Below are 55,343 nucleotides of genomic sequence, written 5' to 3' on the forward strand. Positions count from 1 at the left end.
CTGCCGCAGGCTGCGATCTTTTGACTTTGCGTTTAAAACAAGATCAAAAGATCGCAGCCTGCGGCAGCTCCTACAGGGATCGGGTTTACAGGCTCAAATTTCGATTCGAAGCCTTGATGAACTCCTGCTTCAACTCGGCAAAGCTGTGCACCGCCGGGAATTGCGGAAACTCACGAATCACATTGTCCGGCGCATGGAACAGAATGCCTGCATCGGCCTCGCCCAGCATGGTCGTATCGTTGTAGGAATCCCCCGCCGCGATCACCCGGTAGTAGAGGCTCTTGAACGCCAATACCGACTGACGCTTGGGATCTTTCTGACGCAACTGATAGCCCGTGACCCGCCCGGAATCGTCGGTAATCAGACGATGGCAGAGCAAGGTCGGGAAGCCCAACTGGCACATCAGCGGCTGGGAGAATTCGTAAAAGGTGTCCGACAGAATCACCACCTGAAAGCGCTCACGCAGCCAGTCGACGAATTCGCCGGCGCCTTCCAGGGGCTTGAGCGTGGCGATCACTTCCTGGATATCGGAAAGCTTCAGGCCGTGCTCATCGAGAATCCGCAGGCGCTGCTTCATCAACACGTCGTAGTCGGGAATATCCCGAGTGGTGGCCCTTAGGGAGTCGATCCCGGTTTTTTCGGCAAAGGCGATCCAGATTTCCGGGACCAGCACACCTTCAAGATCCAGACAGGCAATTTCCACAAGACACTCCCATTTTGTACTGTTTATTGAGTCGAGCGAGCAAAAGGACTGCCGAACTCTAGCGACTGCCCTCCCTCTGTGCAACGCAGAGGGCACACCAGCCACCGCAGGATTTTGTTACCATCAGGCACATATAGAGCGCCCAGCGCCACCGACCTGTAGGAAGCCGCCCTGATGAGCCCATCGTTCGATGTTGTGGAACTCGCCACGACCTATGCCAACAAATCCGCCCAGGACATCCTGAAACTCGCGTTCGCCGAGTTCGGCGATGACCTGTGGATATCTTTCAGCGGCGCCGAGGATGTGGTGCTGGTGGACATGGCCTGGAAGCTGAACAAGAACGTCAAAGTGTTCAGCCTCGACACCGGCCGCTTGCACCCCGAGACCTATCGCTTCATTGATCAGGTACGCGAGCACTACAAGATCGACATCGAATTGGTGTCGCCGGACCACACCAAGCTCGAACCTTTCGTGAAGGAAAAGGGCTTGTTCAGCTTCTACAAGGACGGTCATGGCGAGTGCTGCGGCATCCGCAAGATCGAGCCGCTGCGTCGCAAGCTGTCCGGCGTGACCGCCTGGGCCACCGGCCAGCGTCGGGACCAGAGCCCGGGTACCCGCAGCGCCGTCGCGGTGCTGGAAATCGACACTGCGTTTTCCACCCCGGAACGCACCCTGTACAAATTCAACCCGCTGGCACAAATGACCAGCGAAGAGATCTGGGGTTACATCCGCATGCTGGAATTGCCGTACAACAGCCTGCATGAGCGCGGGTTCATCAGCATCGGCTGTGAGCCTTGCACCCGTCCGGTGTTGCCGAACCAGCACGAGCGCGAAGGTCGTTGGTGGTGGGAAGAAGCCACGCAGAAAGAATGCGGCCTGCATGCGGGCAATATCATCAGCAAATCCAAAGCCTGATAGAGCAACTGACGCCGAAAATCAAAAGATCGCAGGCTTCGCCAGCGCCTACGCCAACCGTGTACACCCGTGATGCTGCGGCGTACGCAACTTCCGTAGGAGCTGCCGAAGGCTGCGATCTTTTGATCTGAAAAATCTGCACACAGAAATGTCATCATGGGTGCCATATCTGTGTGCACTTTTCATTTCAGCGCCCCGAAAAATCGCCTCCTGCCCTGACTTCCCCAGTCGCAACGAAGACCCAATGGCGATGATGACTACAACCTTTGCGTCAATTTACGTGTCGTGGTGGCGTTCATTCCGGCAGCCTTTATCGCCATTGCCTTGGCCCTGGCGCCAGGTTTCGACAGTGTTTCGCCGTTCTCCTGGCTGATTGGCGCCGCGATTGCAGGGATGCTCGGCCCGGCAACGTCGGGCTGCAGAACCACCTCGCTATAAAAGGACCTCCCATGCGAATTCTCGTGGTCAACGTCAACACCACCGAATCCATTACCCAGGCCATCGCCCGTCAGGCTCGATCCGTGGCCTCACCCGGCACGGAAATCATCGGCCTGACACCGCATTTTGGTGCCGACTCCATCGAAGGCAATTTCGAAAGTTATCTGGCTGCTATTGCGGTGATGGATCGGGTCATGTCCTATGACCAGCCCTTTGATGCGGTGATTCAGGCCGGTTATGGCGAGCACGGCCGCGAAGGTTTGCAGGAGCTGCTCAACGTGCCGGTGGTGGACATCACCGATGCCGGCGCCAGCACCGCGATGTTCCTCGGCCATGCGTACTCGGTGGTTACCACCCTGGACCGCACCGTGCCACTGATCGAGGATCGCCTCAAACTGTCCGGCCTCTGGGACCGTTGTGCGTCGGTGCGGGCCAGCGGGCTGGCGGTGCTGGAGCTGGAATCCGATCCAGAGCGTGCGCTGGAGGCGATTGTCCGGCAGGCGGAACTGGCGGTGAGTGAAGACAAGGCCGAGGTGATCTGCCTGGGCTGCGGCGGCATGGCCGGGCTGGATGAGCAGATCCGTCAGCGCACCGGCGTGCCGGTGGTGGATGGCGTGACGGCGGCGGTGACCATTGCCGAATCGCTGGTACGGTTGGGGTTGTCGACGTCGAAAGTGCGGACGTATGCGACGCCTCGGCCGAAGACCATTATTGGTTGGCCGGGGCGGTTTGGCAGATAAACCGCGTTATCGTTCATCGCGGGCAAGCCACGCTCCCACAGGGTTTTGCACAACACCCTGTGGGAGCGCAGCTTGCCCGCGATGGCCATACCTCGGTCTTATGCCAGGCTCAAAGCGCACTAAACCTCTGCCCCAACCCCTGCTCCGCAAACTGCTCAATGATGAAATCGACAAACGCCCGGGTCTTGCCCGGCAGCAGTTTGTGCTCGGCGTAATAGATAGAGATGTTGCCGTCGTCGACATACCAGTCGGGCAACACCCGCTGCAACGTTTCGGCATCCAGATAGCCCACGGCGAACGGCATGCCGACCAACGCGATGCCCAGCCCCTGGGCCGCCGCGGCACAAGCGGCTTCCGAGTCGCTCATGGTCATCCGCGCCTTGAGCGTCAGCGGGCTGTGTTGCCGGGTGCGACTGGTCAACTGCCAGGAACGCACGCGCCCCGTCTGCGGCGAGCGTATCAAGATGCCATCGTGTTTTTTGAGGTCGTCGGGTTCGATGATCGTCTCGTGCCCTGCCAAGTACTCGGCTGAGGCCACCAACACCCGATGAGCGGACGTCAGCTTGCGCGCCACCACGCCTTGGGGCAGCTCGAATCCGCCACCAATCGCCGCATCGAAACCCTGGCCGATCAGGTCAACCTGGCGGTTGTCGAAATGCCAGTCCGGGTTGATCGCCGGAAAGCGCCGCAGGAACTCGCCCAGCAACGGCACGATGTACAAACGTCCGAACACCGTCCCCATACTGACCTTGAGCGTGCCTGCCGGACGTCCTTCGGCACTGGCCAGGTTGGCCACGGCATTCTGGATCGTGTGCAGGCTGGCGCTGACTTCGCCGAGAAACAACTGGCCGGCCTCAGTCAGCGTCAGGCTGCGCGTACTACGCTGGAACAACCGCACACCCAGTCGTGCCTCCAGCTTGGCGACGCTCTTGCCCACCGCCGCCGGCGTCAGGCTCAAGCGCCGCGCAGCTTCGGCGAAGCTGCCAACTTCGGCGCTGCGCACGAAGCATTCGATACTGCTGAAGGTTTCCATAGGCACCACTATAAACTTTTGGTTTACACAGACTATAGCAATGACGGTCTACCCTCAGGGTAATGCGAGGCCGATACTCGACTCCGACAACAAGGCAGCCCGCCTTGAATTTCTGGAGATCGACATGACCACTCAACACCTCAGCGGTAAAGTAGCTCTGATTCAAGGCGGTTCACGCGGCATCGGTGCTGCCATCGTCAAACGCCTGGCCGCAGAAGGCGCTACCGTCGCCTTCACTTACGTCAGCTCCACCGCCAAAGCCGAAGAGCTGCAAAACAGCATCATCACCGCCGGCGGCAAAGCCCTGGCCATCAAGGCCGACAGCGCCGATGCCGTCGCCATTCGCAATGCCGTGAACGCCACCGTCGAAGCCTTCGGTCGCCTGGACATCCTGGTCAACAACGCAGGCGTTCTGGCTGTCGCACCGCTGGAAGACTTCAAACTCGAAGATTTCGACCAGACCCTGGCCATCAACGTACGTAGCGTGTTCATCGCCACCCAGGAAGCAGCCAAACACATGACCGAAGGCGGTCGTATCATCAACATCGGCAGCACCAACGCCGAGCGCATGCCCTTTGCCGGTGGCGGCCCGTACGCCATGAGCAAATCGGCGCTGGTCGGCCTGACCAAAGGCCTGGCTCGCGATCTCGGCCCACGGGGTATCACCATCAATAACGTGCAACCCGGCCCGGTCGACACCGACATGAACCCCGCCAGCGGTGACTTCGCCGAAAGCCTGATCCCGCTGATGGCTGTGGGCCGTTACGGCAAAGTGGAAGAAATCGCCAGCTTCGTCGCCTACCTTGTCGGTCCCGAAGCCGGCTACATCACCGGTGCCAGCCTGACCATCGACGGTGGTTTCGGCGCCTGATACGCAGTTGATTGAAACAAAAACGCCGGCAACAGGTTGCCGGCGTTTTTTTGTGCCCGGAATTATCGAGAGGTCAGGCCCACTCGAGTGCCGGCAGACCACATGCACCGGGCTTGAACGCCTTCAGCGTACGAAGAATGCCATCGGCATGTGCGTATTTTTCGTCGGCCATCGCCGCATCCGGGATCGCAATCGCCGTCATCCCCGCCGCTTTCGCTGCAGTGACGCCGAACGGTGAGTCTTCGAACACCAGACAATCCCCGGGCGCGACACCCAGACGCCGCGCCGCCGTCAGGAAGATATCCGGCGCCGGTTTGGCCGCGCCCACTTCCGGGTCGTCAGCGGTAACAATGAAGTCGAACAGCGCGAACCAGTCACGGTGCAAGGTGGTTTTCTGGCCGAACGACTGACGCGAAGAACTGGTGCCCACCGCGATAGGAATGTTGTTGGCCTTCAAGTGCCGAACCAGCTCTTCTGCACCTGGCATCGCCAACGCTGTCGGAAAACGTTCGCGCATCAAGGGCTCACGGATCACCAGAAACTCTTCGGCGGTGATCGGCAGATCCAGTGCCTCGACCACATAGCGCGCCAAATCACCCGCGCCACGACCGATGATGTTCTGTTTGACGCTCCAGTCGAAGGTCCGGCCATAACGCTCGGCAATGATGGACGTGACCTCGGTGTAGATGCCCTCGGTGTCCAGCAACAAGCCGTCCATATCGAAAATCACGGCCTTGATCGGGCCAAACTCATCCAAGGGTGCATTCATCGCATCTGATCCGTTTTCTCATAACATCCCAGGAGCGGCTCAGGCACGACCGGGTCTGTGATGGATTAAAGGGTTCAGCAGCATAGCGAGCACGGTTGGCAGAGAGCAACGGGCAATGCCTGAGGGATACAAAAAACCTTCGCCACGGTGTGCTCCCTGATTTAGCGATTTTCCCTACACCAAACACCTCCTTTCCCGACTTCTTTCCTTGCTGATCCCCCGCAAAGTCTCGCGTTCCAAATTGATCAGCGCGAGGGAGTGCGAATGTTCGAACCTGACAAGGTCCTGGCCTTGAACAATGCCATCGGCCTGTTGGTGGTCGCTGCCATGAACCCCGAGCAGCCGGACCTCGAAGCGCTGCTCGGTGATTTCCGACTCTGCCTCAACGACTACGAGGCCTGGGCGGAAAAGTTCTGGACCGGTGGGGCACTGAATGTCGAGCAAGTGTTCAAGGTCGGCAACGACGTCCGGCTCAGCGCGCCAAAGGATTCCACCGCCCCTGTCAGTTCGACGCTCGCCATGTGCCCCGCCAGCGGTCCGTTGACCCTGGTGCACCTGTTTGAGGCCGCGCGCTTCGTGCCGATCGGCGATACGCCAGTGATGCTCGAACCGGTTATCTCGCAGCGTAATGGTGAACTGGTGTTCGGTGAGCCCGTCCACGAAACCATCGGCCCCAGCGGCATCCTCGAAATCCCTGAATGCTGGCGCGGCCAGCGTTATCGCATCACCTTCTTTCCCAATGTTTCCGCCGGGCACGTCAAAGCGCTCTATGCCTCCTATCAAAGCGTGATCGGCGAGCTGGAAGGCTGGTTGCGCAATGAATGGGCGAGCGAATTCCAGCCCTTGTGGGCAGGGTTTTCCGAGGCAGGGTTCACCCAGCGCTACGGCATGCTGCAACAGGCTGACTGGCGCGGCTTCGAGCATTCGCTGCAAGGTTTGTGGGACAACGTGAAGCAGGTCTACGCACTGGTGGCAGACCTTCAAGCCAACAGCGAAAAACTCCTTGAATACCTGACCCAAGGCGAGCTTGAAACACTGCTGAACGCTTCGGCTGAAGCCATCGCCAATGTACTGCTGATGCTGAGCGATGAGCCGTTGATGTTCATCCATCTCGCGGCCTTCACCAGTTGGTTGAGGATGTTGCCGCCGCAGTACATCGCCGAAGTCGTGGCGCAAATTCGTACAGAACTGTTGATCAGTTTCCTGCTGGTACGCCTCACCGGCCCTACGGGCCTGAAGCTCGGCATGAGCGCCAAAGTACTGAGCAAGATCAAGTCCCAACGGGCTCGACAGTGGTTGGCGGCGGCCAGTTTGCGGCTGGCCGAACTGACGGCCAGATCCGACCTGACAGCCCACGCTGGCGCGCTCAAACCGCTCGTGGTCAGCGCGCGCAATGCTCCGCTGAAACCGGCACCGACGGTTCCGTTACAGATCAGTGCCGGCGACTCACCAGTCGTACGGGTGAACAATCCCGTCACGATCGCTCGTGACAAGTCAGAAGCCATGACCCGGCTGGGCCGTCACGAACCTCACGACGACGCACCGAATCAGGCGAAAAACCCCAACGGCGACAGCGCCACTTGCGTGCCGTCCACCTGCAAGAACGGTTGCCCGGTGTCGATGGTCACCGGCGAAGAACTGCTGACCCTGACCGACGGTTCGCTGGACGGGATTCTGCCGTTCGACTTTACCCGGCTCTACCGCACCAGCGCGGTAGAGATCGATTGCGGGCTGGGCTGGGGCTGGAGCCATTCGCTGGCGCAGCGGTTGGAGCTGGACGATAAACAGGTCGTCTGGATCGACCATGAAAACCGTCGTACGACGTTTCCGCTGCCAAGCGTCGAGCGCCCGGTGATCCACAACAGCCTTTCGCGGGCGGCGATTTACCTTGGGGACGAGCCGGAAGAGTTGATTCTGGCGTTGGCCGGCGCGACGAGCCGGTTCTACCACTTTCATAACGGTCGGCTGACGGCGATCAGTGATGCCTACGGCAACCGTCTCCACATTACTCGTGACCGTCAGGATCGTATTCAACGCCTCGATAACGGCGCGGGTCGCTCGCTGCTGTTGCGCTATGAACGCAGGCATCTCGTCGCCGTCGAATACCAGTCGTTTCACCCCGGCAATGCCACAGGTGAAACCTGGCGTACCGAGCAGACACTGGTTTTCTATCGCTACGACGCCCGTCAACGCTTGATCGAAGCGAGCAATGCCGCCGGGGAAAGCGAGCGTTACGACTACGACGACCGGCATGTGATCCTGCAGCGGCAACTGGCCGGTGGGGCGAGTTTCTTCTGGGAGTGGGAAAGGTCGGGCAAGGCGGCGCGCTGCGTCCGGCACTGGGCGTCGTTTTCGCAGATGGACACGCGGTACGTCTGGGATGACCGAGGCGGCGTCACCGTCCAGAACGTTGATGGCAGCGAAGAGGTTTACGTCCACGATGACCGGGCGCGGTTGGTGCGCAAGGTCGAGCTGGATGGTGGCGAACACCTCAAGGCCTATGACGATCAGGGTCGGCTGATTGCCGAGCAGGATCCGCTGGGGGCCGTCACCGAATACCGCTATGACGAAGTCGGACGGTTGGTGGCGCTGATTCCGCCGGAAGACGAGCCAACGGCCTACGAGTACCGCAATGGTTTCCTGCATGCGCGCTATCGCGGTAAAGCGGAGTGGAAATATCAGCGCAATGCGCAGGGGGATGTCACCGAAGCGACCGATCCCGATGGTCAGGTCACCCATTATCACTACGACCCTCAGGGGCGCTTACTGTCGATCCGCTACCCGGACACCAGCCGGCATGTGTTCGTCTGGAATGCCTTGGGCCAGTTGCTCGAGGAAACGCTGCCGGACGGCGGGCAGCGCAAGTTTTCCTACGATGCGCTGGGGCGGCAGACGACCCGTCAGGACGAACACGGTGCGCTCACCCAGTACCAATGGGATGCCGTCGGCCGACTGATCCAGACGACTTTGCCTACCGGTGCCACTCGCGCTTTCAGCTACAACGCTTACGGCAAGATCACCGCCGAACGCGATGAGCTCGGCCGCATCACCCGCTACGAATACGTCGACGACCTGCATCTGGTCAGCCGCCGGATCAACCCCGACGGCACGCAGCTCAAATACCGCTACGACAACGCGCAGCTGTTGCTCACGGAAATCGAAAACGAATCCGGCGAAAAATATCGCCTGGACTACACACCCAACGGATTGATCCGACAGGAAACTGGCTTCGACGGCCGCCGCACCGCGTACGCCTACGACCTCAACGGTCATTTGCGGGAGAAAACCGAGTTCGGCGATGACGGCTCGCAGCGGGTTACCGGGTATCAACGGGATTCGGCCGGACGGTTGCTAACCAAAACCCTGCCCGACGGCATCCAGGTCGACTATCGCTACGACTCGCTGGGCCGACTGATCAGTGTCAACGACGGCCATGACCATCCGCTGGAATTCGAGTACGACCAGCAGGACCGGCTGATTACCGAACACCAGGGCTGGGGCACCTTGCGTTATGGCTACGACGCCTGCGGCCAGCTCAACCGCCTGCGCCTGCCGGACGGCAGCAAACTCGACTATCACCACGCCAAGGGTGGCGCGCTGACGGCCATCGACCTCAATGGCGCGCGGCTCACCACCCACCAGTTCGCGTTCGGTCGCGAACAGCAGCGCCAGCAAGGCCTGTTGCTCAGCGAATACGCCTACGACGACCAGGGCCGTCTGAAGGCCCATGCCGTCAGCCAACACCGGGTTGCGCTGTACCGTCGTGACTATGCCTACAGCCTCAACGGCAATCTCGACCATATTACCGACACCCGCCACGGCCAGCGCAGCCACCAGTACGACCCGCTGAATCGCCTGATTCGCATCCGCCATTCCCGCGACCAACCTCCGGAAATCTTCGCCCACGACCCGGCCGGCAATCTGCTGATGCAGGACCGTCCGGGCCCGGCCACCGTCAAAGGCAATCGCCTGCTGATGCACGGCGACTGCCACTTCGACTACGACGCCTTCGGCAACCTGATCCGTGAACGCCGTGGCACCGGGCAGAAACTGGTCACCGAATACCGCTACGACTGCCAGCACCGGCTGATCGGCGTCACCACCCCGGACGGCCGTTGCTCAAGCTACCGCTACGACGCCTTCGGCCGTCGTATCGCCAAAACCGTTGACGACTACACCACCGAGTTCTTCTGGCAAGGCGACAACCTCGTCGCCGAAAGCGGCCGCGAGCATTACCGCAGCTACGTCTATGAACCGGGCAGCTTCCGCCCGCTGGCCATGCTCGACGGCAAAGGCCCGAAAAAGGCCTGCCCGTTCTACTACCAACTCGACCATCTCGGTACACCACAAGAACTCACCGACTACAGCGGCGACATCATCTGGGCCGCCCGATACACCGCGTATGGCCGCCTCACCCGCCTCAACCGCGACACTCATCAGGTCCTCGACCAGCCGTTGCGCTTTCAAGGGCAGTATTTCGACGCGGAAACCGGCCTGCACTACAACCGGCATCGCTACTACAATCCGGATGTCGGGCGATACCTGACGCCGGACCCGAGCAAATTGGCAGGCGGGTTAAACGGCTATCAGTACACGCGCAATCCGACGGGTTGGGTTGATCCGCTGGGGTTGAATGATTGTCCCGGGGCGGATGGGTGTAAGAAGCCGTCGTTTGGGGATGAGGATCCGGCGGGTAAGGTTGGGGTTGATGAGGGGGAGCCTCAACTTCCTTCATACGAGGAGGAAAAGTATTTATATCGTGGAGATGGTCGCCATCCAGATGAAATTTTTGACCAGGGCTTTAAAACCAAGGGCGACAGCAATGATTTGCTGCTTCACTCACTTGACAGCAACAAGCCACCGAGCAATTTTGTTAGTACTTCTCCGGATAGAGAAGTTGGAATCGACTTCGCGACGAAATTCAATATGAAAAGTGGTTTTTTGTACACCATGCGAATGATTCCAGGTAGAGATCTAATAAAGGAGCTGGGAAAAAAATACAAATTTAGCAATGAAAGAGAGATAGCAATTCAAGGTGGAATAAAAAGGGAGGACATTCTCGGTGTTACGCCTATTGGTGCTAATGGTCGCCCCGCTAGTTACACCACCTTAAATCCGAACAGGAAATAGAAAGTGGACAGCGTAGAGATTGTGATAATCAAAAACGGCAGACGCCAGACCGCGAAACTTCTCTGCGACTCGGAAATGCTGACTATTAATTTTGTTATGGAGGATGGATATAGCAAGACTTATGCAGGAGCGGATTTTTACGACTGCCTTGGCAACATCAGAAAAGAGCACAACGATATAGCTTTTTTGTGCAAGGGAGCAAAAATAAACGTACATCCTTCCAGCATGTCCTCCCAGATGTCGCTCGGAGTAAAAGCATATGAACTTACGCTAGGTAAATATGCATCAAGGCGTGATCTGATAAATATTTTTGACTATGAAGAAAACAATCTCACGAGCGATCCGGAGGTTCAGCGAGACTTCTTTATGCGCTGGGTTGAGTCAGACATTTCAGACGAGTAGAAAGTCGAGAAAACGTTCATGAAGCCTTCGATTGCCTATGAAAAACTCAACAAGCCCAGCTCTACGCTGGGCTCAGTTCTACAGTAACAACTCTTACTTAGCCGCCGAACCAGCAGTTTTACCTGCACTTTGCGCCCCATTACCACTCCCCCCAGCACTACCTGATTCTCCAGACCCACTTCCAGAACCACTCCCCATCGAATTTCCACCGCTCATCGAACCACTTCCCTCCCCCGGGCTGGTGCTACTCCCGTTGGCATCACCGCCACTCCCACCACCAATGGTGTCCGGTGGCGGCGCCTTCCCGTCCGAGGTACCCGCATTCATTTCCGAGTAAGGTGGCATCCCGCCCTTGTCCACTGGCGCATCGCGGCCAGAAGATTGAGCAAGCGCCGCCAATGAGCTGATCGACAATAAGCCGGCCACCGTCAAGGTCGTCAGTTTTGACCTGATCATGGCGCACCTCCTTTAAAGAGTGCTTTACCTGATCTCTGGCAGCGGTCGCTTTTTAAAGGTGCCGCACAACCGACGAGCGGCGATGGATCGCTGCGCAGGCTTCAGCTCGGTTCTCCCGATAGATCATCACCGGCAATGTCCGGGTCTTCGGGGTCGGCTTCCACATCACCGCGCTTCACATCATCGGAGGGCACCTGTTCAACACCCGTATCGTCGTCATCATCGGGCGGGCGTTGGTCGCGACTCAGGGAGTTAGTGGGAGAAGGCAGCGGATATTCGGGGGTATCGTCGATATCGGCGTCTTTCGGATCAGCGTTCATAACGCACCTCTCAATGGACCTGAAAAGCAGTTCCTGACATTTCGAAGACAACTCGACAGACGCGGTTCGATCAGAGGGACGATTGGTCAGCCCGACCGCAAGGCCCGGTCATTCGTCGTCTTCCTCGTCATACTCATCGTTCTCGTAATTGCCCACATCACCTGCGTCATCGGCATCGTTGAGTGGCACCGTGGCGTCGTCCATCAGAGACCCCGGGTCTTCGTTGCCAGGATCATTGATCGGGCCTTCTTCTTCCATGCCTTCGGTTTGCGCAGTCATGACATTCCTCACAACGTTCAGGGGTGTATGAAGTTCGAAACGTCCCACGTCCAAACGTTCCAGACGCCTACTGAAAGAAACGAAAAACCCGGCACTGGGCCGGGTCTCTCTACTGCCACTCGCTAGTGACTCAGTGATGCTTGTTCTTGTGTTTATGTTTGTATTTCCCGCCACCGGAATGCGAGCCGCCGCTGTCATCACCCAGATTGCTGCCCACCGCGCCACCGGCTGCACCGCCCAGGCCGGCGCCAATGGTTGAACCGGTGGAGCCACCCAGGCTGTTGCCGATGACCGAGCCGCCCGCCGCGCCGACACCGCCGCCAATGGCCGCTTCTGTGCGGCTGCCCTTGCGCGCACCGACCGCGCTGCCTGCCGCACCACCGACGCCAGCGCCCACCGCTGCCCCGGTGCTGCCACCCAGTTGCCCGCCGACCACGTTACCCAACGCGCCGCCAAGACCACCGCCCACTGCAGCGGTGCCGTCTCCGGCCGCCATTGCACCCTGAGCGATCAAAAGTCCTAAAACCACCGTGGACAAAGTCAAACGCATGATGTGAACCTCCAATTTCCGCTTTGGGGGAAGAACGTGCCGCGGATAGGCCTCAGCCTGGCATCAGCGTCTATCGAACCTGGCCACTCGCGACCGTGGAACAACAAACCCAACACCGACTGTAAGATTTGAGCAACACGCGAGAGAAACGTTCCAAAATGAAAAAGCCCGGCATCAAGCCGGGCCTTTTCAGCGGATCATTCAGGATCAGTGACCCTTTTTGGACAGATTGCTACCCACTCCGCCGCCCAATGCACCACCCAGGCCGGCGCCGATGGTGGAACCTGTCTTGCCACCCAGGCTGTTGCCGATCACCGAACCACCCGCCGCGCCGACACCGCCGCCGATGGCCGCTTTGGTGCGGCTGCCTTTGCGTGCTGCAACAGCACTGCCGGCTGCGCCTGCTACGCCAGCGCCGATCGCGGCACCGGTGCTGCCGCCCATTTTCTGGCCGACCACATTACCCAGCGCGCCACCCAGACCACCACCGAGCGCGGCCGTGCCGTCACCGGCAGCCATCGCACCTTGAGCAACCAAAAGGCCCAGAACCAGAGCAGGCAGTGTTAAACGCATAACGAGAACCTCAAAAAAGGGGGGAAACCGAAAGGCCGGAGATTGAATGCTGTAGAGGAGGTAAAGTCCAGACGCAAAACACGGAACAGCCTCGTCATTGGCGACGATTGGACAGCATTTGTGGAAAAGGTTTTATGACAGGCAAAAAAAAGCCCGCTGGGGAGACGGGCCAGGGTACTGCTTTCTAACGGATGAGCTGAGACTACGTAGGGCGGTGTGAAAAGTTTGTGAAAACATTTCCAAACTGTAGGACATTTCTCTGCGCTGCCTTCGAGCCACGTTTTCTACCCTTCAGAAACAAGAAACCCCGCTCGCTGGCGGGGCTCGTACGGGTAACTGTTTACTTCCTGGAAGGCGCACCCAGCTTGGGCATAAATTTCGATTTCGGCCCTCGGGTTCGAGGCACTGCAGATTTGATTTTGTTGATTTTGATACGGTCTTCACCGAAGCTCGGCACATAGTCCGTCTGACCACATTGCACGCAATTATTGATCGGAAACTCTGCCCCGTCGTCTTCGATATACGGCTCAGTCATATCTTCGCTCCTCCCAAACGGGTCGATACCGGCAAGCCCTTTTTGCCTGAAAAATATCGACCACCCAGGATTTTGAGACTAGTCGGTCATTCCCAGACTTGTGATTCAGATTGTTAGTGCCCGACGAATGGCTAGTGCCTGCTTCCTACAAAACCGAATGGCGAATAAAGAAAGTGCTCGCCCTTGGCATGGCGGCACCCTCAATATTTTTCATGCCCATTTACCTCAGTTTGACCGCCGTCCCCGTCACAAACACCACTACCATCCCACCCTTGCCGGACGGCATGCTGATCTCAAAATCGAGCCCCACCACCGCATCTGCCTGTAGCGCCAGCGCCCGCTCCTTGATCTCGTCAGTGGCCTGAATTCGCGCCTCCATCAACGCCCGCTCCAACGTCTGAGAGCGCCCACCGAAAAAATCCCGCATCCCGGCGAACACATCGCGGATCACGTTAACGCCCTGCACCGACTCGGCACTTACGATATCCAGGTAAGCGGTGATTTGCCGACCTTCGATGGTGTGGGTTGTGGTGGCGATCATGAGATTTCCTTGTTCAGAGCTGTCGTCGACTGGGTGACATTACGGGAAACGACGCGAGGATTGAGCATAGAGGTCGATTCCGCGGTTTGAAAAGGTCGTACCCGAAAAGGAACCAAGTCCTGCATATCGTTCGGAGACTGTGCACCGTTCATGCATTCGACTTCGCAGCGCTTTGCGCTAATCCGCTGCGGGATGGGTGTGATGTGCTGGATGTGATTGGGCAGAAGCTGGATAAGATGCCGGATTGACTGGATTGCCGAACAGATGGGGCATACCAACGGGAATATGATCCGTCAGCATTATGGGACTTGGATCAACGAGGATGGTCCGGATGTCATCGGAATGTTGCAATTAGCACTGAAGCGATAGAGGTTCAGCTACTACTTTCTGATTGGTGCAATAAGGCCCCCGCACCTGGCTTGGGTGTGGGGCCCTATTGAACATAGGTCCCGTTATTCGCAGTGCAGCCTCGGGATAAACTAAAAATGAGGAGGATTCAGAACAACCATGACAGAATCCGCGATGTCACTTTGTAATCATGGAGTTTATGGATGAACCGTTTTGCGCATTTTTTCGGAATTCTGGCCGCAGTCGTAAGCTTTGCTACCTCCGCCGCCTCTTCCCTCCAGGATATTAACTATTCGGTAGTCAGTGATAACTCTAAGCGCGATATCAAGCGAGCGGTCGAGGTTGTTCTAGACGAACGTGTGGATCAACCCACACTTGAAGCATTGGCGAATCAAATCAAAAATTCGAACCCAATGAGTTTTCAACGAACCTTCATCAGCTGGCGGATCAAAGGTGAGGATGGTGGTGGGTACTGGGCCAAGACAGATTTTGACCCGACATTAAACGTTCGGTTTTTGGGAACCACAGTCGCTGAGTACAATAAACTTAAGACCAGCAGCACAGCAGCCGAAGGAGAGGTGTTTGGTAGCTGGCTGAGTAACTGGGGAACCGATTACAAAATGGTGGGTTACCGAAAAGACGGGAAAATATTTATCCGCTCCACGTTTAAAGATGGCTCGTCGGGAACCAAGGAATTTGTTTCGAAGAAGATTTCCGGCCGATCTGTTCTAGTCGATGCTGAAGGAAGCGATTTCGGTGAATATTACCTCGTTAACGCAAAGGGCGATCTGGAGTTCTGGGGCGAAAACGGCAGTTTCTATACGGCTAAGAAAACTGACTGAGGCTCTGACGCGTTCGGGCCCGAGCTTGCGCAAAATTGCGTCGAACCACGCCATCTATAAACGCTTGGTCTAACGCCAAACGACAAAAGCCTGCCAATAGGCGGGTTTTTTGTGTCGGTGATTTAACAAAACGTCGTTACTCGCAGCACATCAGGCCTGCTTCGATTCGATCCAGTCCCCATCGAAGAAATCCGCACCGGCTGGCTTTGGCTTGCCCAGGACGTAATGTACATATAGGTTTTTGTTTTCGTCATTTCCCGTGGCGGTGGTTACCGCCAGCAGTTTCCAGCCTGTGGCTAATAGTGCGTTCGCCTTGGTCTGACCTAATACTTCGATTATTTCAGCCGCTTCATGGAGCTGCATGCGTCCTTTCCTCTGCGAATGCCCACGCGGGGCGACCGCTTCAGTTTAGTCCACCCGTCAGCGGCGGGGGTTCCTTTCCGGGGAAAGTTTGTCCGGTTGGAGATAGAGTTTTCCCGCTCCGATCAATGGGCGTTATGCATCACGCGCCCTGGCCTTGCGCCGGGCTTCCAGAACTTCAAGTAGCAGGTATGCCACAAACATGGCGAGCGTGGCGGCATAACAGAGCCAGATGATGAGCGACCAGCGCTGCACGTTAAATTCGCCATAGGAGCCAAACGCTACGTACTCAATAAGCGCGACGGCGAGCAAATTGCCGACGAAGCCGAACCAAGTCATGGGTTATTCCTTACAGCTGGCCGGCGGCAGTCGTCGGTTCCGTGGATTGAGTGTATTAAACGCTGATTTTATGCACAGCGATCAACGAGATGCGGCTCGCATCTTTAAGCCAGAAAAAGACGCCCCAGTCCCATATCAGTCCCATATGAGCATTTTTCAGACGCCAAAAACCACAAACCCCCGACTTTCGCTAGGAAAATCAGGGGTTTGTGTTTGCAGAATGTGGCGGTGAAGGAGAGATTCGAACTCTCGATACAGTTTCCTGTATACACACTTTCCAGGCGTGCTCCTTAAGCCACTCGGACACTTCACCGTATCTCTTCAAACATATTCAGTCTGTCGAGGCGCGCTAATGTAGTCGAAAGCTTTTCTGATGGCAAACTTTTTTTTCAGAATTTTCATGCGGTTAACTCCGTTAACCCTTTCGTGCCGCTCACGGGCATGGCAAACCTGCCAATCTCTGGCTTCGCGTCTCCTTCTATATAGAGGGCAATGCGCGGCGGGCGTGGCGGGTTGCGCCCGGCGGCTGGGAAAAGGGTGACTGACGGGTCAGTCACAGCGCTTTACCTGGCCTACGGCGGTGGGTAACGTCTGCCCTACTTTATTAGAAGGATTGGCGTCATGAGTGAGTTGATTTCCTACCATCTCGAAGACGGTATCGCGACCCTGACCTTGAGCAATGGCAAGGTCAATGCCATCTCGCCAGACGTGATCGTTGCGTTTAACGCTGCGCTGGATCGGGCGGTGGAAGATCGGGCGGTGGTGATCATTACCAGTCAGCCGGGTATTTTTTCGGGTGGTTATGACCTGAAGGTGATGACGGCCGGTCCTAAAGAGGCCATTGCATTGGTAGCCGCCGGTTCGACGCTGGCTCGTCGCCTGCTGTCGCACCCGTTCCCGGTGGTCGTGGCGTGTCCTGGACATGCGGTGGCCAAGGGTGCGTTTATTCTGTTGTCGGCTGACTATCGCATTGGTGTCGACGGCCCGTTCAGCATTGGGCTGAACGAAGTGCAGATCGGCATGACCATGCACCACGCCGGTATCGAGCTGGCGCGTGATCGTCTGCGCAAGTCGGCATTTCATCGCGCGGTGATCAATGCCGAGATGTTCAATCCGCAGAGTGCTGTGGATGCCGGTTTCCTTGATGTGGTGGTGTCGGCCGAAGAGCTGCAAGGCGCGGCGCTGGCGGCGGCTCGTCAGTTGAAGAAGCTCAATATGATCGCCCACAAGAACACCAAGCTGAAAGTGCGCAAGGCGCTGCTGGAGACGCTGGACAACGCGATCATCCTGGATCAGGAGCATATGGGTTAAGCCTGAACGCACTGCACCGAAAAGCCCGACCGTCGTGTCGGGCTTTTTCTTGTGTGTTGGGTTTAAAAACTTACAACCGCTCTAATCCGCGTCTGACCTACAAGTCGGAAACATGCGCTCAAACATCGGCTATCTCCCCCTTCCATAGCGGCAATTGCCGAAAACAGTGCACATCCGTACACTGCGCCACCTTTTGTCCCGGTGGGCCCTTTAAATGCTGTTTGTGTTTCGTATGTTATTGATGGGCTTGCATTTTATTCTGGCCGGCGTGCTTGGGGTGGTCCTCGGTCTATGCCGGCCGTTCAATCCGGACAACAGCCGTTTATGCGCGCGGCTGTATGCGTGGCCGGCGATGTGCATTTTGCGTTTGCGGGTGAAGGCCGACGTCGGGCCGTTGATGGATAAGCCTGACAGCTGCGTGATCATTGCCAATCACCAATCCAACTACGACCTGTTTGTGTTCGGCAACGTGGTGCCCCGCCGCACTGTTTGCATTGGCAAGAAGAGCCTGAAATGGGTGCCGCTGTTCGGGCAGTTGTTCTGGCTGGCCGGCAATGTGTTGATTGACCGCGGCAATGCGCACAAGGCACGCCAGTCGATGCTGACCACCACTCACACCTTGCAGCATCAAGACACTTCGATCTGGGTCTTCCCGGAAGGCACGCGCAACCTCGGCGAAGAGCTGCTGCCATTCAAGAAAGGCGCGTTCCAGATGGCGATAGCCGCGGGCGTGCCGATTGTTCCGGTGTGTGTCAGCAGTTACGTCAAACACATGCGATTGAACCATTGGCGCAGTGGGAAGATTCTGATCCGCTCGCTACCGGCGATTCCTACGGCTGGATTGAATCTGGATGACATGCCCATGCTGATCGCCCAGTGCCGCGAGCAGATGCGCGAGTGCATCGACTCAATGGATCGGCAACTGCATGCCGCCTGAAACAAACCCGCCCTGTGCGGGTTTTCTTTTGCCTGCGAACTCTGCAGATTTTGCTGACTCTGAAGCAGTAGAGAAGGTTAAGCTGAATCCTGCGTGCCACTGCATTCTTGCAAATAAAAAGCGCTAATAAAAAGTGAATCAAAATCATGGGTAGAGTCGTTGCTGCTGCGGTTTACAGCGCCGGTAAGAAAGTCACCAATATCACCCTCGATGAAGGTGCTGCCTGGGCGGCCAAACCCGGCCACTTTGTCTGGATTGGCCTCGAAGAACCAAACGCCCAGGAGCTGTTCAACCTGCAACGCCAGTTCAACCTGCACGAACTGGCCATCGAAGACGCCCTGGAAAAACACAGCCGACCGAAGCTGGAAACCTTCGGCGATGCGCTGTTTATCGTCACGTATTCGCCGATCCGCAATGAAGGCAAACTGGAGTTCATCGAGACTCATATCTTCGCCGGCAAGGGCTACATCATTACCGCCCGTAACGGTCATTCGGCGTCCTACGCCTATGTCCGACAGCGTTGTGAGGCGCGGCCGCTGTTGCTGGAGCATGGGGAAGATTTCGTGCTCTATGCCATCCTCGACTTCGTGATTGAAAACTACCAGCCGATGGGCGAAGCGATCCATGCCGAGATCGATGAGTTGGAGAGCAATGTCATCTGCGGCTCCCTGAACGAGCGCGACATTCAGAAACTCCACGGCCTGCGCCGCGATGTATTGCGCTTGCGCCGGTATGCGGCGCCGATGGTGGAGATCGGTGAAGAATTGCAAAAGCTGAGCTTTCCATTCATCGACAAGAACATGCGCCCGTATTTCCGCGATGTGCAGATTCATGTCACGCGGCAGATGGAAGACCTGACAACCCTGGCGGACATTGCCAGCCAGACCATCGAGGTCGGGGTGTTGCTGGAGGCGTCACGGCAGAGCGTGGTGCAGCGCAAGTTTGCGGCATGGGCGGCGATTCTGGCGTTCCCGACGGCGGTGGCCGGGATTTACGGGATGAACTTCCAGAACATGCCGGAGTTGAGTTGGCATTACGGGTATTTCGCGGTGTTGGGGTTTATTACTGTTGGGTGCGTCGGTTTGTGGGCGAGCTTCAAGCGGTCGGGGTGGTTGTAGTCAAGACCGAGGCGTCTGCAAGATTCGCGGGCAAGCCTCGCTCCTACAGGTACGTCGAAACCTTGTAGGAGCGAGGCTTGCCCGCGAAGCTTTTAAGGCTTGACCGACTCCCCCTCAGGCTTATGCGCCACAAACCGCATCATCCACTCTGCGACGGTAGTGCCGTGATGCTCGTGCTCAAGACTCGCCATACCTTTCGAATAAATCTGCTCGCCCAGCGCTTCCTGACGAATATCCAACAATGCCCGTGAGTAATCGTGAATGAACTCCGGATGCCCCTGGAAGCACAGCACTTGATCGTTGATGTGGTACGCGGCGAACGGGCAGAAATCACTCGAGGCGATGACCGTAGCGTTTTCCGGTAGCGCGGTGACCTGATCCTGGTGGCTGATCAGCAGCGTCAGCTCCTCCCTTACCGGGCTCATCCATGGCGCCTTGGCCGCGAGTTTGTAGTTGTGGGTGCCGACGCCCCAGCCTTGGGTCGCCCGCTCGCTCTTGCCGCCTAACAGCAGCGCCAGCAGTTGATGGCCGAAGCACACGCCCAGCAATTTGTCGCCACGCTCGTAGCGGCTCAGCAGGTACGTCTTGAGGGTTTGAATCCATGGGTCGGTGCCGAAGGAGTCGGCCTTGCTGCCGGTGACCAGATAAGCATCAAAGGTCAGGTCATCGCTGGGATAATCGCCCTGCATCACGTTGTACACGGTGAACTCGGCAGCGATGGGTTGCTGCGAAAACAGACGCTGGAACATCTGCCCGTAACCCTGATATTGATCGACCAGTTCCGGACGCAGGATGTCGGTTTCCAGAATGCAGATGCGTAACGACATAAAAAATACCTGACACGTGATGGGAATAACGCACACCCCAGAGCCTGCCTTGAAACACGGTGGCAAGGCAAGCCCCGGAATGCGTCATTGGTCCCTTAGAACGCCCCCTTAGAACAACGTGTCTTTGGCGGCTTTCTCCAGCAGCAATGCAGGCGGCGTGAAGCGCTCACCGTACTGTTCGGCCAGGTATTGGGCGCGGGCGACGAAGTCTTTCACGCCATACTGATTGATGAATTGCAGCGCACCGCCGGTCCAGGCCGCGAAACCGATACCGAAGATCGAGCCGACGTTGGCATCCGCCGTCGAGGTCAGCACGCCCTCTTCCATACAGCGCACGGTTTCGATGGCTTGGACGAACAGCAGTCGATCACGTATGTCCTGCGGTGAAATCTGACCATCGGCTTTCTCGAATCGGGCTTTCAACTCTGGCCACAAATGCTTCTGCCCTGCGGCCGGGTAATCGTAGAAACCACCTCCAGCGGCCTTGCCCGGACGCTTGTATTCCTTGAGCAGCAAGTCAATCACGGCGAACGCCGGGTGCTCAATCAGGGTTTTCCCTTCCGCTCGCAGGTCTTTGCCGGTTTGCTCGCGGATATGGCTCATGAGGCTGAGGGAAACTTCGTCGGAGATCGCCAGAGGCCCGACGGGCATGCCAGCCTTGCGCGCTTCGGTCTCGATCATCGGTGCGCTCACACCTTCACCCAGCATGGCGATGCCTTCGTTGGTGAAGGTGCCGAACACCCGCGAGGTAAAGAAGCCACGACTGTCGTTGACCACAATCGGGGTTTTCTTGATTTGCAGGACGAAATCGAACCCGCGAGCCAGGGTTTCGTCGCTGGTATGGGCGCCTTTGATGATTTCCACCAGCGGCATTTTCTCCACGGGACTGAAGAAATGCAGGCCGATGAATTTCGTCTGGTCCGGCACGGCGGTGGCCAGGCCACTGATCGGCAAGGTCGAGGTATTGGAGGCGATGACCGCGTCCGGGCCGACGACAGTTTGCGCGGCTGATGAGACCTTGGCCTTCAGTTCACGATCTTCAAACACCGCTTCAATGATCAAATCGCAACCGGCCAGGTCCGCATCGTTCTCGGTGCCATGGATTCGCGCCAAAACCTCCTCGCGCTGCTCCCGAGTTAACTGACCACGCGCAACCTTCTTGTCCAGCAACGCCGCCGAGTGGGCCTTGCCCTTCTCTGCCGCGGCGAGGTTGATGTCTTTGAGCACCACGTCGATGCCGGCCAAGGCGCTGACAAACGCGATGCCCGCGCCCATCATCCCGGCGCCGAGCACGCCGACTTTTTTTGTCACGCAAGGCGCGATGCCTTGGGGCCGCGAGCCGCCGGCATTGATCTCATTGAGCTGGAACCAGAACGTGCCGATGAGGTTTTTCGCCACCTGGCCGGTGGTCAACTCGGTGAAGTAGCGGGTTTCGATCAGCTGCGCTGTATCAAAATCCACTTGAGCGCCCTCCACGGCGGCGCAGAGGATTTTCTCCGGCGCCGGCAGGCAGCCCTGGGTTTTGCTGCGCAGGATCGACGGTGTGATGGCCAGCATCGGCGTGACTTTCGGATCCGACGGCGTGCCGCCAGGGATCTGATAACCCTTCACATCCCAGCGCTGCACAGCGACCGGGTGAGCGACAATCCACGCCCGCGCCTTGGCCATCAGCTCGTCGCGATCGGCTGCCAACTCGTCGATCAACCGCGCCTGCAACGCCTGTTGCGGACGGATTTTCTTGCCTTCAAGCAGATACGGCAGGGCTTTTTCAATGCCCAGCATGCGGACCATGCGCACCACCCCGCCGCCGCCCGGCAACAGGCCGAGGGTGACTTCCGGCAGGCCAAGCAGCACCGACGGATTGTCCAGCGCCACGCGATGATGACAGGCCAGGCATATTTCCCAACCGCCACCGAGCGCCGCACCATTGATGGCGGCGACCACCGGTTTGCCAAGGGTTTCCAGGGTGCGCAGTTGGCCCTTGAGGGTCAGCACCATGTCGTAAAAGATTTTGGCTTCGGGTTTGCCGACCTTGATCAGTTCGTTGAGGTCGCCGCCAGCGAAGAAGGTTTTCTTGGCCGAGGTGATGATGATGCCGGCAATGGCCTCCTTGTCGGCGACCAGTCGCTCGACACAGGTGGCCATCGCTTCGCGGTAGTCCGAGTTCATGGTGTTGGCGCTCTGGCCCGGCATGTCGATGGTCAGGACAACGATCTGGTCCTGACCTGTTTCGTAACGGATGGCTTGTGTCATGGCAATTTTCCTTGAGTCGGATTTTCTTAAAGTCAGGCTCAGAGGCGTTCGATGATGGTGGCAATGCCCATGCCGCCGCCGACACACAATGTCGCCAGGCCATAGCGCAGGCGCCGGGTTTCCAGTTCATCGAGCAGCGTGCCGAGAATCGCGCAGCCAGTGGCGCCGAGCGGGTGGCCCATGGCGATGGAGCCGCCGTTGACGTTGACCTTGTCGGGGTCGATGGCCATGTCCTTGATGAACTTGAGCACGACCGAGGCGAACGCTTCGTTGACTTCGAACAGGTCGATGTCTTCGACCCGCAGCCCGGCCTTGGCCAGTGCCTTGCGGGTGGCCGGCGCGGGGCCGGTGAGCATGATGGTCGGGTCGGTGCTGGTGACCGCCGTGGCGACGATTCGCGCCCGTGGCAGCAGGCCCAGCGCCCGGCCCTTCGCTTCGGAGCCGATCAACATCAGCGCCGCGCCATCGACGATCCCGGAACTGTTGCCCGGCGTGTGAACGTGGTTGATCCGCTCCACCTGGCTGTAAACCCGCAATGCCGTGGCGTCGAAGCCCATTTGCCCGATTATTTCGAAGCTCGGCTTGAGCTTGGCCAAACCTTCCATCGTCGATTCGGCGCGAATGAATTCATCGTGGTCGAGCAGAATGATGCCGTTCTGGTCTTGCACCGGCACCAACGACTTGTTGAACGAACCGTCCGCCCGTGCCCGCGCCGCCTTCTGTTGGGAGCACAACGCGAAGGCATCGACGTCCTGACGGCTGAAACCTTCAATCGTGGCGATCAGGTCGGCACCCACGCCCTGGGGCGTGAAATGGCTGTGCAAGTTGGTTTCCGGGTCCAGCGCCCAGGCGCCGCCGTCGCTGCCCATGGCCACGCGGGACATCGACTCGACGCCACCGACCACCACCAGGTCTTCGAAGCCGGAACGCACTTTCATCGCACCGAGGTTCACCGCCTCCAGCCCTGATGCGCAGAAGCGATTGAGCTGCATGCCGGCCACGCTGACGTCCCAATCGGCCACCTGCGTGGCAGTCTTGGCGATGTCGGAGCCCTGATCGCCGATGGGCGTCACGCAGCCGAGCACCACGTCATCGACCTGACTGGTGTCGAGGGATGTACGCCGCTGCAACGCCGTCAGCAGCCCGGCCACCAGGGTCACTGGCTTGACACTGTGCAAGGCGCCATTGGCTTTGCCTTTGCCGCGGGGCGTGCGCAACGCGTCGAATATCAAAGCTTGGGTCATGACGTCCTCGAAACCTGATGGTGAATGAAGATCAAAAGATCGCAGCCTTCGGCAGCTCCAACGGAGAGCCCGTGAGCCTGATCTTTATGCACTCACCTTATGCCGGGCAGCCGTGGATTCAATGACCGCAGTGCTCATTGGCGTTGACGGTCACGCTCAGACGAACGGTAGTCTGCTACCGGATTAACCGATTCAGGTCACCGAGCTGTCTAGCCAACGGGCGCCCAAGAAGCTGGCCATAGGCCTCATGTCTTTTTAAAAGCGATGGTCGCTAAATACATACGAAAGGGATCTAAGCCAAGCGTGACGCGGGCCCTAAGGTAAACCTGTACGAAGTTGTCGTCGGGTTTTGCCGAGGCACTCGTCCTACAGGGAAGTACAGCGCTCTGCCGTCATGGAGATATGCAGGCAGGCATCAGGAAATAACAAAAAAGGCGGTCAGCCATGTTCAAGCATTCGAAAATTCGTCAAGCCGGGCTCATTCTATTCGCCACTACACTGCTGCTGATTTTGCCGAACCTGACCAAGGTGATTGGCTGATCGAGCATCAGGGGGTTTATTTCGCCTGATTAAAAAGTGTGACTGGCTCGCTATCCGGGCCAGCGTGACTGTGCCAACCTTTGCGGCACTTCCACGACATGGACGGCAATCACTTGAAAGCGCTCATTCTATTGGGGGCCTTGCTGCTCAGCACGCCTCTGTCTGCCGCACAGCTCAATCTTGCGCTGGGCGCGAGCTCCCGCACCTGGCAAACCGAGGAATTGCTCAAGCATCCTCAGGTTCAGACCATCACGATCACTAACGACGTTTCCTACAAACGGGACATGAGCTATCGCGCTGTGCCGTTGGCGGCGTTGTTGACGGGCGTCAAGCCTGACGATCATCTGCAAGCTGTTGCCCTGGACGGTTTTGCCGCCGAGCTGGCTGCCGCGCCGCTGCTCAACACCCAAGGGGCGCGGGCCTGGCTGGCGATTGAAGACCCGGCCCAGCCGTGGCCGCCGTTGTCAGAGGGCAAGCACAGTGCGGGGCCGTTTTATCTGGTCTGGACCGATCCGCAGGCAGGCAATATCAGCCCCGAGCAATGGCCCTTCGAAGTCGCCAGCATCAAGCGCATGGCCCCGGTGGCCGAGCGCTTCCCTGCCCTGTTGCCCGATCCTGCGCTGAAGGCGGACGATCCGGTGAACAAGGGTTTTGCGCTGTTTCAGAAAAACTGCCTGGCCTGTCATCGATTGAATGGCGCGGGGGATGCGCAGTTCGGGCCAGACCTGAATATTCCGTTCAACCCGACCGAGTATTTCGGCGCGGACTTCCTCAAGCGCTACATTCGTGATCCGCAGAGCCTGCGTCAGTGGCCGCAGGCGAAGATGCCGGCGTTCGCGACGACGGTGTTGCCGGAGGGGGATCTGGAGTTGTTGGTGGGGTATTTGAAACATATGGCGGGACGGAAGGTGCAACCCTGACACCAATCCCCTTGTGGGAGCGAGCCTGCTCGCGATAGCGGATGTTCAGTCAGTAAATCTGTAGCTGACACACCGCTATCGCGAGCAGGCTCGCTCCCACAGGGGATTTGTGAAATCCCGGATTACTGCTGTTGCACTGAGATCACCGGCGCTGGCGTCGGCGAAACAAACACCTTCGCATGCATCTGCTCGCACCCACCGCCACGGCGCATGCCGCGCACCGGGCAGGCGTCGAGGTAGTCCAGGCCCACGGCCAGTTTCAAGTGACGTTCAGGGCGGGCCAGTTCGTTGGTCACGTCGAAGCTGTACCAGGCGTCATCCAGCCAGGCTTCAGCCCAGGCGTGACTGGCCAGGTGTTCGCTGTTTTCGCTGTACAGATACCCCGACACATACCGTGATGGAATGCCCAGGCTGCGGGCGCAGGCGAGAAACGCATGGGTGTGGTCCTGGCAGACCCCGGAACGCCCGGCGAAAGCTTGCGCGGCGCTGGTCTCCACTTCGGTGGAGCCCGGCGTGTAGGTCATGTGCTGGTTCAGGCCATGCATCAAATCAATCAGCGCCGTGCGATCCCGGCGTTGTTTACAGGCCTTTTCGGCAAACGCACGCAGGGCTTCGTCGGCTTCGGTCAGGCGCGTGAAGCGCAGGAACGGCAGCGCCGACTGGCTTTCATGCTCGGCTTCGCGCAGCTCATCGATGTCCACCTGCCCTCGGGCGCCGATGATGATTGCTTCGTGAGGTTCATCCAGGGTCAGCACATGCAGAATGTTGCCGAACGGATCGAGTTGCGCGCGCACCGGGCGTGGCAAATCGAGCTGCCAGCTGAGCACGTGCTGGCGTTCGCTGTCGTGGGGGGTCAGTCGCAGGTACTGGATGCTCGCCCGCACCTGATCTTCGTAGTGATAGGTGGTCTCGTGGCTAATGGAAAGTCTCATGCAGCCTCCAGGTAGGAACTGTGTATGGCGTTGCCCAACTGGCGCACCAGCGGGATGAACTCGGTCAGCCAGGCGTGCAGGCCTTCGTCGAGGATTTCGTTGATGCCGGTGTAGCGCAGGCGCGCGTCCATTTCTGCCGCCAAACGCTGGGCAGGACGACCGTTGGCCCCCGGTAACTGGGCGAGGATCTGGTCGATTTCTTCGGTGCAGGCCCGCAGGGAGCGCGGCACGTCGGCGCGTAGCAGCAACAGCTCGGCCACATGCCGGGCACCTGGCGCGTCGCGGTAGATCTCGGTGTAAGCCTCGAACGACGACAAAGCCCGCAGCAACGCGCTCCACTGGTAGTAGGCGTGAGCCGTGCCGTCGCTGACCGCTTCGGCCTGATCGCCGGCCATTTCGTAACGGGCGTCGAGCAGGCGCAACGTGTTGTCAGCCCTTTCGATAAAGGTGCCCAGACGAATGAACCGGAACGCGTCGTTACGCATGATCGTGCCGTAGGACGCTCCGCGAAACAGGTGGGAACGTTCCTTGATCCACTCACAGAAACGGCTCATGCCATAACGACTCAAGCCCTGTTCGGCGATCCCGCGAATTTCCAGCCAGGTGGAGTTGATGTTTTCCCACATGTCGGCGGTGATTCGCCCACGCACCGCGTGGGCGCTGGCTCGCGCGGCACCCAGGCAGCTGTAGATGCTCGCCGGGTTGGCCGCATCCAAAGCGAAGAAATGCAGCAGCCGTTCGGCATGCAGATCGCCGTGACGCTCCAGGTAATCGTCCAGGGTGCCGGTAATCAGCAATGGCATGGCGAGTTCGTGCAAGCCATCGCCACGACCGTCCTGAGGCATCAGTGAAAGCGAATAACTGATGTCGAGCATCCGTGCGAGGTTTTCCGCCCGCTCCAGGTAACGCGACATCCAATACAAATCCGAGGCAGTTCTACTTAACATGGCAGGCTTCCTTCAATCCTCTACCACCCAGGTGTCCTTGGTTCCGCCGCCCTGGGAGGAATTCACCACCAGGGAGCCTTCGCGCAAGGCGACACGGGTCAAACCGCCGGGCACAACCCGGGTTTCGCGGCCAGACAATACAAACGGACGCAGGTCGATGTGGCGTGGAGCGATGCCGTTTTCGACAAAGGTCGGACAGGTCGACAGGGACAACGTCGGCTGGGCGATGTACGCGTGGGGCTTGGCTTTGATCCGCTCGCGGAAAGACTCGATTTCCGCCGCCGTCGCCGCTGGCCCCACCAGCATTCCGTAACCGCCGGAGCCCTGGGTTTCCTTGACCACCAGCTCTGGAAGATTGGCCAGCACGTGGGACAGTTCAGAGGGATTTCGACACTGCCACGTCGGCACGTTCTTCAGAATCGGCTCTTCATCCAGATAGAAACGAATCATGTCCGTGACGAAGGGATATACCGACTTATCGTCCGCGACCCCGGTACCGATGGCATTCGCCAGCACCACGTTGCCGGAACGGTAGGACGACAACAGCCCTGGAACGCCGAGCATCGAGTCCGGGTTGAACGCCAGCGGATCGAGGAAGGCATCGTCGAGGCGACGGTAGATCACATCGACCGCTTTCGGCCCGTCGGTGGTGCGCATGAACACCTTGTCGTCACGCACGAACAGGTCCGCGCCTTCCACCAGTTCAACGCCCATTTCCCGGGCCAGAAACGCATGCTCGAAAAACGCGCTGTTGAAGCGCCCCGGCGTCAGCACTACCACGCTCGGGTTATCGATCGGGCTGGAGCTTTTCAGGGTGTCGAGCAACAGGTTCGGATAGTGGTCGATCGGTGCGATGCGTTGGGCCGAGAACAACTCGGGGAACAGACGCATCATCATCTTGCGGTCTTCGAGCATGTAGCTCACACCGCTGGGGGTACGAAGATTGTCTTCGAGCACGTAGTACGTGCCGTCGCCATCGCGCACCAGGTCGACACCGGAAATGTGCGAATAGATATCGCGGTGCAGATCCAGCCCTTGCATCGCCAACTGATATTGCTCGTTGGCCAGCACTTGCTCGGCCGGGATGATGCCGGCCTTGATGATGCGCTGCTCGTGATAGAGGTCGGCAAGGAACATGTTCAATGCCTTGACCCGCTGAATGCAGCCGCGCTCGACCACCCGCCATTCACTGGCGGGGATACTGCGGGGAATGGTATCGAAGGGAATCAGGCGCTCTGTCCCTTGCTCATCACCATAGAGCGTGAATGTAATCCCGGCACGATGAAATAACAGATCGGCCTCGCGTCGCCGTTGTGCCAAAAGCTCGTCAGGCGTTTCGGCCAGCCAACGGGCAAACTCCCGATAATGCGGGCGGACCTGGCCGCCGGCATCGTACATCTCATCAAAATAGGTGCGGATCATGCCGTACTCCTTGTCACCCGGACTTCCAAGCCTTCGCAAGGCCCGTGCCATCGGCATAAACGCTTTGATATCAATCAGTTGGATAATGGCGCTGCACACACCGCACCAATCCTGTGCGGTAAATGCCCCAACCTGATCGCCCCCGCTTCATGGCGAAGCAATGCTGTCGCCTATCTGCAGCATAGTCAGAGTTGATTTCACTGCTCGGGGAGCGATGCGGATAATTCGCTCATTCGCTGAAAAACTTATTGTTCTTCCCTCTTAGCCGCCTGTTCAGGCGGCTTTTTTTGCGTTTTTGAAACGTTATGAATCAAAAACACGATCAAGAGATCGCAGCCTCGTTTCACTCGACAGCTCCTACAGAGAACGCATTCCAATGTAGGAGCTGTCGAGTGAAACGAGGCTGCGATCTTTTGGCTTTTTCAAACCGCGAAAACGAAAACGGCCGACCCAAAGGTCAGCCGTTGCTGAGTGTTGTCACTGTTCATAAGGTTATGCGAGTAGCCCTCGTATCTCCTGCTTGACGCCCCATCCTTCGATGATGCCGCCCAGAGGCTCGACCACCGCCTCGAAATCCTGCTCAAAGTCACCGATGCCGTCGTAGGTGGCGTACATCACTTTGCTCAGTTCCAGATGCCACGCGCCGTCGTCGCGCACGCTGATCTGGGCATTCAAGGATTCACCACTGAAATGACCTGCCGCCCTGCGTGCCCGCTCCTCGTCCGGGAAAATGGCGTAGAACTCGATGGGATGGAATCGTGAAAAGTCAAAACCGCCTTCTTTCATGCGGCGCAGCACACTGCTGCTGATGTCTTCTTGATAGGCTGTGCTCATGAAACGTCCCCCTCAGACTGATGGATAGACTTTCCGTATTCCCTGCACTTTCAACCGATTGGTGAAAGCGATACGGCAACAGAGGTTGCCGACGGGAAACAAGCATGTAGCTGACAAGACCAGACCTTAGCGAGTCATTCGCTGATCTCGCTTGCAGAGTAGCCGCAAGATAGAGCTGCTGCCAAGGCCTGGGTGTGAATGTGACAAGAGGTGTATCAGATCGGGGTAATACTGATGATTTCAATGCTGTTCTGGGATTTCAGACTTTTGACGGTCGGATCATCGGTACGCCCCTCCAGATCATTGAGATCCAGTTCGGCAGCGACCGGCAGGCACCGGGCGCGAATGAGTTTGGCGGCTTGCTCGCTGTTCGGGCATTCCTCGCACTCGAAGAGTTCGTCCACTGTTTCACCATGATCATCCACGAAAGTGATTTTCCACTTTTGCATCGGTGCCTCCTCGAACAAACCCATGGATGGGCTTACTTCTATCTGGACTTTTGACCGGAGCGATCGTTCAAACGGATTACCGCGTGGTGGCATGAAAAAAACACGGAAACCTGTGTAGGAGCGAAGCTTGCTCACGAACGCGGTGTATCAGTTGACATGTGTATTGACTGATACACCGCGTTCGCGAGCAAGCTTCGCTCCTACAGGGGTTATACGTAAATTTTAGTCGTTGCTTGGCTTGTTGACTGCTTGCAGCACGTATTGCGGCAAGGCGAAGGCACCGATGTGGATTTCCGGGTTGTAGTAGCGGGTGATGATGCCGCTGCCGGCGAACCGCTGTTGCAGGGTTTCGCGGGACAATTTGCGATAGGCGGTATTGGTCGCGCCCCAGGCGAAGGTCATCGCGCCGCCGATATAGGTCGGCACGGCCGCCTGATAGAAGTGCCAGTCCGGGAACAGGCTGCGCAGACGGCCGGCGGTGGTTTTGACTTCTTCGATTTGCATGAACGGGGTGCCGTTCTGGGTCACCAGAATGCCGCCTTCGTTCAGGCAGCGACGGCAAGCCTGGTAGAAGTTTTCGGAGAACAGCACTTCGCCCGGGCCGATCGGATCGGTGGAGTCGGAAATGATCACGTCGAACTTTTCGGTGGTGGTGGCGACGAAGCGCATGCCGTCGTCGATCACCAGGTTCAGGCGTGGGTCATCGAACGCACCCTTGGAGTGGTTCGGCAGGAATTCCTTGCACATATCGACCACGGTGCCGTCGATCTCGACCATGGTGATGTGCTCGATGCCGCGGTGCTTGGCCACTTCACGCAGCATGCCGCCGTCGCCGCCGCCGATGATCAGCACGCGCTTGGCGGTGCCATGGGCGAGGATCGGCACGTGGGTGAGCATTTCGTGGTAGATGAACTCGTCCGCTTCGGTGGTCTGGATCACGCCGTCCAGCGCCATTACCCGGCCCATGCGCGGGTTTTCGAAAATCACCAGGTGCTGGTGCTCGGTGCGCACTTCATGCAGCAGTTTTTCCATGCGAAAACGCTGGCCATAGCCTTCGTAGAGGGTTTCCAGGTACTCGCTGGCTGGGGGATTGCTCATGGGAAGTGCTCCGTGAATGCGGATGGCAACGGACGGTTACCCGCCCATGATGGTCAATCGATCGCCTTGATTGACCGGGAAAGGCGCGCATTCTACGTCGCGGAATATGACAGGTCGAACCTTCGTCATTGAAGTACACGCAGAACAATGTGGGAGCGAGCCTGCTCGCGATGACGGCGGCACCTTCAGCATCAATGTTGCAGACAGATCGCTATCGCGAGCAGGCTCGCTCCCACAAGGGAAATGCGTTGTGCCTGAGGAGGCAGTCAGATCCGCACGTTGCCTCGTGGCCCGGCGATGGCCCAGATGATCAGGCCCAGCACCGGCAGCAGGAGGATCAACAGCACCCAGAGGATTTTCATCCCGGTTTCGGCGCCACTTTTAAGCACGTTGATGATGGCCCAGATATCCAGGGCAAGAATAATCAGACCGACCAGGCTGTTGAACGTGGAACCCATGGTGACGCTCCCGAAGAGAGTGGTATGCCCTCTTAGGATAGTCGGGCCTTGCGAGGGTTCCGTTTTATTACCCGCGTTGCGGCTTCAGACGTGGATCGCCACTTTCAGGGCTTCCAGGGAGGGCGCGGCGGCAATGCCGACTTCGGCGCACAACTCAAGCACCCGTGGCACGTCGTTACCGTAGACCAGCACCACTTGCAGCTCGTCGTCGAGCAACTGGCTGAAGTTCATCAGCGTGTAACCGCCGTTTTCCTTGTTCATGCTGCTCATCTGCACCTGAATACGGTTGAGCGCCGTCAGGGCTTCGGTCTTGGCCAGTTGCTTGGGCTTGATGTTGAAATCGACGCCGGGGCCGAACGAAGCGACGATCTGGGCGAACAGGTCCATGTAGGTGTCAGCCTGGAACAGCACGGTTTCCGGCAGACTGCCGACGACCACCCACTCACCCAACGGGATCGGGAAGGTGTCGTCGTAGTTGATGTCCGGATTGGCCGTCAGAAAAGCCTCGGGGTCGGCGTAGGCCTGAGCCGCTTCGTCGGCGACTTTCAGGATTTCGTCATCGCTCATGCACCCGGAGCTGATTTTGCTGATGAGTTCGACGAGTGCGGCTTTCATGAGGTGGATCCTGTAGCGAGGGAGATTTGAGGGCGCGAAGGATAACGCAGGTTAAGCGTGAAGACGAAAAGATCGCAGCCTTCGGCAGCTCCTACATTGGCATGACGTGCGCTCTGTAGGAGCTGCCGAAGGCTGCGATCTTTTAATGTGATCAGTCGAGCAATTTCTGCAGCTGAGCCGTGGTATCCACCGCGCCCATGGTTTTGGCCGCGTCCAGCGCAGACACCCCGTTGGCATCCTTGGCTTTCGGATCGGCGCCTTTGCTGATCAGGTAGTCGACGATTTCGACGCGGTTGAACATCGCCGCCATCATCAGCGCAGTACGACCGTCGAAGGACGAACCTTCCACTTGCGCGCCACCTTCCACCAACGCCTTGACTACCGCCAAGTCGCCCTTGAACGCCGCGCCGGCAATCGGGCTCTGGCCATTGTCGTTGCGGATTTCCGGGTCAGCCTTGTGCTCGAGCAGGACTTTTACCGTGTCGACATGGCCGTGGTACGCGGCGAGCATCAGCAGAGTGTCGCCCTTGTGGTTACGCAGGTTCGGCGGCAAGCCCTTGGTCAGCAGCGCAGCCATCATGGCCGCATCGCCCTCGCGCGCTTTGTTGAACACCTGTTCGGCAAATTCAGCAGCCTCTTCGGGCGTCATCTGGCGGCTTTTGTCTGACATTGGGGACTCCACATTCGGTCAATCGGAAAGCCGATAGTTTCCCGAGCGCTCCGGAACCTGTCACTTCTTTTTTCTCATGGACGGCCATAGCTACATTTAATAGCGATACCTGCCGCCGTAAATATCCGCCAGCACCTGCTCGGTGACTTGCACGTAAGTCTGGGTACCCGGCAACCAGGCGTAGATCGGGTCCTCACCGGTTTTGCTCGGGTCGAAGGCTTCGTCCTTGAGCCGGGTCTTCTGGTATTTGAAGGTCGCGGTGGTTTCCATTTTCACTTTCACCCGCAGGAAAAGTGGCACCGCATAGGCAGGCATTTGCTGCCTGGCGAAAGCCAGTAGCTCACTGAAGTCCAGAGTCGCCAAGGATTCGGCCGGGGTGATGGCGGCCATCCCCGCCCGCCCGTTGGTGTTGTGGATTTCCACGCCATAGGCCACGGCTTCGGCGATGTGCGGGTGTTGCAGCAGGATATTCTCAACCTCGGTGGTCGAGACGTTCTCACCCTTCCAGCGGTAGGTGTCGCCCAAGCGATCCACAAACTGCGCATGGCCGAAACCGATGTTGCGCAGCAGGTCACCGGTATTGAAGTAACGGTCGCCCTTCTTGAACACGTCGTGGAGCACGACTTTTGCGGTCTTCTGCGGGTCGGTGTAGCCGTCCAGCGGCGCCTTGTCGTCGATCCTCGCCAGCAGCAGACCTTGCTCGCCCTTGGCCACTTTGTGCATGAATCCCTGGGCATCACGTGTAGGTGCGCCGCTGTCGTGGTCGTACGCCACCAGTTCCCAGGCCATCAGGGAAAACCCGATGGTGTTGTCGAAATTGAGGATGTTGGTGAAGCCGATATTGCCGTCGCTGGCGGCGTACAGCTCGCAGATATGGTTGACGGCAAAACGTGTCTTGAACTCACTCCACGCCCCGGGGCGCAGACCATTGCCGATCATCTTCGTCACGCAGTGCCGACTGTCGTCGACGCTGCGTGGTTGATCCACCAGATAGCGGCACAATTCACCGACGTAACCCAGGGTGGTCGCCCGGTATTTGCGCACATCGCTCCAGAACTGGCTGGCGCTGAACTTGCGGCGGATGGCAAACCCCGACGCCCCGATGATCGCCGAGCCCCAGCACACGCAGAGACCCGTGGCGTGGTACAGCGGCAAGGTGCAATAAACGACGTCCTGGGGCTGCATATCCAGGGCGATCAGGCCAAAACTTGCAGAGCTGCGCATCCAGCGGCCGTGCTTGAACACCCCGGCCTTGGGCAACCCGGTGGTGCCCGAGGTGTAGATATAGAAACAAGGGTCGTCGAGAAAAACCTGCTGGCTGCTGGCGGGGTTGTCGCTGCACGCTTCGCAGCTGGCGGCCATCAGATTGATGAAGCCATCGGGCGAATTGCCCGGATCGCGGTAAGTGTCTTGATCGGCAACGAACCAGGTGCGCGCCGCGTCGATGGATACCCGCTCGCGGACCGCATTGAAGGCCGGAACCAGCTCTTCTCCAACCACGATCGCCACGGGCGCCACCAGGTTCAGGCTATGGGCCAGGGTGTCGCGGGTCTGGGAGGTATTGAGCAAGGCGCTGATTGCACCGACCTTGGCCACCGCCAGTATCGTCACCAGCAGTTCCGGACGGTTCTCAATAAAGATCGCCACCACATCGCCCTTGCCGATGCCTTGGGCGATCAGATAATGGGCGATGCGATTGGCCCACTGATTGACCTGTACATACGTGAGCGCCACCTCGCCCTGCAGCAATGCCGGGCCCTCGGGATTGCGCACCGTCGCCTGCTCGAAGCTCCAGCCGAGGCCACACGACTGGGTCGGGTCCTTGACGTTGGCGGCTTTCATGCCCTTCACCACGCGGGGAATGGCTCTGGCGATGGAAGGCAGCTTGCGGAGCATCATGCCCCAAGTGATCGTGTCGTTCAGCGTGCGGCTCATGGGGTTCCCGTTCGATCTTCTTATTGTCGGGCGGCGTTGATTGAAACCGAAAATACGTCAGCGGTTCTTGAGCTGTACACGCGGTTTTTGAAATGTTTTGTATCCGCGACCGATGCGTTGGCCGCTGCATTCGAAAAGGCGGAACCCTGGCGCTGTGATTGGTTCAATCGAATCGTGGCCGACCACGCAAAATGCAGGATGCACGATGGCCATTCATGCAAATTGCACGAAAGCACAAAAACACAAAACCAGTAACCTGTTGATTTGTATTGATTTTTTAAAAAACAGGTGCTGGCACAATCACTGCAACTACCTCTCCATGCTTGCCCTTCATGTGCCAACGGAGCTGATAGTCATGAGCCTGATCCAGGAAAAATTTTCGTCGCTGTTTTCCAACTTCGAAGTGACCACCCAGCCACGCCCTGATGGCGGCATTCTGCTGACCCTGCGCAATCAGGAAGGCAAAGTCTTCAAACGTTCGATTTCCTACCAGCAATTGCATGCCGGCGATCAGCTGTCGTGGGTGATCAGCGCGATTCGCCGTGACATCGCCGAACAGGCCAGCGAACTTCCGCAGATCTCCATGCTGCAAAGCCAGCAGCGATTTGCCCTGCCGACCTATCACTCGGTTTGAATCCTGCGGTTGTATAAATAAACGCGCCACAAACAAACAGGCCGTGAAAGCTTTCGCTTCACGGCCTGAGTTGTTTCTGGCGTCGCGCAATCCCTGTAGGAGCAGAGCTTGCTCGCGAAGGCGGTGTGTCAGGCGAGATGTGCATTGACTGAGACACCGCTTTCGCGAGGCTCCTACAGGTTATGGGGTTTACAGGGCAGAAGGATTTATCCGCGCAAAGCTGTCGACGGTCACATACCCTGCCAGTTCCCCGCCCTCACGGGCCAGGCCACAGGTTGCCATCCCGGCCGCACGCGCGGCATCCAGCTCTTGAACGATGTCGGACAGAAACAGAATCTGCGACGCCTCGACACCAATCGCCTGGGTAATGCGCTCGTAGGACTGTGCTTCCCGCTTGGGTCCCGAAGTGGTGTCGAAATAGCCGCTGAACAATGGCGACAAATCACCCGCCTCCGAGCAGCCGAAGATCAGCTTTTGTGCCTGGATCGAGCCTGAGGAATAAACAAACAGTTTGAAACCTTCCTGATGCCAGCGCTTGAGCGCTTCAACAGCATCCGGGTAAACATGGCCTTTCAACTGCCCGGCCTGATAACCCTGCTCCCAGACCATGCCTTGCAATGCTTTGAGGGGCGTGGCCTTGCGGTCTTCGGCGATCCAGTCCAGCAGGATTTCGATGACCCGCTCGATGTCGGCGTCAGGTTCATCGCTGTCCCGGCGAACAGCCGCCAGCTGCTCTGCTACATCCGCGCGTTCGGCGTGCTGGCGAACAAACTCTGGCAGGTGTCTGGCGGCGTAAGGAAACAACACGTCGAACACAAAACTCACCGCGCTGGTGGTGCCTTCGATATCGGTGAGAATCGCTTTGATCGACATCGACTCAGTCCTCGAGACGCGGGAAGCGGCTGGCGATGTCATCGCCGGTGAAATTGGCCACCCAGCCTTCGGGGTTGTTGAACAGGCGGATTGCGACGAAATGCGGCTGCTCGCCCATGTCGAACCAGTGCTTTGTGCCGGCGGGGACCGAGATCAGGTCGTTTTTTTCGCAGAGTACGGCGTAAACGTAATCGCCAATGTGCAGGGTGAACAAGCCACGGCCGGCGACGAAAAATCGCACTTCGTCTTCGCCATGGCGGTGTTCATCGAGGAATTTGGCACGCAACTCGGCTTTTTGCGGGTGATCGCTGTTCAGGCTGATCACGTCGACAGTGATGTAACCGCGCTCGGTCATCAGTTTGTCGATTTGCGCCTGATAGGCGGCGATCACTTCTTCCTGGCTGGCACCGGGCTGGATTTTCGCCGCGGCTTGCCAACGGTCGAAGCGCACGCCCTGCTCGGCCAGGGTCGAGGCGATGTCTTCGAGGTGGGTCAGGACTTTGTCAGGAATTTCAGGGCTGGATACGTGATAAACGGACAGGCTGCTCATCTGGGCAACTCCTTAACGGTTCATGCTTTATGGTTCGAGAGCGAGCGCGTCTTCAACTCGCACTCGAACAAAAATTCAAACGCCTCGATCTGCCGCAGCGCGTCACTCATGCGCGCGCCCCACGTATAGAGGCCATGGCCGCGGATCAGGTAGCCGACGCAATCGGGGTGGGCATCAAGCCAAGGCTGCACCTTGGCGGCCAGCCGTGCAATGTCCTGATCGTTGTCGAAAATCGGCACGCGCACCCGAGACTCATGGGTCGAGACGCCGCTGAAGGCTTTTTGCAGTTCGTAGTCTTCGAACTCGATGAAGTCTTCCGGCGTCAGGCGCGACAGCACCGTGGCGTTCACCGAATGGGTGTGCAACACCGCGCCAATCTCCGGGCGCCAGCTGTAGAGCTGAGTGTGCAGCAGGGTTTCGGCGGACGGTTTTTTGCCCGGTTCCAGGCTATAGCCCGACAGGTCGGTGGCCAGCACATCATCAAGGCTCAACTGGCCTTTGTGCTTGCCAGACACCGTCAGCAAGGCTTCGGTCGGCGACAGGCGGGTCGAGTAATTGCTGCTGGTGGCCGGCGACCAGCCGCGGCCATACAGAAACCGTCCGGCGTCGATGATTTCCTGGGCGAGGTGTTCACGGGTAAGGCTCACGGCCTGTCCTCTTGCATACGTGTGGCAATGATAACGGCAGCGGCGAAGGATGCGAGGCTGGCAATACTAAAGGTCAATGTGGCGCCGAGGGCATTCCAGCTGTAGCCGGAATACAACGCGCCCAATGCACCGCCGGTGCCGGCCAGCGCGGCATACAACGCCTGACCCTGGCCTTGCTGACGTGCGCCGAAGCTACGTTGCACGAACTGGATGGCAGCGGCGTGAAAGCTGCCGAAGGTTGCGGCGTGCAGCACCTGGGCAAACAGCAACACCCAGAGGAATTCGGCAAACGAACCGAGCAATAACCAGCGCAGGGCCGCCAGCAGGAAACTCGCCAGCAGCACCCGGCGCACCGAGAAGCGCGCAAGGATCTTGCTCATGACCAGAAACATCAAGACTTCGGCAACTACGCCGACCGCCCAGAGCATGCCGATCAGCCCACGGCTGTAACCGAGTCGCTCAAGGTGCAACGTCAGAAAGGTGTAATACGGCCCGTGACTCATCTGCATCAGCGCCACGCAACCGTAGAACGCCAACACTCCCGGACTGCGCAATTGCTGGAGGAATCCCTCCCCCGCCAACCGTTCACCCTGAATCGGTTGCGCGTTAGGCACCCATAAGCTGCTGACGACGATGCCGGCCATGATCAGCACCAGTGCCACCGGATAGATGTCCAGGCTGAGCCATTCGAACAACCGACCGAGCGCAACCACGGTGATGATGAAACCGATGGAGCCCCACAGGCGAATCTGGCTGTAGCGAGACGTCTGGCCGTTCAAGTGCGCCAGGGTGATGACTTCGAACTGCGGCAACACCGCGTGCCAGAAGAACGCGTGCAAGGCCATGACCATCGCCAGCCACGCGTAACTTTTGCTGACGAAAATAAGCGAGAAGGTCAACAGCGTACAAACCGCGCCAAAACGCACGATCGCCAGCCGTCGCCCGGTGTAGTCACCGAGCCAGCCCCAGATGTTCGGGGCCACGCAACGCATCAGCATCGGGATCGCCACCAGTTCGCCGATGCGCGCACTGGAAAAACCCAGGTGATCGAAATACAGCGCCAGAAACGGCGCCGTCGAACCGAGCAAAGCGAAATAGAACAGATAGAAACTGGAGAGCCGCCAGTACGGGAGCGCCGCCAAAGTCGTCAGACCAAAGCGGCTGTAAGGTCAGCCATTAAAGCTGACCCAACACCGGAGTGCTCACGCGCACATTGGCGTTCTGCCCGCGGTGACGCAGCAGGTGGTCCATCAGCACGATGGCCATCATCGCTTCGGCAATCGGCGTGGCGCGGATGCCGACGCACGGGTCGTGACGGCCTTTGGTCACAACCTCCACCGGGTTGCCATGGATGTCGATGGAACGGCCCGGCGTGGTGATGCTCGAGGTTGGCTTGAGCGCCAGGTGCGCCACAATCGGCTGACCGGACGAGATACCACCAAGAATGCCGCCGGCGTTGTTGCTGAGGAAACCTTCCGGGGTCATTTCATCGCGGTGTTCAGTGCCGCGCTGGGCGATGCTGGCGAATCCGGCACCGATTTCAACGCCTTTGACCGCATTGATGCTCATCAGCGCGTGGGCCAGTTCGGCATCGAGACGGTCGAAAATCGGCTCGCCAAGGCCCGGCATTACGCCTTCGGCGACCACGGTGATCTTCGCGCCGACTGAATCCTGGTCGCGACGCAACTGGTCCATATAGGCTTCCAGCTCCGGCACTTTGTCCGGGTCGGGGCTGAAGAAGGCGTTTTCTTCCACCGAATCCCAGGTCTTGAACGGGATCTCGATCGGGCCGAGCTGGCTCATGTAGCCACGAATGACGATGCCCTGGGTGGCCAGGTACTTTTTCGCAATCGCCCCTGCCGCCACGCGCATGGCGGTTTCACGGGCCGAACTGCGACCGCCGCCGCGGTAATCGCGTTCGCCGTATTTGTGGTGGTAGGTGTAGTCGGCGTGGGCCGGGCGGAACAGATCCTTGATCGCCGAGTAGTCCTTGGACTTCTGGTCGGTGTTGCGGATCAACAGGCCGATGGCGCAACCGGTGGTGCGGCCTTCGAACACACCGGAGAGGATTTCGACTTCGTCGGCTTCCTGACGCTGGGTGGTGTGGCGGCTGGTGCCGGGTTTGCGCCGGTCCAGGTCGCGCTGCAGGTCCTCAAGGGAAATCTCCAGGCCCGGCGGGCAGCCATCGACAATGGCGACCAACGCCGGACCATGGCTTTCGCCCGCGGTGGTGACAGTGAACAGCTTGCCGTAGGTATTGCCGGACATGCAGGACGCTCCGTGAAATCGAACCTAAATACATTATGCGCGCCAGTATACGCAGGCTACCCGACTAGTTCATCCTCGAACCTTATGGGTACCTGCGAGTCCAACCGGCACCTTGTGAATGATGGCGTGATGATGCTGCGAGTTCTAGCCTTGAGCCTTACCTTGTTTACCGGTTTTGTACAGGCCTCTGTCCTGCAACGCCCGATCACATTGGACACCGGCAGCGGCGAGCTTTCCGGCTCGCTGTTGCTGCCCAAGTCCGACACACCTGTACCGGTTGTCCTGATCATTTCCGGCTCCGGCCCTACGGATCGTGACGGAAACAACCCCGAAGGCGGACGTAACGACAGCCTCAAACGACTGGCGTGGGTGTTGGCCAAACACAACATTGCCAGCGTGCGCTACGACAAGCGCGGCGTAGCGGCGAGCCTGGCGGCCACGCCCGATGAGCGCAATCTGTCGGTGGAGGCCTATGTCGCCGACGCCGAGGCCTGGGGTCAGAAGCTCAAAGCCGATCCGCGCTTTGGCAAACTGATTTTGCTGGGCCACAGCGAAGGTGCTTTGATCGCCAGCCTGGCGGCGCCGAGCGTCGATGCCGCGGCGGTGATTTCCTTGTCTGGCAGCGCCCGGCCGGTCGATCAGGTGCTGCGCCAGCAGTTGAGCAATCGCCTGCCGCCTCCATTGATGCTGCGCAGCAATGAACTACTCGACAGCCTCAAGGCCGGCCACACCGACGACAACGTGCCGCCGCAGCTACAGGTGATTTTCCGCCCCAGCGTGCAGCCGTATCTGATTTCGCTGTTCCGCCAGGACCCGGCCGCCGCTTTCGCCAAGCTGAAGATGCCGGCGCTGATCATCCAGGGCAGCAACGATATTCAGGTCGGCGTCGGTGACGCCCGGGCGCTCAAGGCCGCCAAACCGGACGCCGAACTGGCGCTGATCGAAGGCATGAACCATGTGATGCGCATTGTGCCGATCGACGTGAAGCGGCAATTGGCCTCCTATAAAGATCCGCAATTACCGCTGGCAGCGGAACTCGGTGCGCGAATCCTCGGATTTATTGACGGACTTCGCACCCGTTAAGCGCTGTCAGGGCTCGTTCTCAACCAGGTTTTCACGCCGCGTTGTCGCCTTAAAACGGGCCGGGCGCGGTGTGAAAACTGGTTGAGAACGCCCCCTGGCCCTCCAGTCCTGAAAAAAACGGCCGATAAGCCTTTGTCGCCAGCGCAATGGCTGGCGGCAAGCAGGGCTTGGACAGGATCTCGCCGTTATGACTGATACCCAGACTTCACCCGACACCACCGCTGAAAAAGACGCACCTCCAGCGGTCGAGCTGCCGTGGGCGGACGTCCACGTCGAGCACCACAAAATGCTCCGTCTGGCGCCGCTGCAAACCGACCGCAACACCGGTGGGCGACCGTTGCGCTTTGTCGAGTTCGGTTACGCCGAACGCAATGGCAAGGAACACAGCCTGCTGCGCATGGCCATCAAGCTGCCAGGCCAACGCGTGCGCAAAGAACAGAACCATCTGGACGTGTGGGTCGACCATGCCGCCAAACGCGTGCATTTCGGACCGGAAAGCGGCTTGCAGATCGAACCGATGAACCGTGGCATCGGACGCTATATGGCGGCTCAGGGCATTACCTGGGCAAAGAAGAAATGGCCCGCCTACACCGTCGACGGCACCGACCTGAACAACAAGGATGCGCTGAACGAAGACACTCGCCTGCGCCGCGATCACTTTCTGCGGGTGCACGGTTTTGATGTGGCCTACGCCGACGCCCAGCATTTGAAGGGCAGCGTCAAAGAAGTGCAGGTCGGTGATTTGCTGGGTGACTGGAACAGCGAAAAACTGCAACAGGTGGAAATCCTCGAAGCCGCGCAGATGCTCCAGCAAGCCGAGCAGAACCTGGCGGAACAGGAAGTCAAACTGAAGAAGCACGAAGAAAAAGTCAGCAAGTACAAACGCGAAGACGCCGGGCTGCGTTTTACCATTACCTGTCTGGTGGCGTTTGCGGTGTTTCAGGCGGGGTTGTTGATCTGGATTGCTACGCATCGCTGAAGGTTATAGACCGAGGCGCGGCCATCGCGGGCAAGCCACGCTCCCACAGGATTGTGTGTATCGCATCACTTAGACACGACACCAAACCTGTAGGAGCGAGGCTTGCCCGCGAACGCTTTCTCAGGTCAGACGCGAGAAGCGAACAGCGCCTGATGATCGCGGCACTGCTCCGCTGTGAGCATGAACACACCATGCCCACCGCGCTCGAACTCCAGCCAGGCGAAGTCGACTTCCGGGTACAACGCCTCGACGTGAACCTGGCTGTTACCCACCTCGACGATCAGCAAACCCTTCTCGGTCAGATGATCCGCCGCTTCGGCGAGCATGCGGCGCACCAGATTCAAACCATCATCGCCACAGGCCAGGCCCAGCTCGGGCTCGTGCTGATACTCATCCGGCATGTCAGCGAAATCTTCCGCATCGACGTAGGGTGGGTTCGACACGATCAGGTCGAAACGTTGCCCCGGCAAACCATCGAAACCATCACCCTGAACGGTGAATACACGCTCGTCGACACCGTGACGCTCGATATTCTGGTTCGCCACTTCCAGCGCTTCGAACGACAGATCGGCCAGTACCACTTCGGCGTTCTGGAACTCGTAAGCACAGGCGATGCCGATGCAACCGGAACCGGTGCACAGGTCCAGAATGCGCGCAGGTTCGGCGCCCAGCCATGGCTCGAAACGTTTTTCGATCAGCTCGCCAATCGGTGAACGCGGGATCAATACACGTTCGTCGACAATGAACGACAGGCCACAGAACCAGGCTTCGCCCAGCAGGTAAGCCGTCGGAATGCGCTCTTCGATACGGCGCTTGAGCAAGCGTTGCAGATTGACCAACTCGTCGTCTTCCAGACGGCAGTCCAGATAGCTGTCGGCGATTTCCCAGGGCAGGTGCAACGCACCCAATACCAATTGACGGGCTTCATCCCAGGCGTTGTCGGTCCCATGGCCGAAAAACAGATCCTCCCCATGGAAGCGGCTGACGGCCCAACGAATATGGTCACGCAGGGTGCGAAGTCGGGAAGTGATCACGGGGCAAAACTCCAAAAAAAACGACTGATGATTCTAACAGCCAAAAGACGCCACGACGACGCAGGAAAAACACCGGATCAGACGTAGGACTCTTCTATTTTTTCAGCAGGCTATTGAACAGAACGAGTATCTTGACAAGGCTGCGAGCCAACAACGACGGTGCCTGCGATGGTAGCGATTCACAGAAGCGCTCAGCCAGAGGACAATGTCGCAAAAGCCCCACCCGAAGGAGCCCCAGAATGTCCGTTCCAAAAACGATGTTTCAACTCAGCGGCCGTGGTTATGCGGCGGCCAATCTGGGTCATGCGACCCTTGTCATCATCGATGCCCAGAAAGAATACCTCAGCGGCCCCTTGGCACTGAGCGGCATGGATGCTGCCGTCGCGAACATCAAGCAACTGCTGGCCGCTGCCCGTGCAGCCGGTCGCCCGATTGTGCATGTGCGTCACCTCGGCACCGTCGGTGGGCTGTTCGATCCACAGGGTGAGCGCGGTGAGTTCATCCCGGGGCTGGAGCCGCAAGGTGACGAAACCATCATCGGCAAATTGCTGCCGAGTGCGTTTCACGGCACCGAACTGTACGATCGTTTGCAACAACTGGGCTCGCTCGACCTGATCGTCTGCGGCTTCATGAGTCACTCCAGCGTCAGCACCACCGTGCGCGCGGCGAAGAACCTGGGCTTTCGCTGCACCCTGGTGGAAGATGCCTGCGCAACGCGCGATTTGCCCTGCAAGGGCGGCATTCTCAGCGCGGAACAGGTTCAGCAGACCGAAATGGCGATCATGGCGGACAACTTCGCCACCCTCGCCCTGACCCACGATCTGATTTGATCTGATCGACTGTTGATGAGCGGTCCATGCCGCCGCTCATCCGCAAAAGCCTCTCATTTGCCGTAATTGCCCTAGCCTCAGGAACATCCCGGTCAACTCCCGGTCGAAGGCCCGATACCCATTGAGGAAGGTCGGAATGAAGTTATCCGATGGTTTTGATGCACGCCGCTTGCGGCCCAAGGGCCAACGCAACTGGCGTTTTCGCTTCGGCGCAGCGTTCGCCGCCCTGCTGGCGATGTGCGGTGTGTTGCTGGCGATGGCCGGCGCGGCCAGCCTGCTGGGGCGGCCACCGGCGTTGGGCGAGTTGAATGCCAGCCCGCTGGGTTCGGCGATCATTCTGGCCGTGGGCCTGTTCGTGCTGTACATCGGCGTGTGGTTGTGGCGCCGCTGCCGTCGTCGCTCGCGCCAGTCGCAAGAGCTGAACATGGCACCGCATCTGATGAAAAAACACGATTGAATCAAAGGCCCGTCGTTTTGGCGGGCCCAATTGTTATGGATAGCGCTTCGACTTGGGTAAACTGGCCGCCCTTCGCGGAGGCTGACATGCAAGACGACGATTTTTCCCTGTTCAAAAGCGCGATCCAAGGCGTCAAGCCGATCAAACACGATCGCGCCGAAACCGGCAAACCCAAGGCCGACCGCGCGCAAATTGCCAAGCTGCGCCAGGCCGCCACCGTGCGCACCGATGCCACCACTGTTGACGGGCTGTCCGATCAGTTCGTCATTGATGTCGGCCCCGAAGATGAGCTGATGTGGGCCCGGGACGGCGTCCAGGAAAGCCAGATGCGCAAGCTCAAGATCGGACAGATTCCGTTCGAAGGCAGCCTCGACCTGCATGGCATGAGCGTGGAAAAGGCCCGTGAAACCCTGTGGGCCTTTCTGGCCGAAGCAACAAAATTCGAAATCCGTTGCGTGCGCGTCACCCACGGCAAGGCTGTACGCCTGGACGGCAAGCGGCCGATGATCAAGAGTCACGTCAACACATGGCTACGTCAGCATTCACAGGTGCTCGGCTTCACGTCGTGCCAACCGAAACATGGTGGCGCCGGAGCGGTGTATGTAATGCTCAAACGCACCATGATGGAAGGTCGCGACGAGTAATGCTGTCGCTTCACGCTTGCAGCGCCGTGTCCGCCACCGTACCCTTGCCCTTTGCGTAAAATCCCACAGGTAGTTTCATGTCCCTGGAACAGAATTACACCGCGATTCTCGGCCAATTGGGCGAGGACGTCTCCCGCGAGGGCCTGCTCGACACGCCAAAACGTGCCGCCAAAGCCATGCAGTACCTCTGCCGCGGTTATGAACAGACGCTGGAAGAGGTCACCAACGGTGCCTTGTTCAGCTCCGACAACAGCGAAATGGTGCTGGTCAAGGACATCGAGCTTTACTCGTTGTGCGAGCACCACCTGCTGCCGTTCATCGGCAAGGCTCATGTTGCCTACATTCCGAGCGGCAAGGTCCTGGGGCTGTCGAAAGTCGCGCGGATCGTCGACATGTACGCCCGCCGCCTGCAGATTCAGGAAAACCTCAGCCGCCAGATCGCCGATGCGGTTCAGCAAGTCACCGGCGCCCTGGGCGTGGCGGTGGTGATTGAGGCCAAGCACATGTGCATGATGATGCGCGGTGTGGAGAAACAGAATTCGACGATGATCACCTCGGTGATGCTCGGCGAGTTCCGCGAAAACGCAGCCACCCGCAGCGAGTTTCTCAGCCTGATCAAGTAACTCGCAGCACGAAGAAAACCGGCACTGATCGCCGGTTTTTTTTCGCCTGTGAAAAATCAGGTAAGCTGCGCGCCTTCTGTTTGCCCCTGTGAGGCTTAATACCGTGTTCGTAAAAGCACTTCGTGTCGGCCTCGGCCAACTGATCATCTTCATCGACTTCATCACTCGTCCAGGCAAGAAGCAGCGCCCCGCCGCCGCTCAGGCCCAGGTCGAAGCGGCCGCCAAGGACCTGACCCTGTATCAGTTCCACGCCTGCCCGTTCTGCGTAAAAACCCGTCGCACCCTGCGTCGCCTGAACGTTCCAGTGGCATTGCGCGACGCGAAGAACAGCGAACAGGATCGCCAGGCGCTGCTGGAGCAAGGTGGCAAGATCAAGGTGCCGTGCCTGCGCATCGAAGAGAATGGCCAGACCACCTGGATGTATGAGTCCAAGGTGATCATTGATTATCTGGATAAGCGGTTTGCTGCGACCTGATGGTTTTGTGGTGCTGCTGATGGCCTCTTCGCGGGCAAGCCTCGCTCCTACGGGTTTTGTGTCGTGTCAAATGATGGGCACATCCTAAACCTGTAGGAGCGAGGCTTGCCCGCGAAGGCGTCGGCACAAACACTACAAATCCCAGACAAAAATAAACCGGCCCATAGGCCGGTTTATTTGTTTACGCCCTCCCCTCAGGCCGCTTCTGCCGCCTGTGCCTGACGCACCACCGCCGCCAAACGCTTGAGCCCTTCGTCCAGACGCGCCGGGTCGATATGGCTGAAGTTCAGCCGCAGATGGCCGGGGTTATTGTCCGGCTCAGGAAAAAACGGTTCGCCCGGCATGAACGCCACATCCGCCGCCAGCGCAGCCTTGAGCAACGTGCGGGTATCCAGCGGCTGCTTGAGCGTCAGCCAGAAAAACAACCCACCCTGCGGCACGTTCCACTGCGCCAGGTCGCCAAAATGCTTTTCCAGTGCCGACTGGAATGCATCTCGACGAACCCGGTAGAAGTCCCTTAGTTCACTCAGATGCTGCTGGTATTTCTCGGTGCCGATCCATTGCAGCGCTTGCCACTGCCCGAGGCGGTTGGTATGCAGATCGGCCGATTGCTTGAGCCGCAGCAAGTGTGGGAACAGGTCCGGACTGGCGATCAGGTAACCGACCCGAAGGCCCGGCAGCAGGGTTTTCGACACGGTACCGGTGTAGATCCAGCTGGCTTTGTTCAAACGACTGACGATCGGCGTGGCACTGCCGCCGTCGAAGGTCAGTTCGCGGTAGGGTTCATCTTCGATCAGGGTCACGCCAAACTCGTCGAGCAACGCCGCCACCGCATCGCGCCTGGCTTCGCTGTAACGCACCGCCGACGGGTTCTGAAACGTCGGGATCAGGTAGATGAACGCAGGCCGGTGTTTTTCCAGACGGCTGCGCAGTTGCGCCAGATTCGGCCCGTCGGCTTCCAGCGGGACGGTGATGCAGTCCGCGCCGAACAGCTGAAAAATCTGCAATGCCGCCAGGTAGGTCGGTGCTTCAAGCAGGATCTCGGTGCCTTTGTCGATGTAGAGCTTGGCCGCCAGATCAAGGGTTTGCTGGGAACCGCTGACCACCAGTACCTGACTCGCCTCGCACGGCACACCCAATGCCCGGGCCTCGGCGGCCAACGCCTCACGCAGTGCCGGCTCGCCTTCGCTCATGCCGTATTGCCCCATGGCCGCCGGCATGCCCGCCCACTCGACTTTCGGCAGCATGGCTTCGGCCGGCAAGCCACCCGCGAACGACATCACTTCCGGTCGCTGGGCAGCGGCGAGGATTTCACGGATCAAAGAACTTTTAAGGCGCGAGACACGTTCGGAAAATGCCATGGGGGTCACCGGTAGCGAGGCCTGAGGAAAATGAGTCAAACTGGTTGACCGAAATTACGACAGAGCGAGCGGATACGTCAACATGCTTGACCTTAAAAATTCCAGCACCCAGCAACAAGCCATGGAAGCATTTTTCTTTGGCTACCAGGCCTTCACCGCAAAAGCCGATGAAATGCTCGAGCGTCGCGGCTTGAGTCGGGTGCATCAACGCATCGTGTTTTTCATTGCCCGCTACCCCGCCCTCAGCGTCAAGGAGTTGCTGGCGTTGCTGGGTGTGAGCAAGCAGGCGCTGAACATTCCACTGCGCCAGTTGGTGGAAATGCAATTGGTAAACAGTGTCGCGTCCGAAACTGACAAGCGTAAGCGGCTGCTGGAACTGACCGATGATGGCGCGCGGTTCGAGCAGTCACTGCGGCGCGAGCAGGTGAAATTGCTGGAGCGGGTGTTTGCCGAGGCTGGGGAGACGGCGGTGAATGGGTGGCTGGCGGTGAATCTGGCGCTGGGGGAGAACCAGCAGAAGATGTGATCGACTCATATCCGTCTTCGCGGGCAAGCCTCGCTCCTACAGTCGTACACATAACCTGTAGGAGCGTGGCTTGCCTGCGAAGGCATCCTTCCTGGCGATATATCCCTATTGCCAAACTTTTCGTCTACAAAACCAAAAACATTATTTGCATTATTTGTATACAAAAGCATAATTCGCTTCGTGCGAGTTCTTGACCAACAAGTCAACAAATTCGCAAGTACCTCAAAGGGTCGCTGCCACCCTCATGGGTCCGGCCCTGGAAATAACAATAAAACTCTTGAGGAGTACTCGCTGTGGAAAGCCGCAAATCCGAAGCCTCGACGCTGGAACTCTCGCCGCCATTACGCAATGGCTGGCTGGAGCGCATCTTCAAACTCAGCTTGCACGGCACCACGGTGAAGACCGAGCTGATCGCCGGTCTGACAACCTTCATCACCATGGCTTACATCATCTTCGTCAACCCGAACATCATGGCCGATGCCGGCATCGATCACGGGGCGGCATTCGTCGCCACCTGCATCGCCGCCGCGCTGGGTTGCCTGCTGATGGGCCTGTACGCCAACTGGCCAGTGGGTCTGGCGCCGGGCATGGGCCTGAACGCGTTCTTCACCTACACCGTGGTCGGCACCATGGGCTACAACTGGGAAACCGCCCTCGGTGCGGTGTTCGTTTCCGGTGTGCTGTTCATGTTCCTGACCTTTTCCCGGATCCGCGAATGGCTGCTCAACAGCATTCCAGTGGGTTTGCGCTATGCCATGGGCGCCGGGGTGGGCCTGTTTCTGGGGCTGATCGGTTTGAAAACCGCGGGCATCGTCGTTGACAGCCCGGCCACTCTGATCAAGCTTGGCTCCCTGCGCGAGCCTGGCCCGCTGCTGGCGGCCATCTGCTTCCTGATGATCGCCGTGCTCAGCTATCACAAAGTGTTCGGCGCGATTCTCATCAGTATCATCACCGTGACCCTGGCCGGTTGGGGTCTGGGCCTGGTGCATTACGAGGGCATCATGTCGGCGCCACCGAGCCTGGCCCCCACCTGGATGGCCATGAACATCGCCGGCGTGTTCAACGTCAGCATGATCAGCGTGGTGCTGGCCTTCCTCTTCGTGCACATGTTCGACACCGCCGGCACCCTCATGGGCGTCGCCCAGCGCGCCAATCTGGTGAAGCCTGACGGCAAGATCGAGAACCTTTCCAAAGCCATGAAGGCCGACAGCGCCTCCAGTGTTTTCGGCGCGATGGTCGGTGTGCCGCCAGTCACCAGTTACGTGGAAAGTGCCGCTGGCGTAGCCGCTGGTGGTCGGACTGGTCTTACCGCCGTGACCGTAGGTGTGCTATTTATTGCCGCGATGTTTTTCGCACCGCTGGCTGGCATGATCCCCGCTTATGCAACCGCCGGTGCGCTGATTTATGTGGCAATGCTGATGATGGGCGGCATGGCGCATATCGAATGGGACGAAGCGACCGACAGCATTCCGGCGATCGTCACCGCGATCATGATGCCGCTGACCTTCTCGGTCGCCGACGGTATCGCGCTGGGCTTTATCACTTACGTGGTACTGAAAGCCTGTACCGGTAAGCACAAGGAAATTTCCGTCAGCCTGTGGGTGCTCTGCGCGATCTTCATCGCCAAGTTCATCTTCTTGTAAGCGTCACGCGGTACGCGTTTCAAAACAGCCTCACCCCGTCGGGTGAGGCTTTTGTGCAAATGGAGGAAAGTGATGAGTCTGGAAACCTGGCTGCTGTTCAGCGGCGCTGCGCTGGTGGTGATCCTGATCCCGGGGCCGCTGTCTTTGCTGATGATCAGCAACAGTCTGAATTACGGTTTGCGTCGTTCTTACCCGGCATTTCTGGGCGGCGTGATTGCGTCGATCTGCCTGCTCAGTGCTTCGGCTTTGGGTCTGGGGGCATTGTTGCTGGCGTCGGAACAGCTGTTCAGCGCCCTGAAAGTCGTCGGCGCGCTGTACCTGTTCTACCTCGCCTGGCAGAGCTGGCAGCAATCGCGTCAGCCATCCCAAGGCTCCGAAGTGCCCCAGGCTGCGCCGGTGCCGCGCTTTCGTGCACTGTTCGGGCGCGCGTTCATGCTCGGCGCGAGTAATCCGAAAGACATTTTGTTCTTCGCCGCTTTCCTGCCGCAGTTCCTGAGCGCCGAGCAACCCTTCCTGCCGCAGTTGCTGGTGATGATTGCCACCTGGACCGTGCTGGATCTGTTGTGCAAGGTGGCTTATGGCCTCGGTGCCCATGGCGCGGCGCGGTATCTGCGTAGCGGCAAGGGGCAGAGCTGGTTTAATCGGGTGAGTGCCGGGTTGTTCAGTGGCGCCGGTGCGGCGTCGTTGTTGAGCCGTTAGCAAAGCAAGATCAAAAGATCGCAGCCTCGTTTCACTCGACAGCTCCTACAGGAAACCGCGATCCCCTGTAGGAGCTGTCGAGTGAAACGAGGCTGCGATCTTTTCACTTTTCCACAGGCAAAAAAAAGCCCGCAGTGTGAGCGGGCGAAAGACCAAAGAAGCTATATGCGCAGGATTCTTGGGGGGAAAGTCCTAGCTTCCTCTGTAGGTCGAATAGCTATACGGCGAAATCAGCAACGGCACATGGTAATGATCCTGCTCCGCAGAAATGCCGAAACGCAGCACCACCACATCCAGGAACGCAGGCTCAGGCAGCTGAACGCCACGGGTGCGGTAGTAATCACCCGCATGAAACTGAAGCTGATAGACCCCGGACCGATAGTCATCGCCTTGCAGCAGCGGTGCATCGACACGACCGTCGCTGTTGGTAATCGCAGTGGCGACCCATTCCAGCTGCGAACCTTCAACGCGGTACAACTCGACCTTGATCGAGCTGCCCGGGCAACCGTGTGCAGCGTCCAAAACGTGTGTAGTCAAACGTCCCATTGATTCTGCGCGCCTGCCTGCGTGGATGCAGTCAGACCTCGCGCCTCCCGAAGTCAGTTGAAAAGGAGACCGCACCGTTTCGGAACACGAAAAGCTGCGGCGAGCGACTGATTAAGACACTTTTCAAAAAAATTGTACACAATAAAAACGACATTTTTACCCTCACCACCGTCATGCAGGGTTTGCCAGCGAATCGAACGCCAAACCATAAGATCAAAGGACCTCTTATCCATTAGCTGACCAGTCAGGCAGGTTTCTTGCAGTACCCTCCAAAGAGGGCAGCCCGTGAAAAAGGTAAAAAATCAGGCTTACAAAGTGAATATAAAGTTGTATACAATCACTCCATCGCTGTGACGCCAGCCTGCCCTTTCATCGCCAGGCCGCCACGCAAACCCTGACTTTGAATAAGTCGACACGAACAAGAAGGAAGACTGCAGTGAGCGCTGACTACCCACGCGACCTGATCGGTTACGGCAGTAACCCTCCTCACCCACACTGGCCGGGCAATGCCCGCATCGCGCTGTCCTTCGTGCTCAACTACGAGGAAGGTGGCGAGCGCAATATCCTGCACGGCGATAAAGAGTCCGAAGCCTTCCTCTCGGAAATGGTTTCGGCGCAGCCGCTGCAAGGCGAGCGCAACATGAGCATGGAATCCCTTTACGAGTATGGCAGCCGTGCCGGCGTCTGGCGGGTTCTGAAACTGTTCAAGGAATTCGACATCCCGCTGACGATCTTCGCCGTGGCCATGGCCGCCCAGCGCCACCCGGAGGTGATCCGTGCCATGGTCGAGGCCGGCCACGAAATCTGCAGCCACGGCTATCGCTGGATCGACTACCAGTACATGGACGAAGCGCAGGAACGCGAGCACATGCTCGAAGCGATCCGCATCCTCACCGAAATCACCGGCGAGCGCCCACTGGGCTGGTACACCGGCCGCACTGGCCCGAACACCCGTCGGCTGGTGATGGAAGAAGGCGGTTTCCTCTACGACTGCGACACCTATGACGACGACCTGCCCTACTGGGAACCGAACAACCCGACCGGCAAGCCGCACCTGGTGATCCCCTACACGCTGGACACCAACGACATGCGCTTCACCCAGGTCCAGGGCTTCAACAAGGGCGACGACTTTTTCGAGTACCTCAAAGACGCCTTCGACGTGCTGTATGCCGAAGGTGCGCAAGCACCGAAGATGTTGTCGATCGGCCTGCATTGCCGGCTGATCGGCCGTCCGGCGCGCCTGGCCTCGCTCAAACGCTTTATCGAATACGCTAAAAGTCATGAACAGGTGTGGTTCAGCCGCCGCGTCGACATCGCTCGCCACTGGCACGAAACCCACCCGTATCAAGGGGCTGCGAAATGAGCCGCTTCCAAACCCTGAAGCCTTCGACCTTGAGCCGCGACGCGTTTGTCGCCGCCTTCGCCGACATCTACGAACACTCGCCATGGGTGGCCGAAAAGGCCTTCGACCTGGGCCAGGACGCTTCGATCGACGAGATCGAAACCCTGCACCAGCGCATGAGCGACATCCTGCTCCGCGCCGATCATGAAAGCCAACTGGCCCTGATCAACGCGCACCCGGACCTGGCCGGCAAAGCCGCCGTCCAGGGCCAACTGACCGAAGCCAGCACGAATGAACAGGCTGGTGCCGGTATTCACCAATGCTCGATCGATGAGTTTGAACGCTTCACCGAGCTGAACGACGCCTACAAAGCCAAGTTCAAGTTTCCCTTCATCATGGCGGTAAAAGGCAGCAACCGGCATCAGATCCTCGCAGCGTTCGAAACGCGCATTCACAACTCGGTCGACACCGAATTCAAATGCGCGCTGGCGCAGATCAACAAGATCGCGTTGTTCCGATTACTGACCCTATAGCGAGCCTTGCCCGAGTGTTTAAAACGCGAAGACACCCAGGGCACTGCAAGCATCCCAAGCCAACTTATTTAAAGGCAGACAAGAAGAATGAAAGCTTACGCCGTACCTTTCGAGAAGTTCGTCAACCTGGCCGACGCCCGCCTGGGCACCAAAATCATCTCGGTCACCGATGACTGGTTCGCCGACGCCAACCGTCTGTTTCAACCGACCCCGGCCGTGTGGAAGGAGGGCGTGTTCGATGACAACGGCAAGTGGATGGACGGCTGGGAGTCGCGCCGCAAGCGCTTCGAAGGCTACGACAGCGCGGTGATCCGTCTGGGCGTGCCAGGCTCGATCAAAGGCGTGGACATCGACACTTCATTCTTCACCGGCAACTACCCGCCGTCGGCCTCCCTGGAAGCCTGCTTCCTGGCCTCGGGCGAGCCCGACGAAAACACCCAGTGGACTGAAGTGCTGTCGGCCGTCGAGTTGCAAGGCAACAGCCACCACTACCACGAAATCAATAACGACCAGGCGTTCAGCCATTTGCGTTTCAACATCTACCCGGATGGCGGCGTGGCCCGTCTGCGCGTGTACGGCATTCCGTTCCGCGACTGGTCGGCGGTTGGCGACAACGAGCAAGTTGACCTGGCAGCAGCCCTGAACGGTGGCCGCGCCCTCGCCTGCTCCGACGAACACTTCGGCCGCATGAGCAACATCCTCAACCCGGGCCGTGGCATCAACATGGGCGACGGCTGGGAAACCGCACGTCGTCGTACGCCAGGCAATGACTGGGTGATCGTGGCGCTGGGTCATGCCGGCGAGATCGAAAAAGTCATCGTCGACACCCTGCACTTCAAGGGCAACTACCCGGATACCTGTTCGATCCAGGGCGCATTTGTGAAAGGCGGCACCGACAGCCAGATCGAAACCCAATCGCTGTTCTGGCGCGAACTGTTGCCAAGCCAGAAGCTGGAAATGCACGCCGAACACACCTTCGCCGAGCAGATCAAGGCACTGGGCCCGATCACCCACATCCGCCTGAACGTGTTCCCGGATGGGGGCGTGAGCCGCCTGCGGGTATTGGGCAAGGTCGCTAAATAAGCGGTGAGGCCAATCGCGAGCAGGCTCGCTCCCACATTGGATTGTGGTGTACACAAAACCTGTGGGAGCGAGCCTGCTCGCGATAGCAATAGAACAGACAACAACGAATTCAAGGTAAGAAGACCAGCATGCGCACATTGACGATTGAACCGCTGACCAAAGAAGCCTTCGCCCCTTTCGGTGACGTGATCGAAACCGACGGTAGCGATCACTTCATGATCAACAACGGTTCGACCATGCGCTTTCACAAACTGGCTGTGGTCGAAACCGCCACGCCAGAGGACAAGGCGATCATCAGCATCTTCCGCGCCGACGCGCAGGACATGCCACTGACCGTCTGCATGCTGGAGCGTCATCCGCTGGGCAGCCAGGCTTTCATTCCTCTGCTCGGCAACCCCTTTCTGATCGTGGTCGCGCCACTTGGCGATGAACCTGTATCAGGCTTGGTCCGCGCCTTCGTCACCAACGGCAGGCAGGGCATTAATTACCATCGCGGCGTCTGGCACCACCCGGTGCTGACGATCGAAAAGCGGGATGACTTCCTGGTGGTTGATCGCAGTGGCACAGGCAATAACTGCGATGAGCATTTTTTCAAAGAGGATGAGCGTTTGATCCTCGCCCCCCACCAATAAGAGAAGAGTCCGATCACTCGACAACAGAGTGACGGGCGAGAGGTAAAGACTGTGGAAGCACATCTGTTGGAATGGCTGAACCTGAGCGTGCGCTGGGTTCACATGATCACTGGCGTGGCCTGGATCGGCGCGTCGTTCTATTTCGTCTGGCTGGAAAACAACCTAAACCGGGTCAACCCGAAAAACGGGCTGGCGGGCGATTTGTGGGCGATCCATGGCGGCGGTATCTACCACCTGGAAAAATACAAACTGGCCCCACCGACCATGCCGGACAACCTGCACTGGTTCAAATGGGAAGCCTACTTCACCTGGCTGTCGGGGGTCGCGCTGCTGTGCGTGGTGTTCTACTCCAACCCGACGCTGTACCTGCTGGCACCGGGCAGCACCTTGAGCGGCCCTGAAGGCGTGGCCATTGGTCTGGGCTCGCTGTTCATCGGCTGGTTCATCTACTCCTTCCTCTGCGACTCGGCCCTGGGCAAACGCCCTGCCCTGCTCGGCGCCATCCTGTTCGTGCTGATCATCGGCGCCGCTTACGGCTTCAGCAAAGTGTTCAGCGGTCGTGGTGCATACCTGCACGTCGGCGCGATCATCGGCACCATCATGGTCGGCAACGTGTTCCGCATCATCATGCCGGCCCAACGCGCGTTGGTGGCGGCGATTGCCGAGAACCGCACGCCCGACCCGGCGCTGCCGGCCAAAGGCTTGCTGCGTTCGCGGCACAACAACTACTTCACCTTGCCGGTGCTGTTCATCATGATCAGCAACCACTTCCCGAGCACCTACGGCAGCCAATACAACTGGCTGATCCTGGCCGGGATCGCGGTGCTGGCGGTGTTGGTGCGTCACTACTTCAACACCCGTCATGACAGCCACAAATTTGCCTGGACCCTGCCGGTGGCGGCGGTGGGCATGATTTGTCTGGCATACGTGACCGGGCCAGCGCCGATGTCGACCGCCCCTGAAGTGGCCAAGGCGCCAGGCACCATCGAGTACCAGCCATTGCCGGAAACCGCCCTTGGTGGTGGTGCCAAACCTGAAGCGGCGAAAGCAGCACCGGCCGCTGAACCGGCTCAGGCATCCAGTCAGGGGCCGTCGTTCGACAAGGTTCACAGCGTGATTCAGGAACGTTGCGCCGTGTGCCATTCGGCCAAACCGACCAGCCCGCTGTTCAGCGCGGCGCCGGCCGGGGTGATGTTCGATACGCCTGAACAGATCAAGCTCCAGGCA

General features: G+C 58.6%; 59 protein-coding genes, 1 tRNA gene and 2 pseudogenes (1 of these 62 running past the window's edge). 28 read left to right on the plus strand and 34 right to left on the minus strand.

Translation table 11 applies throughout. The annotated features are described in order from the left end of the window. Positions 1-85 precede the first annotated feature (85 nt). A complete protein-coding gene (gene thrH, locus KGB14_RS15000) occupies positions 86-703 on the minus strand; it encodes a bifunctional phosphoserine phosphatase/homoserine phosphotransferase ThrH (protein WP_223487586.1) in 618 nt (205 codons plus the stop codon). 174 nt (positions 704-877) lie between these two features. On the opposite strand from thrH, the gene KGB14_RS15005 reads away from it, so the two are divergent. From KGB14_RS15005 to KGB14_RS15015, 3 genes and pseudogenes are all read left to right on the plus strand, one after another. Beyond that, positions 878-1,618 carry a phosphoadenylyl-sulfate reductase gene (locus KGB14_RS15005; RefSeq protein WP_223487587.1) on the plus strand — a complete coding sequence of 247 codons (741 nt, stop codon included), beginning with the start codon at positions 878-880 and terminating at the stop codon, positions 1,616-1,618. Positions 1,619-1,858: 240 nt separating this feature from the next. Beyond that, positions 1,859-2,017, plus strand: a pseudogene (locus KGB14_RS15010) (NCS1 family nucleobase:cation symporter-1); the annotation flags it as partial. A 50-nt stretch (positions 2,018-2,067) separates the two neighbouring features. After that, on the plus strand, positions 2,068-2,796 hold the full coding sequence (locus tag KGB14_RS15015) for an aspartate/glutamate racemase family protein (protein ID WP_223487588.1): 729 nt from the start codon (positions 2,068-2,070) through the stop codon (positions 2,794-2,796). 109 nt (positions 2,797-2,905) lie between these two features. Here the strand turns inward: KGB14_RS15015 and KGB14_RS15020 are convergent, their stop codons facing one another. After that, on the minus strand, positions 2,906-3,829 hold the full coding sequence (locus KGB14_RS15020) for a LysR family transcriptional regulator (protein WP_223487589.1): 924 nt from the start codon (positions 3,827-3,829) through the stop codon (positions 2,906-2,908). 124 nt (positions 3,830-3,953) lie between these two features. Here KGB14_RS15020 and KGB14_RS15025 point away from each other — a divergent pair, with 124 nt between their 5' ends. Then, positions 3,954-4,700, plus strand: a complete 747-nt coding sequence (locus KGB14_RS15025; RefSeq protein WP_223487590.1) for a 3-oxoacyl-ACP reductase family protein — start codon at positions 3,954-3,956, stop codon at positions 4,698-4,700. Positions 4,701-4,773: 73 nt separating this feature from the next. Here the strand turns inward: KGB14_RS15025 and KGB14_RS15030 are convergent, their stop codons facing one another. Next, complete coding sequence (locus tag KGB14_RS15030) at positions 4,774-5,469, minus strand: HAD-IA family hydrolase (protein ID WP_223487591.1); 696 nt, start codon at positions 5,467-5,469, stop codon at positions 4,774-4,776. A gap of 264 nt (positions 5,470-5,733) precedes the next feature. On the opposite strand from KGB14_RS15030, the gene KGB14_RS15035 reads away from it, so the two are divergent. Next, on the plus strand, positions 5,734-10,599 hold the full coding sequence (locus KGB14_RS15035; RefSeq protein ID WP_223487592.1) for an RHS repeat-associated core domain-containing protein: 4,866 nt from the start codon (positions 5,734-5,736) through the stop codon (positions 10,597-10,599). A gap of 3 nt (positions 10,600-10,602) precedes the next feature. Then, positions 10,603-11,001, plus strand: coding sequence for a hypothetical protein (locus KGB14_RS15040; protein ID WP_223487593.1), 399 nt, complete (start codon positions 10,603-10,605; stop codon positions 10,999-11,001). Positions 11,002-11,094: 93 nt separating this feature from the next. Here KGB14_RS15040 and KGB14_RS15045 read toward each other — a convergent pair whose 3' ends face one another. The 7 genes from KGB14_RS15045 to KGB14_RS15075 form a co-directional block, all read right to left on the minus strand. Beyond that, the gene (locus KGB14_RS15045; protein WP_223487594.1) at positions 11,095-11,457 is read right to left on the minus strand and encodes a hypothetical protein; all 363 of its coding nucleotides are present in this window, start codon (positions 11,455-11,457) and stop codon (positions 11,095-11,097) included. 101 nt (positions 11,458-11,558) lie between these two features. Continuing rightward, on the minus strand, positions 11,559-11,777 hold the full coding sequence (locus tag KGB14_RS15050; protein ID WP_223487595.1) for a hypothetical protein: 219 nt from the start codon (positions 11,775-11,777) through the stop codon (positions 11,559-11,561). 108 nt (positions 11,778-11,885) lie between these two features. Next, positions 11,886-12,056, minus strand: coding sequence for a hypothetical protein (locus KGB14_RS15055; RefSeq protein ID WP_223487596.1), 171 nt, complete (start codon positions 12,054-12,056; stop codon positions 11,886-11,888). 130 nt (positions 12,057-12,186) lie between these two features. Continuing rightward, a complete protein-coding gene (locus KGB14_RS15060) occupies positions 12,187-12,606 on the minus strand; it encodes a glycine zipper domain-containing protein (RefSeq protein WP_223487597.1) in 420 nt (139 codons plus the stop codon). Positions 12,607-12,813: 207 nt separating this feature from the next. Then, on the minus strand, positions 12,814-13,179 hold the full coding sequence (locus KGB14_RS15065) for a hypothetical protein (RefSeq protein ID WP_007902140.1): 366 nt from the start codon (positions 13,177-13,179) through the stop codon (positions 12,814-12,816). A 340-nt stretch (positions 13,180-13,519) separates the two neighbouring features. After that, positions 13,520-13,714, minus strand: coding sequence for a hypothetical protein (locus KGB14_RS15070; RefSeq protein WP_223487598.1), 195 nt, complete (start codon positions 13,712-13,714; stop codon positions 13,520-13,522). A gap of 220 nt (positions 13,715-13,934) precedes the next feature. Then, positions 13,935-14,255, minus strand: a complete 321-nt coding sequence (locus KGB14_RS15075) for a YbjQ family protein (protein ID WP_223487599.1) — start codon at positions 14,253-14,255, stop codon at positions 13,935-13,937. Between the two features lie 243 nt (positions 14,256-14,498). Here KGB14_RS15075 and KGB14_RS15080 point away from each other — a divergent pair. Then, a pseudogene (locus KGB14_RS15080) lies at positions 14,499-14,624 on the plus strand (site-specific integrase); the annotation flags it as partial. Positions 14,625-14,806: 182 nt separating this feature from the next. Next, entirely contained in the window at positions 14,807-15,445 is a 639-nt protein-coding gene (locus tag KGB14_RS15085) for a hypothetical protein (protein WP_223487600.1), read from the plus strand. 150 nt (positions 15,446-15,595) lie between these two features. Here the strand turns inward: KGB14_RS15085 and KGB14_RS15090 are convergent, their stop codons facing one another. The 3 genes from KGB14_RS15090 to KGB14_RS15100 form a co-directional block, all read right to left on the minus strand. Beyond that, a complete protein-coding gene (locus tag KGB14_RS15090; protein WP_223487601.1) occupies positions 15,596-15,808 on the minus strand; it encodes a hypothetical protein in 213 nt (70 codons plus the stop codon). A gap of 132 nt (positions 15,809-15,940) precedes the next feature. Further along, the gene (locus KGB14_RS15095) at positions 15,941-16,144 is read right to left on the minus strand and encodes a hypothetical protein (RefSeq protein ID WP_223487602.1); all 204 of its coding nucleotides are present in this window, start codon (positions 16,142-16,144) and stop codon (positions 15,941-15,943) included. Between the two features lie 223 nt (positions 16,145-16,367). Next, positions 16,368-16,457: transfer RNA gene (locus tag KGB14_RS15100), tRNA-Ser, on the minus strand. A gap of 308 nt (positions 16,458-16,765) precedes the next feature. Between KGB14_RS15100 and KGB14_RS15105 the strand changes: the two genes are divergently transcribed. The 3 genes from KGB14_RS15105 to KGB14_RS15115 all read left to right on the plus strand — a co-directional run bounded on the left by KGB14_RS15105 (position 16,766) and on the right by KGB14_RS15115 (position 19,510). After that, entirely contained in the window at positions 16,766-17,455 is a 690-nt protein-coding gene (locus tag KGB14_RS15105; RefSeq protein WP_223487603.1) for a crotonase/enoyl-CoA hydratase family protein, read from the plus strand. Positions 17,456-17,669: 214 nt separating this feature from the next. Continuing rightward, positions 17,670-18,392, plus strand: coding sequence for a lysophospholipid acyltransferase family protein (locus KGB14_RS15110; protein ID WP_223487604.1), 723 nt, complete (start codon positions 17,670-17,672; stop codon positions 18,390-18,392). Positions 18,393-18,538: 146 nt separating this feature from the next. Continuing rightward, positions 18,539-19,510 (plus strand): magnesium and cobalt transport protein CorA, encoded by a 972-nt coding sequence (locus KGB14_RS15115; protein WP_223487605.1) that lies wholly within the window; start codon positions 18,539-18,541, stop codon positions 19,508-19,510. A gap of 92 nt (positions 19,511-19,602) precedes the next feature. Here KGB14_RS15115 and KGB14_RS15120 read toward each other — a convergent pair whose 3' ends face one another. From KGB14_RS15120 to KGB14_RS15130, 3 genes are all read right to left on the minus strand, one after another. Then, entirely contained in the window at positions 19,603-20,337 is a 735-nt protein-coding gene (locus KGB14_RS15120) for an amidotransferase (RefSeq protein WP_223487606.1), read from the minus strand. Between the two features lie 108 nt (positions 20,338-20,445). Then, positions 20,446-22,590 carry a 3-hydroxyacyl-CoA dehydrogenase NAD-binding domain-containing protein gene (locus KGB14_RS15125; protein ID WP_223487607.1) on the minus strand — a complete coding sequence of 715 codons (2,145 nt, stop codon included), beginning with the start codon at positions 22,588-22,590 and terminating at the stop codon, positions 20,446-20,448. 38 nt (positions 22,591-22,628) lie between these two features. Next, complete coding sequence (locus tag KGB14_RS15130) at positions 22,629-23,834, minus strand: acetyl-CoA C-acetyltransferase (RefSeq protein WP_223487608.1); 1,206 nt, start codon at positions 23,832-23,834, stop codon at positions 22,629-22,631. A gap of 638 nt (positions 23,835-24,472) precedes the next feature. On the opposite strand from KGB14_RS15130, the gene KGB14_RS15135 reads away from it, so the two are divergent. Then, complete coding sequence (locus KGB14_RS15135) at positions 24,473-25,294, plus strand: c-type cytochrome (protein WP_223487609.1); 822 nt, start codon at positions 24,473-24,475, stop codon at positions 25,292-25,294. A gap of 122 nt (positions 25,295-25,416) precedes the next feature. On the opposite strand, the gene KGB14_RS15140 is transcribed toward KGB14_RS15135, so the two are convergent. From KGB14_RS15140 to KGB14_RS15185, 10 genes are all read right to left on the minus strand, one after another. Continuing rightward, positions 25,417-26,226, minus strand: coding sequence for a transglutaminase N-terminal domain-containing protein (locus KGB14_RS15140; protein WP_223487610.1), 810 nt, complete (start codon positions 26,224-26,226; stop codon positions 25,417-25,419). Then, complete coding sequence (locus KGB14_RS15145) at positions 26,223-27,173, minus strand: alpha-E domain-containing protein (protein WP_030131627.1); 951 nt, start codon at positions 27,171-27,173, stop codon at positions 26,223-26,225. The genes KGB14_RS15140 and KGB14_RS15145 overlap by 4 nt, the downstream gene beginning before the upstream one ends. Positions 27,174-27,185: 12 nt before the next feature. Then, entirely contained in the window at positions 27,186-28,595 is a 1,410-nt protein-coding gene (locus tag KGB14_RS15150) for a circularly permuted type 2 ATP-grasp protein (protein WP_223487611.1), read from the minus strand. A gap of 492 nt (positions 28,596-29,087) precedes the next feature. Further along, the gene (locus KGB14_RS15155; protein ID WP_223487612.1) at positions 29,088-29,429 is read right to left on the minus strand and encodes a ribonuclease E inhibitor RraB; all 342 of its coding nucleotides are present in this window, start codon (positions 29,427-29,429) and stop codon (positions 29,088-29,090) included. Positions 29,430-29,644: 215 nt separating this feature from the next. After that, positions 29,645-29,878: a hypothetical protein gene (locus KGB14_RS15160; RefSeq protein WP_038979787.1), complete on the minus strand. Its 234-nt coding sequence runs from the start codon at positions 29,876-29,878 to the stop codon at positions 29,645-29,647. 222 nt (positions 29,879-30,100) lie between these two features. After that, a complete protein-coding gene (gene speE / locus KGB14_RS15165; RefSeq protein ID WP_223487613.1) occupies positions 30,101-30,976 on the minus strand; it encodes a polyamine aminopropyltransferase in 876 nt (291 codons plus the stop codon). Between the two features lie 266 nt (positions 30,977-31,242). Then, a complete protein-coding gene (locus KGB14_RS15170; RefSeq protein ID WP_223487614.1) occupies positions 31,243-31,434 on the minus strand; it encodes a PLDc N-terminal domain-containing protein in 192 nt (63 codons plus the stop codon). A gap of 84 nt (positions 31,435-31,518) precedes the next feature. Then, on the minus strand, positions 31,519-32,049 hold the full coding sequence (locus KGB14_RS15175) for a hypothetical protein (protein ID WP_008076371.1): 531 nt from the start codon (positions 32,047-32,049) through the stop codon (positions 31,519-31,521). A 151-nt stretch (positions 32,050-32,200) separates the two neighbouring features. Further along, a complete protein-coding gene (locus tag KGB14_RS15180) occupies positions 32,201-32,719 on the minus strand; it encodes an ankyrin repeat domain-containing protein (RefSeq protein WP_223487615.1) in 519 nt (172 codons plus the stop codon). Positions 32,720-32,815: 96 nt separating this feature from the next. Then, positions 32,816-34,654: a long-chain-acyl-CoA synthetase gene (locus KGB14_RS15185; protein ID WP_223487616.1), complete on the minus strand. Its 1,839-nt coding sequence runs from the start codon at positions 34,652-34,654 to the stop codon at positions 32,816-32,818. A gap of 355 nt (positions 34,655-35,009) precedes the next feature. Between KGB14_RS15185 and KGB14_RS15190 the strand changes: the two genes are divergently transcribed. Continuing rightward, complete coding sequence (locus KGB14_RS15190; protein ID WP_223487617.1) at positions 35,010-35,288, plus strand: DUF3509 domain-containing protein; 279 nt, start codon at positions 35,010-35,012, stop codon at positions 35,286-35,288. Positions 35,289-35,477: 189 nt separating this feature from the next. On the opposite strand, the gene mtnC is transcribed toward KGB14_RS15190, so the two are convergent. From mtnC to aroC, 5 genes are read right to left on the minus strand one after another with little or no spacing between them, the layout of a single operon-like run. Continuing rightward, positions 35,478-36,161, minus strand: coding sequence for an acireductone synthase (gene mtnC, locus KGB14_RS15195; protein ID WP_223487618.1), 684 nt, complete (start codon positions 36,159-36,161; stop codon positions 35,478-35,480). Positions 36,162-36,165: 4 nt separating this feature from the next. Continuing rightward, positions 36,166-36,711: a 1,2-dihydroxy-3-keto-5-methylthiopentene dioxygenase gene (locus KGB14_RS15200; RefSeq protein WP_223487619.1), complete on the minus strand. Its 546-nt coding sequence runs from the start codon at positions 36,709-36,711 to the stop codon at positions 36,166-36,168. Positions 36,712-36,731: 20 nt separating this feature from the next. After that, positions 36,732-37,358, minus strand: coding sequence for a methylthioribulose 1-phosphate dehydratase (locus tag KGB14_RS15205; RefSeq protein WP_223487620.1), 627 nt, complete (start codon positions 37,356-37,358; stop codon positions 36,732-36,734). Then, positions 37,355-38,500: an MFS transporter gene (locus tag KGB14_RS15210; protein WP_223487621.1), complete on the minus strand. Its 1,146-nt coding sequence runs from the start codon at positions 38,498-38,500 to the stop codon at positions 37,355-37,357. Before KGB14_RS15210 ends, KGB14_RS15205 begins: the two co-directional genes overlap by 4 nt. A 34-nt stretch (positions 38,501-38,534) precedes the next feature. After that, positions 38,535-39,626, minus strand: a complete 1,092-nt coding sequence (aroC, locus tag KGB14_RS15215) for a chorismate synthase (protein ID WP_223487622.1) — start codon at positions 39,624-39,626, stop codon at positions 38,535-38,537. Positions 39,627-39,710: 84 nt separating this feature from the next. On the opposite strand from aroC, the gene KGB14_RS15220 reads away from it, so the two are divergent. After that, positions 39,711-40,709, plus strand: coding sequence for an alpha/beta hydrolase (locus KGB14_RS15220; protein WP_223487623.1), 999 nt, complete (start codon positions 39,711-39,713; stop codon positions 40,707-40,709). 187 nt (positions 40,710-40,896) lie between these two features. Then, on the plus strand, positions 40,897-41,688 hold the full coding sequence (locus tag KGB14_RS15225) for a hypothetical protein (RefSeq protein WP_223487624.1): 792 nt from the start codon (positions 40,897-40,899) through the stop codon (positions 41,686-41,688). A 125-nt stretch (positions 41,689-41,813) separates the two neighbouring features. Here the strand turns inward: KGB14_RS15225 and prmB are convergent, their stop codons facing one another. After that, positions 41,814-42,722, minus strand: a complete 909-nt coding sequence (gene prmB, locus KGB14_RS15230; RefSeq protein WP_028941057.1) for a 50S ribosomal protein L3 N(5)-glutamine methyltransferase — start codon at positions 42,720-42,722, stop codon at positions 41,814-41,816. Between the two features lie 239 nt (positions 42,723-42,961). Here prmB and KGB14_RS15235 point away from each other — a divergent pair, with 239 nt between their 5' ends. From KGB14_RS15235 to KGB14_RS15255, 5 genes are all read left to right on the plus strand, one after another. Beyond that, positions 42,962-43,552, plus strand: a complete 591-nt coding sequence (locus KGB14_RS15235) for a cysteine hydrolase family protein (RefSeq protein WP_223487625.1) — start codon at positions 42,962-42,964, stop codon at positions 43,550-43,552. 136 nt (positions 43,553-43,688) lie between these two features. Beyond that, positions 43,689-44,009, plus strand: a complete 321-nt coding sequence (locus tag KGB14_RS15240) for a hypothetical protein (RefSeq protein ID WP_223487626.1) — start codon at positions 43,689-43,691, stop codon at positions 44,007-44,009. 86 nt (positions 44,010-44,095) lie between these two features. Then, positions 44,096-44,653 carry a Smr/MutS family protein gene (locus KGB14_RS15245; RefSeq protein WP_223487627.1) on the plus strand — a complete coding sequence of 186 codons (558 nt, stop codon included), beginning with the start codon at positions 44,096-44,098 and terminating at the stop codon, positions 44,651-44,653. 77 nt (positions 44,654-44,730) lie between these two features. After that, complete coding sequence (gene folE / locus KGB14_RS15250; RefSeq protein WP_007988130.1) at positions 44,731-45,276, plus strand: GTP cyclohydrolase I FolE; 546 nt, start codon at positions 44,731-44,733, stop codon at positions 45,274-45,276. A 103-nt stretch (positions 45,277-45,379) separates the two neighbouring features. Further along, positions 45,380-45,751 (plus strand): glutathione S-transferase N-terminal domain-containing protein, encoded by a 372-nt coding sequence (locus KGB14_RS15255; protein WP_223487628.1) that lies wholly within the window; start codon positions 45,380-45,382, stop codon positions 45,749-45,751. A 194-nt stretch (positions 45,752-45,945) separates the two neighbouring features. Here the strand turns inward: KGB14_RS15255 and KGB14_RS15260 are convergent, their stop codons facing one another. Then, positions 45,946-47,112, minus strand: a complete 1,167-nt coding sequence (locus KGB14_RS15260; RefSeq protein WP_223487629.1) for a PLP-dependent aminotransferase family protein — start codon at positions 47,110-47,112, stop codon at positions 45,946-45,948. 82 nt (positions 47,113-47,194) lie between these two features. Between KGB14_RS15260 and KGB14_RS15265 the strand changes: the two genes are divergently transcribed. The 3 genes from KGB14_RS15265 to KGB14_RS15275 all read left to right on the plus strand — a co-directional run bounded on the left by KGB14_RS15265 (position 47,195) and on the right by KGB14_RS15275 (position 49,980). Further along, a complete protein-coding gene (locus KGB14_RS15265) occupies positions 47,195-47,638 on the plus strand; it encodes a MarR family winged helix-turn-helix transcriptional regulator (RefSeq protein WP_223487630.1) in 444 nt (147 codons plus the stop codon). A 293-nt stretch (positions 47,639-47,931) separates the two neighbouring features. Continuing rightward, positions 47,932-49,281, plus strand: a complete 1,350-nt coding sequence (locus tag KGB14_RS15270) for an NCS2 family permease (RefSeq protein WP_411740786.1) — start codon at positions 47,932-47,934, stop codon at positions 49,279-49,281. 72 nt (positions 49,282-49,353) lie between these two features. Beyond that, the gene (locus tag KGB14_RS15275; RefSeq protein WP_223487631.1) at positions 49,354-49,980 is read left to right on the plus strand and encodes a LysE family translocator; all 627 of its coding nucleotides are present in this window, start codon (positions 49,354-49,356) and stop codon (positions 49,978-49,980) included. 192 nt (positions 49,981-50,172) lie between these two features. Here KGB14_RS15275 and uraH read toward each other — a convergent pair whose 3' ends face one another. Continuing rightward, positions 50,173-50,526: a hydroxyisourate hydrolase gene (gene uraH, locus KGB14_RS15280; protein WP_263294630.1), complete on the minus strand. Its 354-nt coding sequence runs from the start codon at positions 50,524-50,526 to the stop codon at positions 50,173-50,175. Between the two features lie 436 nt (positions 50,527-50,962). On the opposite strand from uraH, the gene puuE reads away from it, so the two are divergent. The 5 genes from puuE to KGB14_RS15305 form a co-directional block, all read left to right on the plus strand. Next, positions 50,963-51,889: an allantoinase PuuE gene (gene puuE, locus KGB14_RS15285; protein ID WP_223487632.1), complete on the plus strand. Its 927-nt coding sequence runs from the start codon at positions 50,963-50,965 to the stop codon at positions 51,887-51,889. Then, positions 51,886-52,401 (plus strand): 2-oxo-4-hydroxy-4-carboxy-5-ureidoimidazoline decarboxylase, encoded by a 516-nt coding sequence (gene uraD / locus KGB14_RS15290; protein WP_223487633.1) that lies wholly within the window; start codon positions 51,886-51,888, stop codon positions 52,399-52,401. The genes puuE and uraD overlap by 4 nt, the downstream gene beginning before the upstream one ends. 87 nt (positions 52,402-52,488) lie before the next feature. Beyond that, positions 52,489-53,484, plus strand: a complete 996-nt coding sequence (alc, locus tag KGB14_RS15295) for an allantoicase (protein ID WP_007898829.1) — start codon at positions 52,489-52,491, stop codon at positions 53,482-53,484. A gap of 128 nt (positions 53,485-53,612) precedes the next feature. After that, the gene (locus KGB14_RS15300; RefSeq protein ID WP_052963640.1) at positions 53,613-54,116 is read left to right on the plus strand and encodes an ureidoglycolate lyase; all 504 of its coding nucleotides are present in this window, start codon (positions 53,613-53,615) and stop codon (positions 54,114-54,116) included. 51 nt (positions 54,117-54,167) lie between these two features. After that, on the plus strand, positions 54,168-55,343 hold the 5' portion of the coding sequence (locus tag KGB14_RS15305; protein WP_223487634.1) for a urate hydroxylase PuuD. Its footprint extends 123 nt past the window's final position; the window shows 1,176 of its 1,299 coding nt (coding positions 1-1,176); its start codon is at positions 54,168-54,170; its stop codon lies off the right edge, out of view.

Origin of the sequence: Pseudomonas sp. A-RE-19 (assembly GCF_019956555.1) — a bacterium.
Lineage (GTDB): Bacteria > Pseudomonadota > Gammaproteobacteria > Pseudomonadales > Pseudomonadaceae > Aquipseudomonas.

Coding starts and splice junctions, on each gene's coding strand:
- KGB14_RS15045 (WP_223487594.1), bottom strand. CDS start 11,457: ATGATCAGGTCAAAACTGACGACCTTGACGGTGGCCGGCTTATTGTCG.
- KGB14_RS15245 (WP_223487627.1), top strand. CDS start 44,096: ATGCAAGACGACGATTTTTCCCTGTTCAAAAGCGCGATCCAAGGCGTC.
- KGB14_RS15140 (WP_223487610.1), bottom strand. CDS start 26,226: ATGAGACTTTCCATTAGCCACGAGACCACCTATCACTACGAAGATCAG.
- KGB14_RS15085 (WP_223487600.1), top strand. CDS start 14,807: ATGAACCGTTTTGCGCATTTTTTCGGAATTCTGGCCGCAGTCGTAAGC.
- KGB14_RS15240 (WP_223487626.1), top strand. CDS start 43,689: ATGAAGTTATCCGATGGTTTTGATGCACGCCGCTTGCGGCCCAAGGGC.
- KGB14_RS15170 (WP_223487614.1), bottom strand. CDS start 31,434: ATGGGTTCCACGTTCAACAGCCTGGTCGGTCTGATTATTCTTGCCCTG.
- KGB14_RS15225 (WP_223487624.1), top strand. CDS start 40,897: ATGACTGATACCCAGACTTCACCCGACACCACCGCTGAAAAAGACGCA.
- KGB14_RS15130 (WP_223487608.1), bottom strand. CDS start 23,834: ATGACCCAAGCTTTGATATTCGACGCGTTGCGCACGCCCCGCGGCAAA.
- KGB14_RS15015 (WP_223487588.1), top strand. CDS start 2,068: ATGCGAATTCTCGTGGTCAACGTCAACACCACCGAATCCATTACCCAG.
- KGB14_RS15180 (WP_223487615.1), bottom strand. CDS start 32,719: ATGTCAGACAAAAGCCGCCAGATGACGCCCGAAGAGGCTGCTGAATTT.
- KGB14_RS15090 (WP_223487601.1), bottom strand. CDS start 15,808: ATGCAGCTCCATGAAGCGGCTGAAATAATCGAAGTATTAGGTCAGACC.
- KGB14_RS15155 (WP_223487612.1), bottom strand. CDS start 29,429: ATGAGCACAGCCTATCAAGAAGACATCAGCAGCAGTGTGCTGCGCCGC.
- speE (WP_223487613.1), bottom strand. CDS start 30,976: ATGAGCAATCCCCCAGCCAGCGAGTACCTGGAAACCCTCTACGAAGGC.
- KGB14_RS15135 (WP_223487609.1), top strand. CDS start 24,473: ATGGACGGCAATCACTTGAAAGCGCTCATTCTATTGGGGGCCTTGCTG.
- KGB14_RS15145 (WP_030131627.1), bottom strand. CDS start 27,173: ATGTTAAGTAGAACTGCCTCGGATTTGTATTGGATGTCGCGTTACCTG.
- KGB14_RS15025 (WP_223487590.1), top strand. CDS start 3,954: ATGACCACTCAACACCTCAGCGGTAAAGTAGCTCTGATTCAAGGCGGT.
- KGB14_RS15065 (WP_007902140.1), bottom strand. CDS start 13,179: ATGCGTTTAACACTGCCTGCTCTGGTTCTGGGCCTTTTGGTTGCTCAA.
- KGB14_RS15175 (WP_008076371.1), bottom strand. CDS start 32,049: ATGAAAGCCGCACTCGTCGAACTCATCAGCAAAATCAGCTCCGGGTGC.
- KGB14_RS15200 (WP_223487619.1), bottom strand. CDS start 36,711: ATGAGCAGCCTGTCCGTTTATCACGTATCCAGCCCTGAAATTCCTGAC.
- KGB14_RS15275 (WP_223487631.1), top strand. CDS start 49,354: ATGAGTCTGGAAACCTGGCTGCTGTTCAGCGGCGCTGCGCTGGTGGTG.
- KGB14_RS15055 (WP_223487596.1), bottom strand. CDS start 12,056: ATGACTGCGCAAACCGAAGGCATGGAAGAAGAAGGCCCGATCAATGAT.
- alc (WP_007898829.1), top strand. CDS start 52,489: ATGAAAGCTTACGCCGTACCTTTCGAGAAGTTCGTCAACCTGGCCGAC.
- KGB14_RS15260 (WP_223487629.1), bottom strand. CDS start 47,112: ATGGCATTTTCCGAACGTGTCTCGCGCCTTAAAAGTTCTTTGATCCGT.
- KGB14_RS15005 (WP_223487587.1), top strand. CDS start 878: ATGAGCCCATCGTTCGATGTTGTGGAACTCGCCACGACCTATGCCAAC.
- KGB14_RS15105 (WP_223487603.1), top strand. CDS start 16,766: ATGAGTGAGTTGATTTCCTACCATCTCGAAGACGGTATCGCGACCCTG.
- KGB14_RS15220 (WP_223487623.1), top strand. CDS start 39,711: ATGGGTACCTGCGAGTCCAACCGGCACCTTGTGAATGATGGCGTGATG.
- KGB14_RS15075 (WP_223487599.1), bottom strand. CDS start 14,255: ATGATCGCCACCACAACCCACACCATCGAAGGTCGGCAAATCACCGCT.
- KGB14_RS15020 (WP_223487589.1), bottom strand. CDS start 3,829: ATGGAAACCTTCAGCAGTATCGAATGCTTCGTGCGCAGCGCCGAAGTT.
- folE (WP_007988130.1), top strand. CDS start 44,731: ATGTCCCTGGAACAGAATTACACCGCGATTCTCGGCCAATTGGGCGAG.
- KGB14_RS15235 (WP_223487625.1), top strand. CDS start 42,962: ATGTCCGTTCCAAAAACGATGTTTCAACTCAGCGGCCGTGGTTATGCG.
- KGB14_RS15265 (WP_223487630.1), top strand. CDS start 47,195: ATGCTTGACCTTAAAAATTCCAGCACCCAGCAACAAGCCATGGAAGCA.
- KGB14_RS15120 (WP_223487606.1), bottom strand. CDS start 20,337: ATGTCGTTACGCATCTGCATTCTGGAAACCGACATCCTGCGTCCGGAA.
- KGB14_RS15030 (WP_223487591.1), bottom strand. CDS start 5,469: ATGAATGCACCCTTGGATGAGTTTGGCCCGATCAAGGCCGTGATTTTC.
- uraH (WP_263294630.1), bottom strand. CDS start 50,526: ATGGGACGTTTGACTACACACGTTTTGGACGCTGCACACGGTTGCCCG.
- mtnC (WP_223487618.1), bottom strand. CDS start 36,161: ATGTCGATCAAAGCGATTCTCACCGATATCGAAGGCACCACCAGCGCG.
- KGB14_RS15070 (WP_223487598.1), bottom strand. CDS start 13,714: ATGACTGAGCCGTATATCGAAGACGACGGGGCAGAGTTTCCGATCAAT.
- KGB14_RS15110 (WP_223487604.1), top strand. CDS start 17,670: ATGCTGTTTGTGTTTCGTATGTTATTGATGGGCTTGCATTTTATTCTG.
- KGB14_RS15125 (WP_223487607.1), bottom strand. CDS start 22,590: ATGACACAAGCCATCCGTTACGAAACAGGTCAGGACCAGATCGTTGTC.
- KGB14_RS15060 (WP_223487597.1), bottom strand. CDS start 12,606: ATGCGTTTGACTTTGTCCACGGTGGTTTTAGGACTTTTGATCGCTCAG.
- KGB14_RS15150 (WP_223487611.1), bottom strand. CDS start 28,595: ATGATCCGCACCTATTTTGATGAGATGTACGATGCCGGCGGCCAGGTC.
- KGB14_RS15115 (WP_223487605.1), top strand. CDS start 18,539: ATGGGTAGAGTCGTTGCTGCTGCGGTTTACAGCGCCGGTAAGAAAGTC.
- aroC (WP_223487622.1), bottom strand. CDS start 39,626: ATGTCCGGCAATACCTACGGCAAGCTGTTCACTGTCACCACCGCGGGC.
- uraD (WP_223487633.1), top strand. CDS start 51,886: ATGAGCCGCTTCCAAACCCTGAAGCCTTCGACCTTGAGCCGCGACGCG.
- KGB14_RS15190 (WP_223487617.1), top strand. CDS start 35,010: ATGAGCCTGATCCAGGAAAAATTTTCGTCGCTGTTTTCCAACTTCGAA.
- KGB14_RS15095 (WP_223487602.1), bottom strand. CDS start 16,144: ATGACTTGGTTCGGCTTCGTCGGCAATTTGCTCGCCGTCGCGCTTATT.
- KGB14_RS15185 (WP_223487616.1), bottom strand. CDS start 34,654: ATGAGCCGCACGCTGAACGACACGATCACTTGGGGCATGATGCTCCGC.
- KGB14_RS15035 (WP_223487592.1), top strand. CDS start 5,734: ATGTTCGAACCTGACAAGGTCCTGGCCTTGAACAATGCCATCGGCCTG.
- KGB14_RS15050 (WP_223487595.1), bottom strand. CDS start 11,777: ATGAACGCTGATCCGAAAGACGCCGATATCGACGATACCCCCGAATAT.
- KGB14_RS15300 (WP_052963640.1), top strand. CDS start 53,613: ATGCGCACATTGACGATTGAACCGCTGACCAAAGAAGCCTTCGCCCCT.
- KGB14_RS15160 (WP_038979787.1), bottom strand. CDS start 29,878: ATGCAAAAGTGGAAAATCACTTTCGTGGATGATCATGGTGAAACAGTG.